The organism is Rhodococcus sp. 06-470-2 (assembly GCF_002258235.1).
Lineage (GTDB): Bacteria > Actinomycetota > Actinomycetes > Mycobacteriales > Mycobacteriaceae > Rhodococcoides.
The window spans coordinates 1-49,929 of the sequence record NZ_NOYB01000045.1 but is presented as its reverse complement, the minus strand read 5'-3'; the positions used below and the strand labels follow the sequence as shown (position 1 = coordinate 49,929).

The 49,929-nt window shown below is 65.8% G+C and carries 49 protein-coding genes; 27 read left to right on the top strand and 22 right to left on the bottom strand.

The genetic code is table 11. From position 1 onward, the window contains the following. From CH276_RS25790 to CH276_RS25780, 3 genes are all read left to right on the top strand, one after another. A partial coding sequence (locus tag CH276_RS25790; protein ID WP_141214784.1) for an acetyl-CoA carboxylase biotin carboxyl carrier protein subunit occupies window positions 1–168 on the top strand: 168 nt, incomplete at its 5' end. 66 nt (window positions 169–234) lie between these two features. Then, window positions 235–663, top strand: coding sequence for a DUF1707 SHOCT-like domain-containing protein (locus CH276_RS25785; protein ID WP_094628568.1), 429 nt, complete (start codon window positions 235–237; stop codon window positions 661–663). Next, complete coding sequence (locus CH276_RS25780) at window positions 660–1,346, top strand: haloacid dehalogenase type II (protein ID WP_094628566.1); 687 nt, start codon at window positions 660–662, stop codon at window positions 1,344–1,346. The genes CH276_RS25785 and CH276_RS25780 overlap by 4 nt, the downstream gene beginning before the upstream one ends. A gap of 13 nt (window positions 1,347–1,359) precedes the next feature. Here the strand turns inward: CH276_RS25780 and CH276_RS25775 are convergent, their stop codons facing one another. From CH276_RS25775 to CH276_RS25765, 3 genes are read right to left on the bottom strand one after another with little or no spacing between them, the layout of a single operon-like run. After that, window positions 1,360–1,920: an AAA family ATPase gene (locus CH276_RS25775; protein ID WP_094628580.1), complete on the bottom strand. Its 561-nt coding sequence runs from the start codon at window positions 1,918–1,920 to the stop codon at window positions 1,360–1,362. Then, window positions 1,920–2,543, bottom strand: coding sequence for a class I SAM-dependent DNA methyltransferase (locus CH276_RS25770; RefSeq protein ID WP_094628564.1), 624 nt, complete (start codon window positions 2,541–2,543; stop codon window positions 1,920–1,922). The genes CH276_RS25775 and CH276_RS25770 overlap by 1 nt, the downstream gene beginning before the upstream one ends. A gap of 29 nt (window positions 2,544–2,572) precedes the next feature. After that, window positions 2,573–2,974 (bottom strand): VOC family protein, encoded by a 402-nt coding sequence (locus tag CH276_RS25765; protein WP_094628578.1) that lies wholly within the window; start codon window positions 2,972–2,974, stop codon window positions 2,573–2,575. A 167-nt stretch (window positions 2,975–3,141) separates the two neighbouring features. On the opposite strand from CH276_RS25765, the gene CH276_RS25760 reads away from it, so the two are divergent. Beyond that, window positions 3,142–3,666: an alpha/beta fold hydrolase gene (locus CH276_RS25760; RefSeq protein WP_094628562.1), complete on the top strand. Its 525-nt coding sequence runs from the start codon at window positions 3,142–3,144 to the stop codon at window positions 3,664–3,666. Here the strand turns inward: CH276_RS25760 and CH276_RS25755 are convergent. Continuing rightward, on the bottom strand, window positions 3,657–4,193 hold the full coding sequence (locus CH276_RS25755) for a nucleotidyltransferase family protein (protein WP_094628576.1): 537 nt from the start codon (window positions 4,191–4,193) through the stop codon (window positions 3,657–3,659). The two genes, CH276_RS25760 and CH276_RS25755, sit on opposite strands and share 10 nt — an antisense overlap. Before the next feature lie 175 nt (window positions 4,194–4,368). Here CH276_RS25755 and uraD (CH276_RS25750) point away from each other — a divergent pair, with 175 nt between their 5' ends. The 4 genes from uraD (CH276_RS25750) to pucL are packed head-to-tail and all read left to right on the top strand — an operon-like array spanning window position 4,369 to window position 8,032. Further along, the gene (gene uraD / locus CH276_RS25750) at window positions 4,369–6,273 is read left to right on the top strand and encodes a 2-oxo-4-hydroxy-4-carboxy-5-ureidoimidazoline decarboxylase (RefSeq protein WP_094628560.1); all 1,905 of its coding nucleotides are present in this window, start codon (window positions 4,369–4,371) and stop codon (window positions 6,271–6,273) included. A 10-nt stretch (window positions 6,274–6,283) separates the two neighbouring features. After that, the gene (uraD, locus tag CH276_RS25745; RefSeq protein WP_032397426.1) at window positions 6,284–6,787 is read left to right on the top strand and encodes a 2-oxo-4-hydroxy-4-carboxy-5-ureidoimidazoline decarboxylase; all 504 of its coding nucleotides are present in this window, start codon (window positions 6,284–6,286) and stop codon (window positions 6,785–6,787) included. After that, window positions 6,784–7,110: a hydroxyisourate hydrolase gene (gene uraH, locus CH276_RS25740; RefSeq protein WP_032397427.1), complete on the top strand. Its 327-nt coding sequence runs from the start codon at window positions 6,784–6,786 to the stop codon at window positions 7,108–7,110. Before uraD (CH276_RS25745) ends, uraH begins: the two co-directional genes overlap by 4 nt. A 1-nt stretch (window position 7,111) precedes the next feature. Further along, window positions 7,112–8,032, top strand: a complete 921-nt coding sequence (pucL, locus tag CH276_RS25735; RefSeq protein WP_094628558.1) for a factor-independent urate hydroxylase — start codon at window positions 7,112–7,114, stop codon at window positions 8,030–8,032. A 10-nt stretch (window positions 8,033–8,042) separates the two neighbouring features. Here pucL and CH276_RS25730 read toward each other — a convergent pair whose 3' ends face one another. Beyond that, entirely contained in the window at window positions 8,043–8,675 is a 633-nt protein-coding gene (locus CH276_RS25730) for a DUF2461 domain-containing protein (RefSeq protein WP_045195795.1), read from the bottom strand. A 9-nt stretch (window positions 8,676–8,684) separates the two neighbouring features. After that, a complete protein-coding gene (locus CH276_RS25725) occupies window positions 8,685–10,253 on the bottom strand; it encodes a PucR family transcriptional regulator (RefSeq protein WP_094628556.1) in 1,569 nt (522 codons plus the stop codon). Window positions 10,254–10,469: 216 nt separating this feature from the next. Between CH276_RS25725 and CH276_RS25720 the strand changes: the two genes are divergently transcribed. Together CH276_RS25720 and CH276_RS25715 are read left to right on the top strand one after the other, a co-directional pair. Then, complete coding sequence (locus CH276_RS25720; protein WP_032397431.1) at window positions 10,470–11,282, top strand: FAD binding domain-containing protein; 813 nt, start codon at window positions 10,470–10,472, stop codon at window positions 11,280–11,282. Beyond that, entirely contained in the window at window positions 11,279–13,993 is a 2,715-nt protein-coding gene (locus CH276_RS25715; RefSeq protein WP_094628554.1) for a molybdopterin-dependent oxidoreductase, read from the top strand. Before CH276_RS25720 ends, CH276_RS25715 begins: the two co-directional genes overlap by 4 nt. Here CH276_RS25715 and CH276_RS25710 read toward each other — a convergent pair. The 3 genes from CH276_RS25710 to CH276_RS25700 form a co-directional block, all read right to left on the bottom strand. Beyond that, entirely contained in the window at window positions 13,965–14,402 is a 438-nt protein-coding gene (locus CH276_RS25710; RefSeq protein WP_032397433.1) for an Lrp/AsnC family transcriptional regulator, read from the bottom strand. The two genes, CH276_RS25715 and CH276_RS25710, sit on opposite strands and share 29 nt — an antisense overlap. Window positions 14,403–14,500: 98 nt before the next feature. Next, entirely contained in the window at window positions 14,501–15,211 is a 711-nt protein-coding gene (locus tag CH276_RS25705) for a CPBP family intramembrane glutamic endopeptidase (protein ID WP_032397434.1), read from the bottom strand. Next, window positions 15,211–16,395 carry an NAD(P)H-binding protein gene (locus tag CH276_RS25700; RefSeq protein WP_094628552.1) on the bottom strand — a complete coding sequence of 395 codons (1,185 nt, stop codon included), beginning with the start codon at window positions 16,393–16,395 and terminating at the stop codon, window positions 15,211–15,213. The genes CH276_RS25705 and CH276_RS25700 overlap by 1 nt, the downstream gene beginning before the upstream one ends. 54 nt (window positions 16,396–16,449) lie before the next feature. Between CH276_RS25700 and CH276_RS25695 the strand changes: the two genes are divergently transcribed. Next, window positions 16,450–17,052 (top strand): ribulose 1,5-bisphosphate carboxylase large subunit, encoded by a 603-nt coding sequence (locus CH276_RS25695; RefSeq protein WP_032397436.1) that lies wholly within the window; start codon window positions 16,450–16,452, stop codon window positions 17,050–17,052. A 3-nt stretch (window positions 17,053–17,055) separates the two neighbouring features. Here CH276_RS25695 and CH276_RS25690 read toward each other — a convergent pair whose 3' ends face one another. Beyond that, window positions 17,056–18,174, bottom strand: coding sequence for an acyl-CoA dehydrogenase family protein (locus tag CH276_RS25690; protein ID WP_032397437.1), 1,119 nt, complete (start codon window positions 18,172–18,174; stop codon window positions 17,056–17,058). A gap of 376 nt (window positions 18,175–18,550) precedes the next feature. Here CH276_RS25690 and CH276_RS25685 point away from each other — a divergent pair, with 376 nt between their 5' ends. Further along, on the top strand, window positions 18,551–19,780 hold the full coding sequence (locus CH276_RS25685; RefSeq protein ID WP_094628550.1) for an aminotransferase class I/II-fold pyridoxal phosphate-dependent enzyme: 1,230 nt from the start codon (window positions 18,551–18,553) through the stop codon (window positions 19,778–19,780). After that, entirely contained in the window at window positions 19,777–21,342 is a 1,566-nt protein-coding gene (locus CH276_RS25680; RefSeq protein ID WP_094628548.1) for an NAD-dependent epimerase/dehydratase family protein, read from the top strand. The genes CH276_RS25685 and CH276_RS25680 overlap by 4 nt, the downstream gene beginning before the upstream one ends. Here CH276_RS25680 and CH276_RS25675 read toward each other — a convergent pair. Beyond that, window positions 21,326–21,850 (bottom strand): J-domain-containing protein, encoded by a 525-nt coding sequence (locus tag CH276_RS25675; RefSeq protein ID WP_094628546.1) that lies wholly within the window; start codon window positions 21,848–21,850, stop codon window positions 21,326–21,328. The genes CH276_RS25680 and CH276_RS25675 overlap by 17 nt on opposite strands. Window positions 21,851–21,960: 110 nt before the next feature. Continuing rightward, complete coding sequence (locus CH276_RS25670; RefSeq protein WP_094628544.1) at window positions 21,961–22,212, bottom strand: modification methylase HgiDII; 252 nt, start codon at window positions 22,210–22,212, stop codon at window positions 21,961–21,963. Between the two features lie 96 nt (window positions 22,213–22,308). On the opposite strand from CH276_RS25670, the gene CH276_RS25665 reads away from it, so the two are divergent. The 4 genes from CH276_RS25665 to CH276_RS25650 all read left to right on the top strand — a co-directional run bounded on the left by CH276_RS25665 (window position 22,309) and on the right by CH276_RS25650 (window position 29,415). Further along, window positions 22,309–26,886: an ATP-dependent helicase gene (locus CH276_RS25665; protein ID WP_441344199.1), complete on the top strand. Its 4,578-nt coding sequence runs from the start codon at window positions 22,309–22,311 to the stop codon at window positions 26,884–26,886. Between the two features lie 43 nt (window positions 26,887–26,929). Beyond that, on the top strand, window positions 26,930–27,718 hold the full coding sequence (locus CH276_RS25660) for a DNA-formamidopyrimidine glycosylase family protein (RefSeq protein WP_032397442.1): 789 nt from the start codon (window positions 26,930–26,932) through the stop codon (window positions 27,716–27,718). 93 nt (window positions 27,719–27,811) lie between these two features. Continuing rightward, window positions 27,812–28,162 carry a YciI family protein gene (locus CH276_RS25655; RefSeq protein WP_032397443.1) on the top strand — a complete coding sequence of 117 codons (351 nt, stop codon included), beginning with the start codon at window positions 27,812–27,814 and terminating at the stop codon, window positions 28,160–28,162. After that, entirely contained in the window at window positions 28,159–29,415 is a 1,257-nt protein-coding gene (locus CH276_RS25650) for an RNA polymerase sigma factor (protein WP_094628542.1), read from the top strand. The genes CH276_RS25655 and CH276_RS25650 overlap by 4 nt, the downstream gene beginning before the upstream one ends. Window positions 29,416–29,563: 148 nt before the next feature. On the opposite strand, the gene glpD is transcribed toward CH276_RS25650, so the two are convergent. From glpD to CH276_RS25635, 3 genes are all read right to left on the bottom strand, one after another. Beyond that, on the bottom strand, window positions 29,564–31,294 hold the full coding sequence (glpD, locus tag CH276_RS25645; protein ID WP_032397444.1) for a glycerol-3-phosphate dehydrogenase: 1,731 nt from the start codon (window positions 31,292–31,294) through the stop codon (window positions 29,564–29,566). A gap of 66 nt (window positions 31,295–31,360) precedes the next feature. Beyond that, window positions 31,361–32,578, bottom strand: a complete 1,218-nt coding sequence (locus tag CH276_RS25640) for an aminotransferase-like domain-containing protein (protein ID WP_094628540.1) — start codon at window positions 32,576–32,578, stop codon at window positions 31,361–31,363. A 142-nt stretch (window positions 32,579–32,720) separates the two neighbouring features. Then, window positions 32,721–34,124 (bottom strand): NAD(P)H-quinone dehydrogenase, encoded by a 1,404-nt coding sequence (locus CH276_RS25635; RefSeq protein WP_045195809.1) that lies wholly within the window; start codon window positions 34,122–34,124, stop codon window positions 32,721–32,723. Window positions 34,125–34,305: 181 nt separating this feature from the next. On the opposite strand from CH276_RS25635, the gene CH276_RS25630 reads away from it, so the two are divergent. Continuing rightward, the gene (locus CH276_RS25630; protein WP_032397447.1) at window positions 34,306–34,770 is read left to right on the top strand and encodes a gamma-glutamylcyclotransferase; all 465 of its coding nucleotides are present in this window, start codon (window positions 34,306–34,308) and stop codon (window positions 34,768–34,770) included. Between the two features lie 13 nt (window positions 34,771–34,783). Here CH276_RS25630 and CH276_RS25625 read toward each other — a convergent pair whose 3' ends face one another. The 4 genes from CH276_RS25625 to CH276_RS25610 form a co-directional block, all read right to left on the bottom strand. Beyond that, window positions 34,784–35,245, bottom strand: a complete 462-nt coding sequence (locus CH276_RS25625; protein WP_217901347.1) for a TrmO family methyltransferase domain-containing protein — start codon at window positions 35,243–35,245, stop codon at window positions 34,784–34,786. 17 nt (window positions 35,246–35,262) lie between these two features. Then, entirely contained in the window at window positions 35,263–36,426 is a 1,164-nt protein-coding gene (locus tag CH276_RS25620; RefSeq protein WP_032397448.1) for a M20 family metallopeptidase, read from the bottom strand. Next, entirely contained in the window at window positions 36,423–37,586 is a 1,164-nt protein-coding gene (locus tag CH276_RS25615; RefSeq protein ID WP_045200012.1) for a M20 family metallopeptidase, read from the bottom strand. Before CH276_RS25615 ends, CH276_RS25620 begins: the two co-directional genes overlap by 4 nt. A 113-nt stretch (window positions 37,587–37,699) precedes the next feature. Beyond that, window positions 37,700–38,404, bottom strand: coding sequence for an enoyl-CoA hydratase/isomerase family protein (locus CH276_RS25610; protein ID WP_094628538.1), 705 nt, complete (start codon window positions 38,402–38,404; stop codon window positions 37,700–37,702). Here CH276_RS25610 and CH276_RS25605 point away from each other — a divergent pair. Beyond that, window positions 38,403–39,305, top strand: a complete 903-nt coding sequence (locus CH276_RS25605; protein ID WP_371828388.1) for a purine-nucleoside phosphorylase — start codon at window positions 38,403–38,405, stop codon at window positions 39,303–39,305. The genes CH276_RS25610 and CH276_RS25605 overlap by 2 nt on opposite strands. Continuing rightward, window positions 39,302–40,903 (top strand): phospho-sugar mutase, encoded by a 1,602-nt coding sequence (locus tag CH276_RS25600; RefSeq protein ID WP_094628536.1) that lies wholly within the window; start codon window positions 39,302–39,304, stop codon window positions 40,901–40,903. The genes CH276_RS25605 and CH276_RS25600 overlap by 4 nt, the downstream gene beginning before the upstream one ends. Before the next feature lie 14 nt (window positions 40,904–40,917). On the opposite strand, the gene CH276_RS25595 is transcribed toward CH276_RS25600, so the two are convergent. Then, window positions 40,918–41,772, bottom strand: coding sequence for a DUF2797 domain-containing protein (locus CH276_RS25595; RefSeq protein WP_254923837.1), 855 nt, complete (start codon window positions 41,770–41,772; stop codon window positions 40,918–40,920). A gap of 74 nt (window positions 41,773–41,846) precedes the next feature. Beyond that, entirely contained in the window at window positions 41,847–42,470 is a 624-nt protein-coding gene (gene upp / locus CH276_RS25590) for a uracil phosphoribosyltransferase (RefSeq protein WP_032398209.1), read from the bottom strand. A gap of 133 nt (window positions 42,471–42,603) precedes the next feature. Between upp and CH276_RS25585 the strand changes: the two genes are divergently transcribed. Genes CH276_RS25585 through CH276_RS25570 form a run of 5 tightly spaced genes read left to right on the top strand, consistent with a single transcriptional unit; the run spans window position 42,604 to window position 46,018 of the window. Beyond that, window positions 42,604–42,936 (top strand): type VII secretion target, encoded by a 333-nt coding sequence (locus tag CH276_RS25585; RefSeq protein WP_032397451.1) that lies wholly within the window; start codon window positions 42,604–42,606, stop codon window positions 42,934–42,936. A 6-nt stretch (window positions 42,937–42,942) separates the two neighbouring features. Next, window positions 42,943–44,067: a C40 family peptidase gene (locus tag CH276_RS25580; protein WP_094628534.1), complete on the top strand. Its 1,125-nt coding sequence runs from the start codon at window positions 42,943–42,945 to the stop codon at window positions 44,065–44,067. Next, a complete protein-coding gene (locus CH276_RS25575) occupies window positions 44,064–44,417 on the top strand; it encodes a hypothetical protein (RefSeq protein ID WP_094628532.1) in 354 nt (117 codons plus the stop codon). The genes CH276_RS25580 and CH276_RS25575 overlap by 4 nt, the downstream gene beginning before the upstream one ends. Beyond that, window positions 44,414–44,728 (top strand): YbaB/EbfC family nucleoid-associated protein, encoded by a 315-nt coding sequence (locus CH276_RS28645; RefSeq protein WP_045195821.1) that lies wholly within the window; start codon window positions 44,414–44,416, stop codon window positions 44,726–44,728. Before CH276_RS25575 ends, CH276_RS28645 begins: the two co-directional genes overlap by 4 nt. A 15-nt stretch (window positions 44,729–44,743) precedes the next feature. Beyond that, window positions 44,744–46,018: a primosomal protein gene (locus CH276_RS25570; RefSeq protein WP_176459444.1), complete on the top strand. Its 1,275-nt coding sequence runs from the start codon at window positions 44,744–44,746 to the stop codon at window positions 46,016–46,018. A 21-nt stretch (window positions 46,019–46,039) separates the two neighbouring features. Here the strand turns inward: CH276_RS25570 and CH276_RS25565 are convergent, their stop codons facing one another. Next, window positions 46,040–47,164 carry an adenosine deaminase gene (locus CH276_RS25565; RefSeq protein WP_045200020.1) on the bottom strand — a complete coding sequence of 375 codons (1,125 nt, stop codon included), beginning with the start codon at window positions 47,162–47,164 and terminating at the stop codon, window positions 46,040–46,042. Between the two features lie 247 nt (window positions 47,165–47,411). On the opposite strand from CH276_RS25565, the gene CH276_RS25560 reads away from it, so the two are divergent. Both CH276_RS25560 and CH276_RS25555 read left to right on the top strand, forming a co-directional pair. Further along, complete coding sequence (locus CH276_RS25560; RefSeq protein WP_094628530.1) at window positions 47,412–48,914, top strand: APC family permease; 1,503 nt, start codon at window positions 47,412–47,414, stop codon at window positions 48,912–48,914. A gap of 20 nt (window positions 48,915–48,934) precedes the next feature. Continuing rightward, a complete protein-coding gene (locus CH276_RS25555; RefSeq protein WP_094628528.1) occupies window positions 48,935–49,789 on the top strand; it encodes a universal stress protein in 855 nt (284 codons plus the stop codon). Window positions 49,790–49,929: the final 140 nt, after the last annotated feature.

Below are 49,929 nucleotides of genomic sequence, written 5' to 3'. Positions count from 1 at the left end.
GCTGTCGACGAAGGCCACACCGTCGAGGCCGGGGACCTCATCGCCGTCCTGGAAGCGATGAAAATGGAAAACCCCGTCAACGCCCACAAAGCAGGCACCATCACCGGCCTGACCGTCACCGCAGGCGACGCCATCACCCAAGGCACCGTCCTCGCAGAAATCAAATAACGACATATCGGTAGCGATGCGAATTTTGGCTCGAATCCGGGCCTTGGATAGCGTTACCCTGTAGCAGTGTCCGAGCTTCCGGAAATTCGTATCGGTACAGCTGATCGGGAAAAGGCGCTCGACGCGCTGAGCCTGCACTTCAGCGAGGGTCGCCTCACGGTTCCCGAGTTCGACGAGCGCAGTGCCACTATCGCTTCGGCCACGACGCGTGGGGAGCTCGACACAGTATTCGTCGATCTCCCCGCGACGCCGGGTACGGCCCAGGCACCTGCTCGGACCGGGGCGTCGCCCGTTCCGGCAACGGCCGGAACCGGTATCGACTGGCGTGCAGTGGTGATGCCGGTGGTGATATTCGGTTCCCTGGCATTGTTCTTCCTCACCGACTTCGATCAGAACTGGCTCTTCTTCCTTCTCATTCCGTTGGCGGGTGCGGTGCTGTCGGCAGGTGGCCATTCCAAGAACGAGAAAAAGAAGAAGAAGAAGAGGGATCGTTGAAGGCGCTTCTGTTCGATGTGTTCGGCACGGTGGTCGATTGGCGCACCAGTGTGGCCCGTGAGGTCGAATCTCTGTGTGGTTCCGACGTGGACAGTCATGCATTCGCCGACCGCTGGCGCAGCCTGTATCAACCGGCGATGGAACAGGTCAGGTCGGGTAGTCGACCGTTCACGCGGCTCGACGTACTTCATCTCGAGTCTCTTCGAGTCGTGCTGTCGGAGTTCGACGTTCAGCTCGACGACGCCGACGTCGCATCCTTGAACAACGTGTGGCACCGATTGGATCCGTGGCCGGACTCGGTGCCCGGTCTCACGAGACTGCGGACCGATTTCATCATCGCCCCGCTCTCCAACGGCAATATCTCGTTGCTTCTCGACATGGCCAAGAACGCTGGACTGCCGTGGGACGCGATCCTCGGTGCAGAACCGGTCCAGGCGTACAAGCCCATGCCCGACGCGTATCTCCGCACCGCGGAGATTCTGGGTCTGGAGCCGAGCGAATGCATGATGGTCGCTGCCCACAACAGTGATCTCGTGGCAGCAGCCGACTGCGGGTTCGCTACGGCCTTCGTCGCCCGTCCACTCGAACACGGGCCGAGCCAGACCGCCGACCTCGCCGCGGAGTCGGACTGGACCCACAGCGTCGACTCGATCGAGTCTCTGGCAACACAATTGGGCTGCTGACCGCACCTGCCGCTCAGTGACGCGCGAGAGGAATGAGTTGGCGCGCAATCCACGCGTCCACGTCCCGATGCGACCGGAAGCGGACAATCGTCAGCTCAGGGCGGCGCACACTCAGTTGCCGCACCCGCTCGGTGGTCGACCGATCGGTGTTCCACGCCCATCGAATGATGTGTTCACGGTCGAGGAAGATGCGGTGCAGTGGCGGCTCGATGTTCCCGTTCCACAGCTCACGCCTACCGAACCTGCGGCGTAGCGTCCGAATTGTCACCTGCCGCATAACTGTTCGACGGGGTAGGTCGAGCCACAGGAACAGCTCGGCTCGGTCGGCGAGACGGTCTCGGACATACTGCCATTCGGTGACCCACGAAGAACGTGCAACGAACTCGTCGACGTCGTGCTCGAAGGTCGGACGCGGTGTCCAGTTCGGTCCGTGGAACAGGCTGTCGATCTCGATGTGTTCGATGCCGAGCAGGCACCCGAGGCGCGCGGCCAGCGTGGTCTTGCCGGAACCGGATGTCCCCGCGACGACGATTCGCGCAGGGCGATGTGGCAGCGCAGCATCCGGTCCGAAAATCACGACCGCGTTGCTGGTGTGCGGGCCAACAGATACGCCTGAGGCGTGGGTTCGTGCCCCATCGGGGCTCGATGCACGCGCACGTCCACCTCGAAGTCCGCGTCGACGAGCATGCCCGCGACTGCGTCGGGGTCGAGTCGATAGGCGTCGTAGGAGACCGAGTGCCCGTAGACGTGTTCGAGCCGCACTCGCTGGTCGCCGGACTGAAATGCCAAGAGCAGTGAACCGTTGGGCATGAGCACTCGATGCAGTTCGGCGAACACGGCAGGCAGGTGCGCCGGAGGGGTGTGGATGATCGAGTACCAGGCAACGATCCCGGCGACGGAGCTGTCCCCCGCGTCCAACGCCTCCATGGATCCGACACCGAATCGCAGGTGCGGATGTTCGCGCCGAGCGACCTCGATCATGTTGGGCGACAGATCCATTCCCGCTACGTCGAGGCCGAGGCGGTGCAGCTCCGCGGTGACGCGGCCGGATCCGCAGCCCACCTCCAGAACGGACCCGCTCGGTACCCGGGCCGCGAATGTCGCCAACAATCCGTGCTCGAGATGTCGGCCGTCGAGCTCGTCGCGGACGAGGTCGGCGTAGCTTTCGGCGACGGTGTCGTAGGCAGATCTCGTCATTGAAACATGCTGGTGCTCGGCCACGGTGGCTACGGTACCGGCTCACCCGGCGTCGGCAGGTACGAGTGCGTCAGCATCTCGAAGAAGTGACCGGTCGGGTCGCGGAAGTACACTCCGCGGCCACCGTGCCCGGTGTTGACAGTGCCGGGTTCGGTCATCCGAGGATCGGCCCAGTGCTCGACGCCCTGGTCGACAAGCCTGGCGTAGGCCGCATCGAACAGATCGTCGCTGACTCGAAAGGCGTAGTGCTGGAACTGAATATCGTCGAAGGGAGGCTCGGCGAATTGAACGAGCGTGCCGTCGGTGAGTTGCACGTTGACGAACGGCCCCCACGACGGTGCCTCCGGCAGAGCGAACAGCGTGCGAAAGAACGCCGCAGAGTCGGAACTGTTCTTCGCCACGATGATGGTGTGATCGAACGAAATGGACATGCGCTGCTCCTGGGCAGTACGACGCCTCCATGCCTGACGCAGTCCGTCATCGACACGCGACGCTGCCGCCGATGCTCGCACGGACCCCGAATCCGAGTCAACCGGTGAATTCACGGCCGCAGTTCGGTCATCTCCGATGACGGCATTGCCGAGGAAAGGACCACAGCATGGTCGGCCGACTTCTGTTCGTTCACGGTGCCGGCGGATTCGTCGACGACGCACCGCTGGCCAACGGGCTTGCGCAGGCTCTGCGCCTCGACCCTCGGATGCCGGAGCTGCCCGACACCGCGATGGGTTTCGAGGACTGGGCCGAACCGGTTCGGCAGCACCTGGACCGGCTCGGACCCGACGATGCGGTGATTGCGCATTCTTTCGGCGCATCGATCCTCGTCAGGGTCTTGGCAGAACATCGCCGGGAGCGACCCCTGCGAGCCACTCTGTTGGCAATGCCGGACTGGACGCCGCGTGGGTGGGACGTCGCCGACTACGCGTTCACCACCCAGGAGCCCGAGACCGACCTGACGCTGCTTCACTGCGGGGACGACGACGTGGTTCCCATTTCTCACCTGGCGCTGAACTCGAAGGCTCTTCCGTCGGCGACGGTGGTCGAGTTCCCGACCGGTGGTCATCAGTTCGACGGCATGATCGACGCCGTTGCCGCTCGAATCCTCCGACCGGGCGCTCACCGATAGTCGTGATCGATTCCCGTTGCCCAGTGCGAACATTCGACGGCAACGACGTCGTCTCTTCCCCGCAGGAAGTCTCGGGCACCGGAGTCTCCCGATGCCGATGCCACGGCTGCGTCCACGTGTCGACGCGCCAGAACGACAGGATGGCCGGGACGGCCGTCGAACACGGCCCTGGCGAGACCGGTTTCCCGCGCGGCGGCGAGTACTGCCCGCACCACCTCGGGTCCGACGTCCGGGGTGTCGACCACGTGCACCACCGCGTATTCCGCGTCCGCCGTCGCCGCCAAACCGGCGGTGAAGGAGGCACTCATGCCCTGGTTCCAGTGGGGCGTGTGCACCGCGATCACGCCGTCGGGCATGGGCGCATCTGCTGCGCCGAGAACCACGACCACGCGATCACAGCCACCGTCGCGCAGCGCCTGCACCGCCGTCCGCAACCACAGCCCGTCGTGGGCGAGAACCTTGGGCGATCCGTATCGCGTTCCGGCACCGGCGGCCAGTAGCACTCCGACGGCCAGGTCCGACACGATCGCTCCCTTCTCCGTTGGGTGGAGTCTTGGATGTTCGCACAACGTCCACGTCGAGTACGCCCCGAAGTTTGTGCGCGCTCGACTAGCGAGGATAGGCGTGATGGCTGATTCTTAGTGCACTTCTCCTGCAGCGTCGCAGGAATCCTGCCCTGTTGCTTCCGCGAGGTGCCCACCCATGTCCGTCAAGCCCACCACACGCAAACGTGTCCATCCTGTCGACGAAGTGCTTCCCGTTCCGAAACTTGCCGCCTACGGGTTCCAACATGTCGTCGCGTTCTACGCAGGCGCTGTCCTGGTACCGATCATCATCGGCAGCGCGATCGGACTGACCAACGAACAGTTGATCCACCTGATCAATGCGGATCTGTTCACCTGCGGCATCGCATCGATCATTCAATCGGTCGGATTCTGGAAGGTCGGCGTTCGACTCCCGCTGCTGCAGGGTGTGACGTTCGCCGGTGTCTCTCCGGTGATCGCGATCGCGATGGCGAACGGCGGCGGCACCGAGGGGTTGCTGTACGTCTACGGCGCCGTCATCGTCGCCGGACTCGTCACCTTCTTCATGGCTCCGTACTTCAGCAAGCTGCTGCGGTTCTTCCCGCCGGTGGTGACCGGTACCGTCATCACGATCATCGGTGTCGCGCTGCTCCCGGTTGCCGTCAACGATGCGGTGACCAATCCCGCTACGCACGAGCAGGATCCGACGAACGGCCGGTGGATGGCGTACGCGATCGGCACGCTGCTGATCATCGTGCTGATCCAACGTTTCTTCAAGGGCTTCATGGCCACCATCGCCGTGCTGCTCGGCCTGGTGATCGGAAGCGCTGTGGCATTCGTGCTGGGAGACATGAACTTCGACGGCACCTCGGATGCATCGTGGGTCGGCTTCACCCAACCCTTCCTGTTCGGAGTACCCAAATTCAGTGTCATCGCGATCATTTCGATGATCGTCGTCATGCTCATCATCGCCGTCGAAACCACCGGCAGTGTGTATGCGACGGGTGAGATCGTCGGCAAGCGCATCAAGAAGGACGACATCGCAGCGACTCTGCGGGCGGACGGAGTGGCCACCGTCATCGGCGGTACGTTCAACTCGTTCCCGTACACGGCGTTCTCGGAGAATGTGGGTCTGGTGCGCCTGACCGGTGTGCGCAGTCGGTGGGTCGTCGCCGCGGCCGGCGGCATCATGATCCTGCTCGGCCTGCTGCCCAAGACCGCGGCGGTCGTCGCGTCCATCCCGCCACCGGTACTCGGTGGTGCCGCGCTGGCGCTGTTCGCGACCGTCGCCGTGGTCGGAATCCAGACGCTGTCGAAGGTGGACTTCACCGATCATCGCAACCTGATCATCGTGGCCACCAGTCTCGGACTGGCGATGCTGGTGACCATTCAACCGTCGGTCTCCGAGGGCGTGCCGGATTGGCTCGAGATGTTGTTCGGCAGCGGCATCGTTCTGGGCGCGGTGTCCGCGATCGTGCTCAACGTGTTGTTCTTCCACATCGGCAACCGCGGCCAGGCGGTTGCAGGCGGTCCGGGTAAAGGCATCACCCTCGACAGGGTCAACGAGATGTCCGCCGAGGACTTCGCCGCCACGTTCGGCGGCCTGGTGCAGGGCACTCCGTGGGTGGTCGAACGCGCCTACCAGCAGCGCCCTTTCGCCGATGCGCACGGTCTGCGCGAGGCCTTCCAGGAGGCACTGTTGGCCGGCACCACCGAGGAACAGATCGAGCTGATCAACAGCTACCCCGATCTCGGCAGCGAGGACGCCACCGGCACCCTCAACGCGGCCGATCACGTCGGCCTGTCCAACCTCGAGGAGGACGAACACAACAACATCGTCCAACTCGCCGCCGAGTACAGGGAACACTTCGGCTTCCCGCTGGTGATCTGCGCGCGGGAGACCGAACGCTACGATCGAGTCCTGGCCAACGGCTGGTCTCGCGTCGAGAACGCACCGTCGGCCGAGCGGTCGTTCGCGATGATCGAGATTGCCAAGATCGCCAACTACCGGTTCGACGATCTCGTGGCCGATGCCAACCCGATCGCGGCCGCGCGGTTCGGTCGCATCAACGATTTCAGATAGAGAGCGCGAGTTGCTACACGAATGGATAGGGCTCGACGGGTTCAATCGGCTCAGTGACAGGCAGGCGATGCATGCGCTCTACGAGTGCTGCGCGTCGTCGATCTGGGCCCGTCGAGTCGCCCACGGTCGCCCCTTCGACAGCCGAGACATGCTGTTGGACAGAGCAGATCGGGTGTTGGCCGAACTACCCGAGGCGGAGATCGACCATGCGCTCGACGGTCATCCTCGGATCGGAGGCAAGGCCGACAACCCGTCGTCGAAACGTGAGCAGGCCGCGGTGACGAGCGCGGGCACCGAGGTGCTCGACAAGCTGGCGGCGGGAAATCGTTCCTACGAGGAGAAGTTCGGTCACGTCTACCTGGTGTGCGCCACCGGCAGATCCGCGGAGGAACTGCTCGCTATCCTCGAGGAGAGGCTCGACAACGATGCCGAAACCGAAAGACGGGTGCTGCGCGTGGAACTGGCCAAGATCAATCGAATTCGCCTCGGCCGCATGCTGGGCCCCGAGCAGTGACGGGATTGTCGACGCACGTCCTCGACGCGACGTCGGGGACACCTGCGGTAGGGATGAGGGTGCGGTTGTTCCATCCCGAGGAAGGCGAGATCTCCACGGCCACCACCGATGGCGACGGCCGCATCGGCGAGGTCGTGCCCGGTCCGATCGATCCGGGCGTGTACCGCCTGTCGTTCGACACCGGCGACTACTTCGAGGCGACGAGAACACCGAGCTTCTATCCCGAGGTGTCCATCTCGTTCACCGTCACCGATCCCGACGCCCACTACCACGTCCCATTGCTGTTGTCCCCCTTCGCTTATTCGACCTATCGCGGGAGCTGACATGACCGACCTGACCGGCAAGATCGTCCTCGGATCCAATCAGTACGGCAAGGCCGAGAACCGCGTGGTGCGGATCTATCGGGACTCGCCTCGGCACGAGATCCACGACATCAACGTCTCGAGCGCTCTGCGTGGTGACTTCTCCCCAGCTCACCTGGTGGGCGATCAGTCCAATGTCCTTCCCACCGATACTCAGAAGCAGACCGCTTACGCGTACGCGAAGACCAAGGGATTGCTCCACCTGGAGAGTTACGGCCTCGATCTGGCCCGCCACTTCGTCGACGATGTGGAGCCGGTGGAGGGTGCGCGCATCGAACTCGAGGAGTACGCGTGGGCTCGCGCGGTGATCGACGGCGTCGAGCACGATCACACGTGGACCCGCAAGGGCGAGGAGATCCGTACGTCGGCGGTGACCGTCGAGGGCAAGGGTGACGCGCAGAAGACGTGGGTGATCAGCGGCTTCAAGGAGATGGTGATTCTCAAGTCGACAGGTTCGGAGTTCCACGGCTTCCTCGAGGACGACCTGACGATTCTCGAGCCCACGACCGACCGGGTGATGGCGACATCGCTGACAGCGCAGTGGCGATACACCACCACCGACGTCGAGTGGGACGGCGTCTACGCGGGCGTGAAGGCGGCGATGATCGAACGGTTCGCCAATCTACAGTCGCTGGCTCTCCAGCAGACTCTGTACGCCATGGGCGAGGCGGTGCTGGAGAAGTATCCGTTCATCGCCGAGATCACCATGTCCGCACCGAACAAGCATCACTTCGTCTACGACCTGGGCAAGTTCGGCATCGAGAACAATCTCGAGGTGTTCAACGCGGACGATCGGCCGTACGGTCTGATTCAGGCAACCGTCGAACGCGAGGATGCCCCGGACGCCGGAAGTGCCTGGCGGACATACTCTGTCGTCGGATAGGGTGCCGCGCTCATGTGTGCAGCGCCGCGGTCCACTCCACCAACGGTGCGAGAGCTCGCCAGGCATCGCGCACCTTCGTCGCGGCCTTGGGTGTCTCGAGCCACGCGGGTGAGCCGAAATGCTTGCCCGCGGTGAGTGACTTGTGGCGCAGGAGGTCGATGCGCGGGTGGTCGAGCTCGTATCCCCGCGGCTTGGTCTTGAGCTTGTCGCCGCCGATCTCGTAGCCGGCCTTGGTCAGCGTCGCCAGTATCCGCTCGAGTTCGGCTCCGCGGACGTCGTCGTCGACGGTGCGGCGGTAGCGGGCAACGCCCTCGGACGAGGAGTTGTAGAAGCCGCCTGCAACGAACAACCCGGCGGGATCTATCTGCACGTAGAAGCCGAGACTGTCACCGCGAGCGACGAAGCCGCCCTGGTGGGTCTTGTACGGGGTCTTGTCCTTGGAGAAGCGAACGTCGCGGTAGGGGCGGAAGACCTTTGCGGTACCGAACTCCGATTCGAGTGTCGCGAGCAACGCCGTCATCGGACCCTTGACCGCGTTGTCGTAGACATCCTTGTGCTCGTTCCACCAGAGCTTGCTGTTGTCGGCTTCGAGGTCCTCGTAGAAGTCCAGGGCCGCGAAGGGTATTCCGGTGAAGCCAGTCATCGTTCGATCCTATGCGGCCCCGGTAGCCGACGAACGAGGGATGGATTGAAGCGCGAGATAGACATCGAGCCGATCCGAGGTGGAACTCATATCGCGGCCCAGCAACTCCTCGACTCGCTTGATTCGGTACCGCACGGTGTTCAGGTGTACGTGCAACGATTCGGCCGTTCGGTTCCACGATCCGCCGGAGGCCAGGAACTCGCGGAGGGTATCGGTCAGACCGGCATCGGTTCGCCGGTCGTAGTCGAGCAGCGGCGCCAGAACGTGTTCGACGAACGACCGACGCACGTCGTCGGGCAGAGCCGAGAGCATCGTCACCGCCGATGTCGGCTGCGCACCCGCGGTGATGGTCACCGGGCTCGACCCTTGCCTGCTCATTTCCAGTGCGTGGCGGGCCGATCGCAGCGCGCCGTCGATGGTGATCCCGGTCGCTTCGGAACTGACGCCCACGAGCAGACGGCTGTGTCCGATGCCGGAGCCCAAGCGGCTCAATCGGGTTCGCAGTGTGTGCGTGAAGCTCGGATCGTCGGTGTTCACGACGGCGACGATGTCGCCGTGCGTGCTGCATCCGACGCACCCGCCGCCGAAGGAGGTCAGGGTGTCGCTGAGAACCGTGCGCAGCATCTCGCGCAGGTCGATCCGTCCGCTGTGGACGACCCTGACGACCACCAGCGAGCGGTCCGGGTCGACTCCTGCCTGGCGCAGCCGCGTCATGGCTTCGGGTCTGGTGCTGTCGGCCTCGATCAACGCCACTGCCTGGTCGGCGATTTCACGACGGACCAGCCGTCCCTCCTCGCGTCGAGCACGATCGAGCGCGGCGATCGCCGCGAGCTGACCGAACGCATCGGAGATGGCGGGTGGGAACGTCGCCATGTCTCCGGCCACTGCGAGGAACCATCGCGTGGTCCGCTGCACGAGCGACGGTCCGATGCCGAAGATGCTGTACACATCGCCGTCACCGAGAGTGGTTGTCGTGGGGAGCCTTTCGGAGGACAGCGCGGCGTGCGTCAGCGTGTCCACGTCGGCATCGGAGAACGCCGAGACCTCGGCGACCAGCCGACGTCCGGTCGCGGTGAAGATCAGACACGCCATCCCGGTCTCCCTGGAGGTGTGCAACGCCAACTCGTCGAGCGCTCTGCCGTCCGCGATCGCCGTGAGCAGCTGACGTTGCCGGACGAGCGAGGTGTTCAGCATGGCTATGCGGTCTCCGGTGACACGGCCGACGAGGAACTCGGTCACCTCCCCGAACGACACGGCCTCGGGTATTGCGAGCAGCGGTAGACCGTGCCGCTCGCAGGCGTCGATCAGATCGGGTGGGACGTGGCCGAGAAGCCCTTCACCGGCGGCCAGTGCCGACGCTCCCGATTCGGTGACGGCCCGGACGAACATCTCACTGTCCGCGGGCGTTCGATGCCATACGAGACCGGTGATGACCAGCTCGCCACCCGCGATGTAGCGCGACGGGTCGGGCAGATCCGTCGTGTACGTCCATCGCAACGTCCGACCCAGTGCGTCGGTATCGGAGGTGAGCAATCGAATGCCGAGCTGCGCGGCGTCCAGCAAGTCCTTGACCTGCACTGCGGTTCCTCCCCCGGCCCTCGCTGAGCGTGCCCGAAACAGCCGAGCGCGTAGGAAGAAACAGTATGTGTGGGTTGTTTCCACCGGGTTTCGGGCGTATCGCCGAACGACCGAAGATCGGTAACAGATACTCACTACAGTTCGAGAGAACACATCGGCTGGTGGATCTGCCGGCGTGGAGGATCCGCCGGCGAGGACGAGGGGTGAACGACGACCATGGATCTCGGTACTGTCGACGACATCGTGCTTCCCGGCTCCCGCGCGGACCTTCCGCCAGGACGTGTGGACACTGCGGTCCTCGCGGGAGGTACCTGGCTGTTCTCGGAGAAGCAGGACCATCTGGCCACCCTCGTCGACATCACCGCCTTGGGCTGGGAGCCGTTGACAGTCACCGAGACCGGGCTCTCGATCGCCGCGACGTGCACCATCGAGACGCTGGCACGCTACACCTCTCCGTGGCCGGCCACCGCGCTGTTTCCCCGCTGCGCAGCAGCATTGTTGGCCTCGTTCAAGATCTGGAAGACCGCCACCGTCGGCGGCAACATCGCGCTGGCTCTTCCTGCCGGAGCGATGATCTCGTTGACCGCAGCCCTCGACGGCGTCGGGCAGGTGTGGTCGGGCGATGGCCCCGATCACGACTATCGCATCGCGATCGCAGACCTGGTCACGGGCCCGCACGCCAATGCCCTCCGACCGGGAGACGTGCTGCGCAGTATCGATGTTCCACTGCACGCTCTCCAGTCGCGAACGGCGATGCGCAAGCTCGCGCTGTCACCGCTCGGCCGATCGGCGGCCGTGGTGATCGGGCGGGTCGACGAGGGCGGCGAGTTCGTTCTGACCGTCAGCGCGTCGACCGTCCGTCCGTTCGTTCTGCGCTTCCCGGCCCTGCCGACGGCGGGCGAGCTCGACGACGCGCTCGCCGCCACCATCGGTCCCCAGCACTGGTACGACGACCCCCACGGGGCTCCGGACTGGCGGCGTCACATCAGTTGCACTGCAGCGCAGCAGATCCGCGAGGAGTTGTCATGATCGTAGACATCAACGGTGTGCCGACCGATGTCACTCCACGGCCAGGTCAGTGTCTGCGCACCATGCTCCGTGAACACGACCACTTCGAGGTGAAGAAGGGGTGCGACGCGGGCGACTGCGGCGCATGTTCGGTTCTCGTCGACGGTGAACCGGTGCATTCGTGCATCTTCCCCGCGTTCCGTGCAGCGAACCGGTCCGTCACCACCGTTGCGGGGCTCGGTACACCGGACGATCTCCATCCGATGCAGAGCCGGTTCGTCGAAGCCGCCGGATTCCAGTGTGGGTTCTGCACTGCGGGAATGATCGTCACGGCCTCGACGCTGACCGAGGGCGATCTGGACGAGCTTCCCGAACGGCTGAAGGGAAACCTGTGTCGCTGCACCGGGTATCGCGCCGTGTCCGACGCGGTCTGCGGAGTGGTCAACACCGAGAAGTCCGTCGACGGTCCGGCGTGTGGACGGTCCCTCGCGGCACCGGCAAGTACCCGCATCGTCACCGGAACCGAGCCGTACACACTCGACCACACCCCTCCCGGATTGCTGCACGCCAGTGTTCTCGGAAGTCCACATGCACATGCCCGGATCGTGTCCATCGATACCAGCGCGGCCGAGCAGGTGCCGGGCGTCGAGTTGATCCTGACTGCGAAAGACAGTCCGAGAACCGCGTTCTCGACGGCCCGACACGACCGCCGCGTCGACGATCCGGACGACACCCACGTTCTCGATACCGTCGTGCGCTTCATCGGCCAGCGAGTGGCGATCGTGGTAGCAGAATCGGTCGCGGCAGCCGAGGAAGGGTGCCGCGCTCTCGTCGTCGAGTACGACGTGCTGCCCGCAGTGTTCGATCCGGAGTCCGCGCTCGCCCACGATGCGCCGAAGATCCACGGCGACAAGGACGCGACGGCTCGGATCGCGGATCCGTCGCGCAATCTGGTGGCCGAGCTGCACGGCAGTACCGGGGACGTCGACGCGGGCGTTCGCGACGCAGCTGCGGTGGTCACCGGCCGCTGGACCACTCAGCGGATTCAGCACGTGCACCTGGAAACCCACGGCACCATCGGCTGGTTGGACGAGACCGGAAAGCTGAATCTGCGCACCAGCACTCAGGTTCCGTTTCTGGTGCGAGACGAGATCTGCGAGATCTTCGGCTTGGCACGCGATCGCGTCCGCGTGTTCACCGCGCGCGTCGGCGGCGGATTCGGCGGCAAGCAGGAGTTGCTCACCGAGGACGTGGTGGCGCTGGCGGTACTGCGTACCGGTAGACCGGTGCAGTTCGAGTTCACGCGCACGGACGAGTTCACCGTGTCGCCGTGTCGTCACCCGTTCCGTGTCGACGTCACCGCCGCCGCGAGCGCCGACGGTATCCTGACGGCCCTGTCGATCGACGTCCTCACCGACGCCGGTGCCTACGGGAACCACAGTGCCGGTGTGATGTTCCACGGCTGCGGCGAGTCGGTGGCGATCTACCGGTGCGCCAACAAGCGCGTCGACGCGAAAACCGTGTACACCAACAACATTCCGTCCGGAGCCTTCCGCGGTTACGGATTGGGGCAGGTGATGTTCGCGATCGAATCGGCGATGGACGATCTCGCCCGAGAGATCGACATCGATCCGTTCGAGTTCCGCAGGCGCAACGTGATCGTCCCCGGCGACGACATCGTCGCCGCCCACCACGAGGCGGACGATCTGCAGTTCGGCAGCTACGGCCTCGACCAGTGCATCGATCTGGCCGAAGCCGCTCTGCGACGCGGCAACGGCGAGCACGCACCGGCGGGATGGAAGGTCGGCGAAGGGATGGCGGTGGCCATGATCGCGACCATTCCGCCGCGCGGTCACCGCGCCGAGACCTCGGTGGCATTGCTGCCCGAGGGTCGGTACGAGATACGGTTCGGGACTGCAGAATTCGGCAACGGCACCACCACCGTCCACACTCAGATCGCGGCGAGTGAGCTGGGCACGTCCGTCGACCGCATCGGAGTCGATCAATCCGACACCGACTCGGTCACGTACGACACGGGCGCATTCGGTTCGGCGGGCACCGTGGTGGCGGGCAAGGCCCTGTACGCGGCGGTTCGCGCGATGTCGACTCGGATCCTGGAGTTGGCCGCCGCCGCGACCGGACACCGGAATTCGGACTGCACACTCGGACCGGAGGGGGTGCGCTGCGGAGATCGCTTCGTCACCCTCGACGACGTTCTGACGATGGCAGGAGGCACCCTCGTGACCGCGGGCAACAGTGGTGGGCTGCCGCGTTCGCTCGCGTTCAACGTGCACGCGTTCCGGGTGGCGGTGCACGAGGACACCGGTACCGTGAAAATACTGCAGTCGGTGCAGAGCGCGGACGCAGGAACCGTGATGAACCCGCAGCAGTGCCGTGGTCAGGTCGAGGGTGGCGTCGCCCAGGCGATCGGGAGCGCACTGTACGAGGAGATTCGTACCGACGGTGCCGGTCTGGTCACCACCGATTCGATTCGCAGCTATCACGTTCCGCAGTTCGCGGACATTCCCCGCACCGAGGTTCTGTTCGCCGACACCTACGACCGTCTGGGTCCGTTCGGTGCCAAGTCGATGAGCGAGTCGCCGTACAACCCCGTGGCACCGGCTCTGGCCAACGCGATCCGTGACGCCGTCGGTGCCCGACTGTACGACCTGCCCATGTCGTCGGACCGGGTGTGGCGTGCGGTCAGCGGTCGTAGAAGGTCTGCAGAATGATCGTGCTGCGTGTCCGTACGTTGGCGGTTGCTCGGATCTCCTGCAGCAGACGCTCGAGCGCCCTCGGCGACTCGACGCGTACCAGCAGGACGTAGCTTTCCTCACCGGCAACCGAGTGGCACGACTCGATGGCCGACAGATGCTTCAACCTGGCGGGGGCATCGTCCGGTTGCGCGGGATCGATCGGAGTGATGGCCACGAACGCCGACAGCGGCCGGCCGAGGGCCTCCGGGTCGACCTGCGCCGTGTACCCACGGATCACGCGTCGGGACTCCAGCCGCCTGACTCTGGATTGAACGGCCGAGACGGACAGCGAAGCCTTCTCCGCCAACGTCGCCAGAGTGGCGCGTCCGTCGGAGACAAGCTCGTCGATGATCAAACGATCGACGCGATCGAGATTTTCACTCACCTGCGCAATGTAGCCCAGATCCCGAACGAATCAGCGGCCAGATCCGTTATCGCTGGTCGAATCGGTGCTTGTGCCTCTTTTCGATCGTCCGGCAGAGGTCACACGAAGAGCGGCGGTAGGGCGAGAACCATGACCGCCGACCAACTGACGTGCGTCAGGATCGGCGCCAGAATTCCGCCGGACGCACGCCGCTGCAGTCCCATCACGTACCCCAGAAGTACCGCGGCGAAGCCGAGCATCGGGTTGCCCGAGGCGAGGGTGGCGATCGCGTAGACGACCGTCGAGATGATGACCGGATGCCTGACGCCGATGGCCGCGTACAACGCTCCTCGGAAGAAGATCTCCTCGGCGACGCCGTTGAGCAGCGCGATGAACACGATGAGCACCAGCGAACCCACCCGAGCGTGCGCCAGTACGTTCTCGGTGAAGTCGGCGAGCGGCGGTATCTGCCGAACGACGAGTCCGCCGAGCATGAACACCCCACCGACGGCGAGGCCGATCAGGATGGGTGTGACGATCGGTCGCCTGATCGATCCCCCGACCTGAATGCGTCCGAGATGCAATGGGCCCGAGAGGAATCCACCTATCGTCCACACCGCCGCCAACACCAGGGTCAGTGCGTAGAACGCCGGATCGCCCGGCTCGACCTTGAGCGAGAAATAGAGCACCGTCGCACCGATCACCAGTGTGATCAGCACGATGATTCGCCGCTTGCGGAACGCTGCGTCGGACTCCTTGTGATCGCGCTCGACCGGGTCGACCAGAGCGGACTTCATCACGTTGAGCGCGGTCGTGGACCACGTTCCCATCACGCCTCCTCGGTATCGGTCAGTCGGCGCACGACCGACCTCGCGCGTCGATTCACGTCGGCCATCACGTCGAGATTGGTTCGCACCGCCGCCGCAACGGGCTTCGAGTACAGCAGTCGACGCCCACCGAGGGCTTCGATCAACCCCCACGTGCGGTCCGACGACGCCGCGACACCGCGACGCCTGATCCCCAGGGCGTCACCGCCGCTCCACGCCGCGTCGGTGTTCGCCAGCCGAAGCGGATCCTTCAGGGCGCACACACCGGGAGGGTCACCCACCATTCCCCGCACACTACGGGCCATGGCGTCGGCAATCGTGGTGAGACCTCGGGGAGGGTCGGGAACGAGCTCGCGAATCCGACTTTCGGACGTCGTCATCGTGTTGTGCAGTGATCCGACGAGATCCTCGGCGAGTCCGGCGGGAACCGGAATGATCTTTCCGATCACCTTTCCTGCGAGCGAGGTCGGCACCAGCGGCACCGGAACGCCGATGCGCTGGAGACCGGCAGCCTCGACGTACGCGAACACCAGATCTCGATACGGCACCACATCCGGCCCACCGATGTCGTAGGAGCCCGCCGGGACCGTCTCGGCGGCGGCGGACGCCACCAGGTAGTGCAGCACGTCGTCGACGGCGATGGGCTGCACGGGCTCGGCCAGCCAACTCGGCAGCGGCAGCACCGGCAAGCGGTCCGCGAGGTAACGCAACATCTCGTACGACGTCGAGCCGGCACCGAGGACGATGGCCGCTCTGAGCCAGACCAGCTCGACGCCGTCCACCGTCAGTGCCTCGCCGACGTCCGCCCGGCTCGCGAGGTGCTCCGACAGATGGTCGTCGTCGGGTACGAAACCGCCGAGGTAGACGATTCGGCCCACTCCCGCACGGGCGGCCGCGGCTGCGAACTGCTCGGCGGATCGTCGGTCCTGCGCGCGGTAATCCGACTCGCCGATGGCGTGAACGAGGTAGTAGGCGACATCGATGTCACCGGATTCCGCGAACGCGGCCGCGCAGGACCGTTCGTCGGTGACGTCGAGCGAGACTGCGGTGACGGAGTCGAAGAAGTCGAAGGTCCGCAGGTTGTCCGGCGTTCGGGAGCCGACGACGACGTCGGCATCGTCGGCCAGCAGCGCTGCCACCAACCGCGACCCGATGTATCCGCTGGCACCGGTGACGAGAGCTCTCATGCGTCGAGGCTAACGGCACTCGGGGCGTGGTGTCGGTGTGGCATTGTCGCTCCTATGGCTCTGGTCTTGGCAGGTGTGGTTCTCCCCGATCCCCTCGGTACCGAAACGGTGCTCCGGCGCGGAGTCGCGGTAGCGCGGGCCGGAGCGGGCTGGATGCTCACCACGACCGCTTTCGCGCTTACCCTCCCCGGCCGAATCGAAGCACTGCTGACGCGTATTGAGATGTTGATGACACGCATCGATCACGTGATCGACTCCGCCGACGCCGTGGTCGCCAGCGTGCAGCGGACAACCGGTGCCGCGGACGACGTGGTCGCCTCGGCATCGGTCGCCTCGCACACCGCGCTCGAACTGATCGAGTTGTTCGATCCCATCGCCAAGAAATCCGAACCCATGGCCCGCAAGTTCGTCGACAACCTCTCGGAGGAGGAAGTCGACGCAGCGATCGCCATGGTCGATCAGCTGCCTGGACTCCTCGCTCACATGGAAGCGCTGCTTCCCATCCTCGCCACCCTCGACACGGTGTCCCCCGAGATTCACGAGCTGCTCGGAGTCACCAAGGACGTCCGGCGCGCGGTCATCGGAATCCCCGGATTCAAGTTCTTCCGAAACCGCGGCGAGGACAAGCTGGCCGACGAAGAGCGATTCGAGGACTGACCCCTACTTGACGAAGGCGAACTCTTCGCCTGCGTGGAACCGGGCGAGGGTCTCCGAGATCGATCGCCGTGACGGCGGATGAAAAGCAAAGGCGTGCAATGCCGCTGCGACATAAGCGATTTCGGGTGACTTGATGAAGCCGATCCCGCCCAACGATTCGACCGCAGCGGAACTGCCCCGCACCAGAGCGTCGCGAACGGCGATGCGGTTGAACAACAACCTCACCGAGATGTCCTGCCCGCGTTCACCTTCGTCGAAGGCGCGGGCCACGTTCTCGATCGCCGCCATCGACGTCTCCAGTTCGGCCGCCGCGCGAGCGTATCCCTCGTAGTCGCCTTTGTCCTGCTCGATCATGCGCTCGAGCAGAGACGTCGCTGCACCGATGTAGTTGGCCGAGATCAGCATGCCGAACCAGAGGTATCCGGTCATCTCGTGCACACCGTCGGGGTCGTCGTCCTTGTTCGGCAGAACCAGACTGGCAGGCACTTCGACGTCCTCGAGCAGGACCTCTTCGCTCTGCGCGCCGGCCAGGATGTCGGTGGTCCAGAACGGCTTCACGCTCATTCCCGGGAGACTTGCCGGGATCAGGGCGACGGCACGGTCGCCGGAGTCGATCTCCACGCTGCAGGTCAGCAGATCCATCGATCGTGCCAGGCTGCACGGCTTCTTGCTGCCGTTGACGATGTAGTTCTCGCCCTTCTTCACCGCGGTCATCGTCGGGATGAACACACTCCCGCCGGTCACGCCCTCCGAGAATCCGGAGGCGACGATCGCCTTCTGTTCGACCAGTCCCTTGATCAAGGCACGGTCGTCCTCGGTGGCACCGCGAGCGAATTCCGTCAGCGAGGCGACCGAGAGATGGTGCATCGTGGTTCCCGCACCCAGAGAGGGCGACCGCGACCCGATGGCCCGCTGCGCCCGGACCGCGTCGATGGCCGGAGCACCGAGACCCCCGAGTTCGGTCGGAACCACCAAACCGGTGCCACCGAATTCTCGAAACTTGTCGATCGCGTCCGACTCACGCGACTCGAGTCGATCCAGCGGGGTTGTGTCCAGATAGTGCATCAAACCCGGCATGTACTTCTCGAGGGTTTCCCTTTCGCGCACCATTAATCCAGTCACAGTTCTTCTCCTTGTGTCACTAATCGATTGTGTGCCACTGATTGATTGCATCTACGCCATTTTGTGCCATCACTTGATCGCGACAAATCGGTTGTAATCCATAATCACAGCGGTGGAGCAGGTGAATTCGCGCTGACCATCGACGATACCCTGTGACCTGCACAGATAAACTAAAGATATCGTAAAATCTTGGCGATCAAAAAATACCGAGATCATTTTTTCGGGCCGTTTTACCGACTGATTTCCGTTGCGAAAGCGTCTATCGAAACATCGAATATTCTTTCGTCGAATACCGATCGATGTCGCCGCCGGCTCCGAATCAACTCATGAATTCGCGACGAACCACAATCGACTCTGTGAGGAGTTCTGGTACACGATGGTTGTCAACAGATTGATGAAACGACTCGGCGGCGACGAACGCGTGGATTTGCTGCGGGCCGTCCGAGAAGCCGATGTGGTCCCCTACTTCCGCAAGATGGAATCGGCTGTCGCTCCCGTCGTTCGCGTCGAGGGTGAAGACAAGATCATGCTCGGTTCCAACAACTACCTCGGCATCGCCGACCACCCGAAGGTGGTCGAGGGTGCTCAGCACGCGCTCGACACGTTCGGCAGTGCCGTCACCGGAAGTCGCCTGCTCAACGGCACCCTGGACCTCCACCTCGAACTCGAACACGAGATCGCCCAGTGGCACGGAACCGACGACGCACTCGTCTTCACCACCGGCTACCAGACGAATCTCGGAACGATCAGCGCGATCGTCGGCCCCGGTGACACGGTGATCGTCGATTCTGCAGCCCACGCCTCGATCCGCGACGGCAGCGCGCTCTCCGGAGCGTCGGTGGTCAAGTTCAAGCACAACGACATGGCCGATCTCGAGGCCCGACTCCAGCAGCCCGTCGTCGACGACGGGGCCGTGCTGGTCATCGTCGACGGCCTCTACTCCATGGAGGGCGACCTCGCACCGCTCGATGCCGTCTCCGAGCTGTGTATCCGTTATCACGCGGCACTGATGGTCGACGAAGCCCACAGCCTCGGCATCTACGGGCCCCAACTCACCGGAGCCGCCGAGCTTTTCGGCATCACCAAGGACGTCGACGTCACGATGGCGTCACTGTCGAAGAGCCCCAGCTCCACCGGCGGGTTCGTCACCGGATCGAGTGATCTGATCGACACCCTGCGAGTCAAGGCCCGCGCCTTCCTGTTCACGACTTCCGGCGTGCCTGCTGCGGTGGGAGCCGCGCTGGCTTCGGTCAAGCTGATCCGCAGCGACGAGGGCAAGGATCGGGCTCGGCGCGTCCTCGACAACGCCGAGATGCTGCGCGGCGGATTGCAGTCGGCCGGGCTGGACGTAGCCGGTAGATCAGCGACCCCGCACGGAGACACGGCCTCACCGATCGTCTCACTCCACGTCGGCGACGATCTGGTGGCCATGAGTCTGTGGAAGAACCTCTACGACCGCGGCATCTTCACCAGCGCCGCCTTGCACCCCGCGGTGCCGAAATCCGGTGCGATACTGCGCCTGTGTGTGATGGCAACACACACCGAACAACAGCTGTCGACCGCAACGGACCACATCGTCGAGGCCGTGGCCGGACTACCCGGATGAGTGAGCACACCCGCGGTCTCCGTATTGCGGTCACCGGTGCCACCAGCGATTTCGCAGCCGCGATCCTGCCCAGATTGTTCGACGACCCCGAGGTGGACACGGTCGTCGGCATCGCCCGTCGGCCTGCGCGAATACAACACCCCAAGTTCACCTCCGTCCGATCGGACATCCGGTCGCCGGATCTCGAGACGCTGTTCGACGGCTGCGATGCCGTCCTGCATCTGGCGTTCGTCGTCGAGGAGCTCAGGGACAAGACCGAAACTCACGACATCAACCTGCGCGGCTCACGCAACGTGATCGACTCGGCGTACCGAGCGGGCGTCGCGCGGGTGGTGATCGCGTCGAGCATCAACGCGTACGGTGCCGACATCGCACCGGAACCGCTCACCGAGAACACCTATCCCACAGGTGACCCCGGCCGCTACTACTTCTACGACAAGGCCGAGGTGGAGCACTACGCGGAGTGGTGGCTACGCAGACACCCCGAGGAGATGGCCATCTCCATGCTGCGGTGCACCTACATCGTCGGACCCGACTTCTCCAACGACGGAATCGATCAGTTCACCGGCCCGGTGGGAGCCTTTCCCGACGCGGATCGCGCGTCGTATCAATTCCTGTATCAGGACGACATGGCCGACGCGTTCCACCGAGCCGCGAAGACCGACCTCGTCGGCCCGTACAACCTCGGTCCGGTGGACTGGGTCGGTGTACGCGAACTCGCCGCGATGCAGGGGCAGGTGATGTTCGACGTTCCCCAGAAGGCCGCGACCCACGTCGCGAACGTGGCGTTCCGGCTGGGCCTGACGCCCTTCTCCGGGCAGTGGGTGACGCCGGGCGAACCGATCGTCGACTCCTCTGCCCTCGGCCGCGCCACCGGCTGGGCTCCGACCCTCACGGCACACGAGAGCGCGGCGGTGATGATTCTGTTGCAAGGCAAGCCGCTGCTTCGGCGCGGTGACGCCCTCGCGCGCGGCATCGCCTGCGAAGCCGCCCTACGCCCGGCCTCCGAGGCGGTGGAGCTGAGCCGCGCGGACGTCGCGGCCCTGCAGATCGACCATCGACAGCTCGATACCGGTCACGGAAGCGTGCACGTCGAGATCCATCGGTCGTCCGCGGGATCCGATCGTTCCGTCGTACTTCTCGCGGACACCGGTACGCACGGGCGGTATCTGACGACGTTGGCGTCGGACATCGCGGCCGGAGGGGTCGATGCCGTCGTGCTCGATCTCCCCGGGCACGGCTTGAGTACGGGTCGGCGCGGTCGATCGTCGGCGGCGCAGACCACCGCCGCCGTGGATGCGGCGTCACGGTTCGCTCGGGTGGAACTCGACACCGCGCCGATCACGGTGCGCAGCGGTGTTCGCCACGCAGCGGACACGCTGATCGGCGGTATCGTCCGGCGGGCGACCGGCTGGACGACGATGGACGAGCCCAGCCGATCCGACGGCCTGCTGCCGGACCGGACTCGCGTCGACGGGACCTCGAGCATTCCGTTCGTGTCGACCGCCGCCGATGCACTGGCCCTGTGCGCGACGACACCGGGCCTCAGCGCCGCCGGATGAACCTGCTGCCGATACGTGTCCACCACGACGGTCGGCCGACGCCCGTCGTCGTGGCACCGGACGTCCGGGCCGCCTGAGCGGCGTGCTCGCGCGCGAGTCGGTCGACCTCGGCGCGGTTGATCCGCCAACTCTGCATCCAGGTCTCGACGTCCACCGGGCCGAGCGGCACGACCGGCGGCGTCGGGAACCGAATCCAGTCGACGATGCGAGCATTCAACTCGTCCAGCACATCTCGCGCCGAGTCCTCGCGCCGGATGGCGATGAGCGTCGACGGCAGCCGCTCGATCTCCTTGCGGAGCTGCAATGCGGTCGGCAGCAGTGCGTCGGCGGGCAGGTTCTCCCTCTTGAGAAAGCCTCGCACCCACCACAACTCGTCACCGGGATCCCCCATCGGGATCGGCTTGCCGGTCCCTTCCAGATTCTCGAACGCGCCGTTTTCCTGCGCCTGACGTATCTGTTTGTCCACCCAGGACTCGAACGTGACTCCTGGTTCCTTGCGCTCGGTCACCCCACCGACTGTAGATCCGTGGCTGCGCTGTTCGCCAGATCGGAACACGAGGAAGCCCCGGACCGGTGTGCGGGCCGGGGCCGGGGCCGGGGTCGCGGCGGTGTCGGGGGTCAGCCGTACTCGGCGACCAATCGATCGAATTCGTCACGGTCGATGACCTGTGGCTCGTTGATCGCGAGCGCCTGCGCGTACTTGCTCGCCAGGTGGTAGTCACGACCGAGCGGCCCCTGCTCGGCATCGTCATCGTCGGATTGGATGCTTGCGCCCGGAGGCACCTCGTTCTGCAGTCCGTTGGTCTTGCTGCCGAGCAGAGCGTCGAGTTTCGCGGAAATCTTCTGCATGATCTCTTGGTCGTCGGTCATGGGAGGGGTGTACCCGAATCGCTCGAATCGACACCGCTGCGCGATCGGGGAACCGCGTGAGGATTATCTGTCGGTGCCCGGGGGCATGATGATGGGATGGCCAGGCACAGTACGGGCACCGACGTAGCGGGCGAGCTCTCGGTGATGGAGAAGTTGTCGCGGCCGACCCGGGAGTGGTTCTCCGGCGCTTTTCCTGCTCCCACGTCCGCGCAGTTGGGCGCGTGGTCGTCGATCTCGAGTGGTTCGCACACTCTCGTGGTGGCGCCGACGGGTTCGGGCAAGACGCTCTCGGCCTTCCTGTGGGCCTTGGACGAGCTGGCGCAACTGGGTGCGGACAGCACTCGCAAGACCAAGGTTCTCTACATCTCGCCACTCAAGGCCCTTGCCGTCGACGTCGAACGCAACCTGCGTGCGCCGCTGGTCGGCATCACCCAGACCGCCAAGCGGCTCGGCCTGAACCCACCCGAGATCTCGGTCGGCGTGCGGTCCGGCGACACCAGCGCCGCCGACCGCAGAAACATGATCAAGACTCCGCCGGACATTCTGATCACCACCCCGGAATCGCTGTTCCTCATGCTCACCTCGGCCGCCCGCGACATCCTCGCCGAGGTCGACACCGTGATCGTCGACGAGGTTCACGCCGTGGCAGGCACCAAACGCGGCGCGCATCTGGCGGTGTCCCTGGAACGGCTCGACGCGATGCTGGACAAGCCCGCCCAGCGCATCGGCCTGTCCGCGACGGTGCGACCGCACGAGGAGGTGGGCCGTTTCCTGGCCGGTGCGGCCCCCATCGAGATCGTCGCACCACCCGCTCCGAAAACCTTCGATCTGACGGTCCAGGTGCCGGTGGAGGACATGACCGAACTGGGCGTCACCGATCCGAACGCCGACACCTCCGCCGCTCCCCCGGCGCAGGGCTCGATCTGGCCGCACGTCGAGGAGAAGATGGTCGATCTCATCCTCGAGCACAAATCGTGCATCGTCTTCGCCAATTCCCGTCGCCTCGCCGAACGGCTCACCGCGCGGCTCAACGAGGTGTACGCCGAACGGATCGGCGACGGCGTGGAGACACAACACAAGCCGCCCTCGCAGGTCGGCACTCCGAACGACGTGAACCACGGTGCCGATCCGTTGCTGGCCCGGGCCCACCACGGCAGCGTCAGCAAGGACCAACGCGCACTGATCGAGGACGACCTCAAGACCGGCAGGCTGCGCTGCGTCGTGGCCACCAGCAGCCTCGAGCTCGGAATCGACATGGGCGCAGTCGATCTGGTCGTTCAGGTCGAAGCACCGCCATCGGTGGCCAGCGGTCTGCAGCGCGTCGGACGCGCAGGCCACCAGGTCGGCGAGATCTCCAAGGGCGTGTTGTTCCCCAAGCATCGAACCGACCTGATCCACTGCGCGGTCACGGTCGAACGCATGACGTCGGGCAAGATCGAGGCGTTGTTCGTTCCCGCCAACCCTCTCGACGTCCTGGCGCAGCAGACCGTGGCAGCCTGCGCTCTCGAACCGATCGACGCGGAGGACTGGTTCGATTCGGTCCGTCGCACAGGCAGTTTCGCCACCCTGCCCCGATCTGCCTACGAGTCGACTCTCGACCTGCTCTCGGGCCGCTACCCCTCCGACGAGTTCGCAGAACTGCGGCCGCGGTTGGTGTGGGACCGCGACGCCAACACTCTCACCGGCCGTCCCGGGTCGCAGCGACTGGCCGTCACCTCCGGTGGCACCATCCCGGACCGCGGACTCTTCACCGTCTACATGGTGGGTGAAAAGCAGTCCAGGGTAGGTGAACTCGACGAGGAGATGGTCTACGAATCGCGAGTGGGTGATGTGTTCGCACTCGGTGCCACCAGCTGGCGCATCGAGGAGATCACCCACGATCGGGTGCTCGTGAGCCCGGCGTACGGCCAACCCGGCCGGCTCCCCTTCTGGCACGGCGACGGTCTCGGTCGACCGGCCGAACTGGGCCAGGCGCTGGGCGAATTCCTGCGAAGCACCACCGATCGCAGCAACCTCGCCGAGCGACTGAGCTCCGACGGTCTCGACGCCAACGCCGTCAACAACCTCATCGCCTTGCTCGACGAGCAACTCGAGGCCACCGGTCAGCTCCCCACCGACAAGACGATGATCGTCGAGCGGTTCCGCGACGAACTGGGCGACTGGCGGCTGGTGCTGCATTCCACCTACGGCCAGCAGGTACACGCGCCGTGGGCCCTCGCAGTCGGCGCGAGGCTCATCGAGCGCTACGGCATCGACGCCGCCCCCACCGCATCCGACGACGGCATCATCGTCCGGCTCCCCGACACCGACGACCAGCCGCCGGGCGCAGAACTGTTCGTGTTCGAGCGCGACGAGATCGCCGACATCGTCACAGAGCAGGTCGGCGGGTCGGCGTTGTTCGCATCGAGATTTCGCGAATGTGCCGCGCGCGCACTGCTTCTCCCCCGCCGAAACCCGGGCAAACGCGCGCCGTTGTGGCAGCAGCGCCAGCGTTCGGCTCAGCTGCTCGACGTGGCACGCAAGTACCCGACGTTCCCGATCCTGCTCGAAACCGTCCGCGAGTGCCTGCAGGACGTCTACGACCTTCCTGCCCTCGAGGACATCCTGGCCCGCATCGGCCGACGACAGATCAGAATCGTCGATGTCGAAACGCCGTCACCGTCACCGTTCGCCAATTCGCTGTTGTTCAACTACGTCGGCGCATTCATGTACGAGGGCGACAGCCCGTTGGCCGAACGCCGGGCCGCCGCACTGTCACTCGACTCGGCGCTCCTCGCCGAACTGCTCGGACGCGTCGAGCTGCGAGAGCTGCTCGACGACAGCGTCATCACCACCACGGAACTCGAACTGCAGCGTCTTCCCGAGGACCGTCACGCCAAGGACATCGAAGGCGTGGCCGACCTGCTACGCCTGCTCGGACCGTTGACCGTGGACGAAGTCGGCCTACGCACCGACGGCGACGAATATCCGCAGTGGCTCGCCGAACTCGTCGACGCCAAACGGGCAATGGAGGTCTCGTTCGCCGGCCGGAACTGGTGGACGGCCATCGAGGACGCCGCTCGATTGCGCGATGCGTTGGGCGTCCCGCTTCCCATCGGTACTCCGGCCGCCTTCATCGAACCCGTCGACGATCCGCTGGTGGACCTGATCAGCCGGTATGCCCGAACCCACGGACCGTTCACCCTCGACGACGCAGCGGCGCGCTTCGGGGTCGGCACCGCCGTGGTACGCGACGTCCTACGCAGACTCGCCGTCGACAAGCGCGTCGTCGAGGGCGAATTCCGGCCCGGTGCCACGGGTAGCGAATGGTGCGACGCCGAGGTACTTCGGCGACTGCGGCGGCGGTCGCTGGCTGCGGCCCGGCAGGAGGTCGAACCCGTCTCCACCGCCACCCTGGGCCGCTTCCTGCCCGCGTGGCAGCACGTGGACAGCCGACGCCTGAGCGGGATCGACGGCGTCGCGACCGTCATCGAACAGCTTGCGGGCGTTCCTGTTCCGGCATCGGCGTGGGAATCTCTCGTGCTCTCGTCGCGGGTGACCGACTACAGTCCGGCGATGCTCGACGAGCTCACCTCGACCGGCGAGGTGCTGTGGTCCGGACACGGCGCGATCTCGTCGAAGGACGGCTGGGTGAGCCTGCACATGGCCGACACCGCACCACTGACCCTGGTGCCTGCAGCCGAGTCCGATCTGTCGGAACTGCAGATTCGCATTCAGGACGCCGTCGCGGGGGGCGGTGCGTACTTCTTCCGGCAGCTGTCCGACACCGTCGGCAGTACCGACGACACCGCACTGCAGGCTGCACTGTGGGAGCTGGTGTGGGCTGGTCGTCTGAGCAACGACACATTCGCTCCGCTTCGGGCGCTGCTGAACTCCACGACCACCCGCTCGGCCCCGAGTCATCGTGCACCTCGCCGTACACCGCGGTTGCGCTCGTACCGACAATTCGAACGTCCCTCGCTCCCGACCCGAACCGGACCGCCGACGGCGGGTGGGCGATGGTCACGATTGCCCGAGCTCGAACCCGACCTCACCGTCCGTGCGCACGCGACCGCCGACGTCCTGCTCGAACGCTACGGCGTGGTGACCCGCGGTTCGGTGATGAACGAAGGTGTGCCCGGCGGCTTCGCCACGATGTACAAGGTGCTCACCGGATTCGAGGATTCCGGTCGATGCCGTCGGGGCTACTTCGTCGACTCACTCGGCGGTGCGCAGTTCTCCACCTCCGACGTGGTCGACCGATTACGCAGCTACGACGAACCGAAGAAGAACGCCAGCGCTGTCGTACTCGCGTCGTGCGATCCGGCCAATCCCTACGGCGGAGCACTGCCCTGGCCGAAAGCCGGCAGCGGCGAGGCCGGTGTCGGAGATACGCCGGACGAGACGACGAAGCATCGGCCGGGCCGAAAGGCCGGTGCACTGGTCGTCCTCGTTCGGGGCGAGTTGACGATGTTCGTCGAACGCGGCGGGAAGTCGGTGCTCACGTTCGGTGAGAACGCCGACGACATCGGCGCTGCAGCAACCGCATTGGCGGCCACCGTTCGCCGCGGCGGAGTCGACAAGCTACTCGTCGAGCGGATCAACGGTCACGACATCCACGGCACCGACTTCGCCAAGACCTTGACCGAAGCAGGTTTCTCGGCGACCCCACGCGGACTTCGCCTGCGTCGCTGATTGCCCACTGCCTGCGAGACCACCGGAGAGGACACGAACACCGATGCCCGAGGGCGATACCGTCTGGCGCGCCGCCAACACCCTGCGCGCCGCACTCGAGGGCCGGCAGCTCACCACCTGCGACATTCGCGTACCGCGCTACGCCACAGTCGACTTCACCGGCGAGACCGTCGATTCCGTCGCCTCACGCGGTAAGCATCTGCTGATTCGAGTCGGCGGATACTCCATTCATTCGCATCTGAAGATGGAGGGCACCTGGCACGTCTACGCGCCCGGTGCTCGCTGGCGCCGCCCTGCGTTCCAGGCGCGGATCATCTTGAACACCGCCGACGCGCAGGCCATCGGTTTCGAGCTCGGAGTGCTCGAGATCCTCGAGGACGAGGACGATGCCGTCGGATATCTCGGACCGGATCTGCTCGGTCCCGACTGGGATCCCGACGTGGCGCTGTCCAGGCTCGCAGCGGATCCGGCCCGGCCGATCGGGCTCGCGCTTCTCGATCAGCGCAACATTGCCGGCCTGGGCAACGTCTACCGCAACGAGATCTGCTTTCTCCGGGGCGTCGACCCGCGCACCCCGGTCGGCGAAGCCGGTGACCTGAGCAAGACGATCGACCTGTCCTACCGATTGATCATGGCCAACAAGGATCGCAACCAACGCGTCACCACCGGAGATCGACGTCCGGGCCGACACTTCTGGGTGTACGGGCGCGAGAACAAGCCGTGCAGACGCTGCGGAACCACCATCGAATTCGGTCTGATCGGAGACAATCCTCTGGAGGAACGCCAGATCTACCACTGCCCACACTGCCAGAAACGAGGTGTGGCGAGATAGTTCGGTCCGTGGTGTCCTTTTCGACGAACCCCGTTCGTCCTTCGTGTGTAGGTCGGCAAACGGTGCCGATCGCGACGAACCCGAGGAGTCTTCATGACCACGTACGCAGCCATCGTCTACACCCATGATGCCGACTGGACCTCGCCCGAGGTCGCCGACGAGATGGCCGAATACGGTGCATTCAGTGCCGCGGCCGGATCCGCGATCACCGGCGGAGCGGTCCTGCATCCCACGTCGACCGCCACCACGGTGCGTGTGTCGGGAGGGAAGGGCGGCGACGTCCTGACAACGGACGGTCCGTTCGCCGAAGCGAAAGAGGTGCTCGCCGGGTTCTTCCTCCTCGAGGCACAGGACCTCGATGCCGCGATCGCACTGGCCGCCCAGATCCCAGCGGCATGGAACGGAGCAATCGAAGTCCGGCCGGTCATTCCGATGACTCGATGAGTACACCGGCCCAGCACCTCTCGGCCGTGGTCCGTGACGAGGGTCGCCGGGTCCTGGCGACCCTCGTGCGCACCACCGGCAGTTTCGCCGTCGCCGAGGACGCGGTCTCCGAGGCGGTGGTGACCGCACTCGCTCACTGGCCCGGATCGGGTGTCCCCGACAATCCGCGTGCCTGGCTCACGACCGTGGCCCGCAACAAGGCGCTCGACATCCTCCGGCGCGAGGCCGGGCGCACCGCGAAGGAACGAGAGGCGGCGGATCTCGCCGTGTCGAACCAGAACTGGAGCGAGAGCGACGAGTCCGAGATCGACGACGATCTTCTGCGGTTGGTCTTCACCTGCTGTCATCCGACGCTCTCCGTCGAGGCGCAGGTGACACTGAGCCTGCGCACTCTCTGTGGGCTCGCCACTGCCGACGTCGCCCGACTGATGCTCGTGCCCGAGGCCACCATGTCCAAACGGCTCACGCGTGCGAAGAAGAAGATCGCAGCTGCCAACATTCCGTATCGAGTACCGGATTCGGCGGAGTTGCCGCAACGACTCGACGCGGTGGCCACCACGGTGTATTTGATGTTCACGGCCGGCCATCTCGGCGGCGAGACGCTGGTGCGGCCTCGACTGTGCGACGAGGCACTCAGGTTGGCCCGCGTGCTGATCGACCTGATGCCCGACGAGCCGTCACTTCGGGGGCTACTGGCCCTCATGCTGTTCACGGATTCGCGCCGGGCGACCAGGACCGATGAATCGGGCGGCCTCGTCAGGCTCGAGGATCAGAACAGATCTCGATGGAATCGAGAGGCGATCGAGGAGGGCGTCCGGTTGATGGACGGTGCTCTGCGGCGCAACGACTCTCGGCCCAGTCGCTACACCGTCCAGGCAGCCATCGCCGCGTGTCACTCCACAGCAGCGACCTACGCCGACACCGACTGGTCTCGGATCGTCGCGCTGTACGACGCGTTGGCGGTTGTGGAGAACACACCGATCGTGGCACTCAACCGCGGCGTGGCCATTGGAGAGAGCCAGGGGCCTGCCGCCGGGCTCGACGCACTCGACGCCATCGATTCTCTGGGCGGCCACTACCTGTGGCATGCCTGTCGAGCTGTGATGCTCGATCGCCTGGACCGCGCGGAGGAGGCCAGGAACGCACGAACGACCGCGCTAGCTCTCGGCCCGTCGCCTGCCGAGAGGGCGTATCTCGAGGCGCAGCTCGCGCCGCCCTCCCACCCTGTCGAGCGACGACGGGAAGAAACCTGAAAGCTCCCTGTCAGGTGCGACCAAGCCCCTTCACAGCTTCGCCGACCACCATGGATCGCATGCTGACACTTGCGATACTCACCCTGCTCGTCATGGCTGTCTCCGGCGCGACGGCCGCTCGCGCGCCCCGGACGCTGGTTCGACTGCGCTAGATCGTGCGAACGGGTTCGAGGATTTCCTGGCGGGCCTCGGGCGCGACGACGCGCAGCGCGTCTGCCGACTCGTCGTCGGGCTGACGCTGCGACTCGATCTCGGCCTCCACTCGGGCTCGGTAGGTCTCGACCTCACGATCGACCGTGGCCTCGTCCCAGCCCAGAACCGGTGCGATCAATGCAGCGACCTGACCCGCGCAGTTCATCCCACGATGCGAGTACTCGATCGAGATTCGGGTCCGACGCGAGAGCACGTCCTCGAGATGCAGTGCGCCCTCCGCTGCCGCGGCGTACACCACCTCCACCTGGAGGTATGCCGGCGCATCGGTGAGTGGTTGCAGCAGTTCGGGTTTGCCGTCGGCCATGGCCAACACTTCGTCGATCAACGAACCGTATCGGTCGAGCAGATGCGTCACCCGATGCGGATGCAGCTTGTGCATCTCGCCCAGGTGCGGTGCTTGATTGACCAGCGCGAAGTAGCCGTCGGCACCGACGAGGGGCACCTTCTCGGTGATCGAGGACGCCACCCGCACCGGGATGTCCTCGGCGGCCAGATCGACTGCGTCCTCGGCCATCACGCGGTAGGTCGTGTACTTGCCGCCCGCGATGGCAACGAGTCCGGGTGCAACCCGAGCGACCGCGTGTTCCCGGGACAGCTTGGAGGTTTCGTCGCTCTCGCCGGCAAGCAGTGGCCGCAAGCCCGCGTAGACCCCGTCGATGTCCTCGTGGGTGAGCGGCGTGACGAGCACCGAGTTGACCTCGCCCAGGATGTAGTCGATGTCGGCCTTGGTGGCGGCCGGGTGTGCGAGATCGAGGTTCCAGTCGGTGTCGGTGGTACCGATGATCCAGTGCGCGCCCCACGGAATGATGAACAGCACCGACTTCTCGGTGCGCAGAATGATCGCGGCCTCGCTGACGATCCGATCGCGCGGCACCACGATGTGCACGCCCTTCGAGGCGCGTACCCGGAACCGTCCGCGCATGTTTGACAGCGACTGGATCTCGTCGGTCCACACGCCGGTGGCATTGATCACCACGTGTGCACGGACCTCGGTGGTGGCACCGGTCTCCGAATCACGCACGCGGACACCGGAAACTCGGTCGGCCTCACGCAGGAATCCGACCACCTGGGTCGATGTGCGCACCACTGCGCCGTAGTGGGCGGCCGTTCTGGCGACCATCATGGTGTGCCGGGCGTCGTCGACGACGGTGTCGTAGTACCGAATCCCGCCGATCAGCGACTTGCGTTTGATCCCGGGCGACATACGCAGTGCACCGGATCGAGTCAGGTGCTTCTGCTGCGGCACCGATTTGGCCCCACCCATGCGGTCGTAGAGGAAGATGCCCGCGGCGATGTAGGGCCGCTCCCACAACCGATGCGTGAGCGGGAAGAGAAATTTCAGCGGCTTGACCAGGTGCGGTGCGAGCGTGGACAAAGAGAGTTCGCGTTCGTGCAGGGCCTCGCGCACGAGCCCGAACTCGAGCTGCTCGAGGTATCGAAGCCCGCCGTGGAACATCTTGGACGAGCGAGAGGACGTTCCCGACGCGTAATCACGCGCCTCGACCAGGGCGACCTTCAGTCCGCGCGTCGCCGCGTCGAGGGCCGCTCCTGAGCCGACGACGCCACCGCCGACGACCACTACGTCGAACTGCTCGGTTCCGAGCTGGTCCCACGCCTCCACCCGCTGGTCGGGTCCGAGGAACTTCGTATTCGATCGGTTGCTCATCTCGAACGCTCCCTCTCCTTCGAAAATCCCCGCATTGCTTGCACGTCAGGCTACCGCCCCTGGTCGTCAGGCCGCAGAACCTGCCGAGTGCGCGGCGGCCAATCGTTGCACTGCGTCTGCCAGCACGGGCGGGGTGGATCCGGCGTAGCTCAACCGGAGCGAGTGACGGTACTGCGCACCCGACGCGAACGCCGTTCCCGGCACGAAGGCAACTCCGTGCTCGAGTGCCGCATCGAGCAACTGGCCGGTGTCGGTTCCGTCCAGGAAGGTGGCCCAGGCGAACATCCCTCCCGCGGGGCGTGAGACGACCAGCCGATCACCGAACTGTGCGGCGAGAGCGGCGATCAATGCCGTTGCACGGCAGGCATACTCGCGCCGCAGAACAGTCAGGTGTGCGTCCAGCCACGCGGAGTCGGCGAGCATCTCCGCCGTCATCGACTGCGTCAGCGAGGATCCGCACAGATCCGCGCCCTGCTTGAGCAGTTCCACCGCCGCACAGACGCTGGGTGGGGCGACGAACCAGCCGACTCGGAGCGTCGGAGCCAGGATCTTCGACGCACTCGACAGTCGGATGACGCGATCGCTGTGACGCGCGATCGGTGCCGGCGGGGCGTCGACGCCGGATTCCGTTGTTCCGAACCAGATCTCACCGTACGGGTCGTCCTCGATCACCCAGAATCCGTAGTGATCCGCCAGCGCCGCGAGGTGACGACGTCGCTGCTCGCTCATCGTGACTCCACGCGGATTGTGGAAGTTGGCGACGGTGTGGACCACAGCGGGCCGCAGTCCCGCTGTCAGTCGAAGTTCGAGTTCGTCGGTGTCCATTCCGGTAAAGGTCAGGGGAATGGACTCGATGCTCGCTTCGGCGATAGAGAAGACCTGCAGCGCACCGGTGTACGCGGGTTCGTCGACCACGACGACAGCGCCCGGGTCGATCAGGGCCTGCGCGAGCAACGTCAGGGCCTGTTGCGAACCGTGCGTGACGATGACGGACTCGACCGGAACGGGCACTCCCCCGCGCACGGCCGATTCCCTGGCCGCAATGACGCTGCGCAGAGTGCGGTGACCGGATGTCTCGCAGTACTGCACCGCGTCGGGGCGGCGAAGCGCAGCCTCTGCGGCTGCGGCGATGCGGTCGACCGGTATCAGATCGGTGGCCGGTAGACCTCCGGCCAGGCTGATCACGTCGTCACGTGCGGTGAGGGACAGGAGGTCGCGGATGGCCGAGCTTGTGAGCGAGTCGGTGCGCCTGGCCAGGCCGGCGGGAAGGTACGTAGAGGACATGAGAGAGACTCCGGGGCAGCAGGAATGGGGGAAGAACGGCCCGCGGATCCGCTGAGTCGAAGAAGGAGCGGACGGGTGTGTCCGCTCCTTCGACTGTCTCACGTGCTACCGAAATATGAAACGCGATTCTCACATCGTGAGATCAGTCCAAATCGTCGTGCGCCATCAGCTGGCGCGCGGCCTCGATGACCGAACCGGACAGCGACGGGTACACCGAGAACGTGTTGGCCAGGTCGTTGACCGACAGATTGTTCTGCACCGCCATCGCGATGGGCAGAATCAGCTCCGACGCACTCGGGGCGACCACGACACCGCCGATGACGACGCCGGTGGCCGGACGGCAGAAGATCTTCACGAAACCACGCTTGAGGCCGCTCATCTTCGCTCGCGGATTGGTGGTGAGCGGCAGCATCACCACGCGCGCGGGCACGTCGCCTGCGTCGATCGTGGACTGCGCGACGCCGACCGACGCGATCTCGGGCCGAGTGAACACCGCCGAGGCCACGGTCTTGAGCTTGATCGGGCTGACCGCCTGCCCCAGTGCGTGGTACATCGCGATGCGTCCCTGCATCGCCGCGACCGAGGCCAGCGGCAGCAGACCGGTGCAGTCGCCGGCTGCGTAGATGCCCGCGACCGCGGTACGCGAGACGCGATCCACGCGCAGATATCCGCCCTTGTCGAGTTCGATGCCGACCCTCTCGAGACCGAGACCGGAGGTGTTGGGCACCGATCCGACGGTCATCAGCGCATGGCTGCCCTCGACGGTGCGACCGTCCGAGAGCGTGACGCGGACACCGTCGTCGGTGCGGACCACCGAATCGGCGCGGGCATGCTTGACGAGGGTGACACCGCGCTCGTTGAACGCGTCCTCGAGCACCAGCGCGGCGTCCTCGTCCTCGTGCGGGAGGACGCGGTCACGGCTCGAGACCGCGGTGACCTTGACGCCCATCTCGGTGTAGGCCGAGACGAACTCGGCACCGGTCACACCGGATCCGACGACCACCAGGTGTTCGGGGAGAGCCTCGAGGTCGTAGAGCTGACGCCAGTTGAGGATGCGTTCGCCGTCGGGCTCGGCTCCCTTGACCACGCGGGGGCGGGCTCCGGTCGCGATGAGCACGACATCGGCGTCGAGGATGCGTTCTTCGCCGTCGGCGAGGACGGCCTTGATCTGGTGCGAGGCCATCCCGACATGGGAGTCGATCATCTCGGCGCGTCCGGCCAGCAGTTGCACCCCGACGGAGGTGACGCGGTGGGCGATGTCGGACGACTGCGCCTGCGCGAGGCTCTTCACGCGGTCGTGAATCTTCGGCAATGCGACGGCGGCCTGCGACGGATCGAGGGAGATGCCGAGGTCGCTGGCTCGACGCATCTCGGTGCGAATGCCGGTCGACGCGATGAACGTCTTCGACGGCACGCAGTCCCAGAGGACGCAGGCACCGCCGATACCGTCGGAATCGACGAGCGTCACCTCTCCGCCGTGCTGTGCGGCAACCAATGCTGCTTCGTACCCTGCCGGACCACCACCGATGATCACAATCCGGGTCATTGATCCTCTTCTCGCGTGCTCGAAATCTCTCGTTGTCTCGCGTCAACGGTATTCGAGAGGCTGTCCTCGCGCGTCGGTAGGGCTGGCTTCGTCGGCCCGATGGGAGGCCGGACCTGGGGCGACGCACCGAAACACGACCACGGGGCGTCAGTGTGCACCGATACGGTTTAGGCTGGCCGACGTGCCAATTTATGCCGCCTACGGATCGAACATGCATCCGGAGCAGATGTTGCAGCGATGCCCTCACTCGCCCCTGTCGGGAACCGGATGGCTGCACGGATGGCGGTTGACCTTCGGCGGTGGCGACATCGGCTGGGAAGGCGCGCTGGCGACGGTCGTCGAGGATCCCGACTCGCAGGTCTTCGTGGTGCTCTACGACGTGTCCGAGGAGGACGAGGAGAGCCTGGATCGCTGGGAGGGCTCCGAACTCGGCATTCATCGGAAGATCCGGCTGCGCATCGAGACCGGCCGGGAGCCGGTGCTCGCGTGGATGTACGTACTCGACGCCTACGAGGGCGGTCTGCCGTCGGCACGCTACCTCGGCGTGATGGCGGAGGCAGCCGAAATCGCCGGTGCCCCAGCCGAATACGTGCGAGACCTACGCACCCGCAACAGCCGCAACGTCGGCCCGGGTACCACCTCGTAGCGAAAGATCCAGCTCAGAAGTAGTTCTTCATGACCGACGCCACCCACGCCGGTTCCCTCACGTCTTCACGCTTCGGAACCATGGACTGCAGGAACGGCTTGACATCGAACACCGGTGAGCCGTCGATCGCATCGAGACCTCGGACTCGGATGCGCAGTCCGTCCACGTCGACGAGCTCGCACCGCGACACCCCGAGATGGTTGGGTCGGTCCTTGACTCGTTGAGCGAGGACACCCACCCGAGGAAGCGTCGTATCACCGCGGGGGTGCCGTGAGCCGGTGGTCGTCGCGGCGGGATCGCACAGGTGGAAGCCGTAGACCACCTCGAGGTGGGAGAACTCGGCGAGACCGAGGGTCGCGTCGGCGTCGAGGACACTCTCGTGCAGGTCGATCACGGACTCGAGCGACCCCCAGTTGTCGTCCACCACTTCGGCGCGATCGGATCCGACGATCCCGATCGGCGACACGTCGAACACCGTCTCGTCCCCCACCTCTAGTTCGGATCCAGCGCGATTGCGGTCATCACCTTCACGCCGACGGCCAGTGCTCGTTCGTCGAGATCGAAGGTGGGTTGGTGGATGTCGAGTTGTGGTCCGGTACCCGGCCACACACCGAGTCGAGCCATGGCGCCCGGCACGCGTTCGAGGTACCACGAGAAATCCTCACCGCCACCGGATTGCGCGGTATCGGCCAGCGCGTCGGGTCCGACCCGGCCGATGGCCTTCTCGAACGTGTGCGTCGACTCCGGATCGTTGACCACGGGAGGCACGCCGCGACGGTAGTGCAGCTCGAATCGGACCCCGGTCGGTGCGAGCAATCCGGTGACGATCTCGCGGACCAACGGTTCGAGCAATGCCCAGGTCTCGTGGTCACCGGTGCGGACGGTGCCGGTCAGCATGCCGGTCTGCGGTATGGCGTTGGGAGCCTGGCCGGCGACCACCGCTCCCCAGACCATGACCGTGCTGGTCCGCGGGTCGATTCGCCTGCTCAACATTCCGGGCAGGCCGGTGATGACGGTGCCGAGCGCGTACACGAGATCGGTGGTCAGATGTGGCCGCGAGGTGTGCCCGCCGGGCGAATCCAGCCGCAGCTCGACGGTATCCGCCGCCGAGGTGATCGCACCGAGACGTAGGCCGACCTGCCCCACTTCGAGCCGCGGATCACAGTGCAGCGCAAAGATCTTGGTGACGCCGTCGAGCGCTCCCGCGGCCACCGCGTCGAGCGCACCGCCCGGCATGACCTCCTCGGCGGGCTGGAAGATCAGACGCACCCCGTACTGCAGGTCCGGCAGCGACGCCAGCGCCAGCCCCGTTGCGAGCAACACGGTGGTGTGTGCGTCGTGCCCACAGGCGTGGGACACCCCAGGCACGGTCGACGAGTACACCGCGCCGGTGTTCTCCTGCAGCGGCAGGGCGTCCATGTCCGCCCGCAACGCCACCCGGGGACCGTCGGGACCGATGTCGCAGATCAACCCTGTTCCGCCGGGGAGCGGCTTGGGTGACAGGCCCGCTGCTTCGAGATGCTCCATCACGAATGCGGTGGTGCCGAATTCGCGTCGAGCCAGTTCCGGATTGGCGTGAATGTGCCGACGCCACAGAGACAGGTCGGCCGTGTGCGCGTGAATCCACCGATCGATCGCGTCTTCTCGGGTGCTCACGACTGCGCCGCCGAGCGGGCGATCACGCCGTCGAGCAGACGAGCACGGGTACCGGGATCGGCGGCGGCACGCGCAGCGGTCCTGGCGAGACCGAGGGCTCCGTCGAACAATGCCCGATCGGCCGACTCCGTGATGCACGCGGCGGCGAACTCCGGCTGATGCGTCACCGCCCCTCCTGCATCGAGTCCGACGACGGGATGGATACCGGGTAGAACATTCGTCACGTTTCCCATGTCTGTGCTGCCCAACGGGCGAAATCCTTCCAAATCCGGAGCGAGGGGCGATCGGCCCAGCGCTTCGATCTCCTGCCGAAATGCCGCGACCAGCCACGAATCCGGCGTCAACGCCGCGTAGGTCGGCGACACCGTACGGATCTCGTGAGTGCACCCGGTGGCGATCGCTCCTGCCTCGAAACACGCGTACGTCTTCGCGGTCAGAGCGTGCAGCGATTCGGTGGTGTTCGCGCGCAGGTAGTACAGCAACTCCGCGTGGCCGGGCACGATGTTCGGGGCCGCACCCCCGTCACTGACGATGCCGTGCAGCTGCTGACCCGGCGCGAGGTGCTGCCGCAGTAGCCCGAGTGCCACCTGACTGATGGTCACCGCATCGCCTGCGTTGATCCCCCACTCGGGAGCGGCGGACGCGTGGGCGGCCCGGCCGGTGAACTCGACGGCGATGTCCGCCAGCGCCAGCGACGTCGCACCGACGATGTCGAAGGGACCGGGATGGACCATCAACGCCGCGCCGACGCCGTCGAACACTCCTCTCTCGAGCATCAACACCTTGCCGCCGCCGGTCTCCTCGGCCGGGGTACCGAGCACTCGCACGGTGATGCCGAGAGCGTCGGCGACCGGAGCGAGCGCAAGCGCAGCACCCACAGCCGAGGCCGCGATGATGTTGTGCCCGCACGCATGACCGATCTCGGGCAAAGCGTCGTATTCGGCACAGATACCGATCACCAGATCGCCGCTGCCGAACGACGCGGTGAAGGCGGTGTCCATGTCCGCAACGGCCGTCTCGACCTCGAAATCGTGCGCCCGGAGGGTATCGAGGATCTTGGCGACGCTGCGATGTTCGGCGAACGCCAGCTCCGGTTCCGCGTGGATCGAGTGCGAGAGCGCGACCACTTCGTCGGTGGCGTCGGCCAGGGCGCGGTCCATCGCCTCGCCCACGGCAGCACTGTTCGATTCGTCGATCACGAGAGACAGTGTGTCACTAGCGCGACCGAGTGTCGGAACAGAGCTGTGCCGAGTCGCGGGTGACGACGGTCCTGCTACTTCCCGAAGCTGAAGTTGCTGTCGTCTGTCGTGGTGTTCAGCGCGGCGAGCAGATCCACGTGCATACGACTCTTGATCCCGGCAAGGTTCGCACCCCGGGTGCTCGTCAGCGCCGCCGCCTTCGCGACCGCGTCGGACAGCAGCGTCTCCTCCGATGCCGTCGCCTCGACGATTCCGGCGACCACTGCGTCGGCACCGCCGTAGCGGCGACCGGTCGTCATGGCTTCGACGGCGGTCTGCTTGGGCAGCCGGGAGTTGATCAGAGCAGACATTCCCACGGTGAACGGCATGTTCAGGTTCACCTCGGGCAGGCAGTAGAAGCCTCGGTCGGCGCGCTGGACACGGAAGTCGTGCGAGGTGGCGAACATCGCGCCCGCGCCGAATGCATGCCCCTGCACAGCAGCGACGGTGGCCATCGGGAAAGCGAGCAACCGGGTGTAGAGGGTGTGGACGCGGTCGAGATACCAGGTGATCTTGTCCAGGTTGGCGAAGAGCCAATCGGTGTCGAGACCGTTGCTGTAGAACTTGCCCGCCGACGTGGTGACCAGTGCCGCCGGACCGGTCGACGCCTCGACCTCGTCGAGCAACGCGTGGGTGGCGTCGATCCAGTCCGGGTGGAACCGATTCTCTGGATTGTCCGCTCCGTCCTGGGCACCGAGGAACAGGATGTGGACGTCGCCGTCGCGTTCGAGATAAGGCATGCAGCGGATACTACCCAACGGTAACTTCCGCCGGTCGCACATCCGTGTCGTCGATCTCCTACTGTTGTTCATCGTGGCAACCACCGACGCACATACGACCGACCCCGTGACCGATCCCGACGGTGCCGCGCGCACCGCCGCCGACGCACTCGCCGCAGCAACCGGGGTCGATACCCACACCGTGGCCATCGTTCTCGGTTCCGGATGGCAGGCGGCAGCCGACGTCTTCGGCTCCCCCACCGCGACCGTGCGCATGGCCGACCTGCCCGGTTTCGCGCCGCCGTCGGCGTCGGGACATTCCGGCACCATCACCTCGGTGGACGTCGGCGGTACCCACACACTGCTGCTCCAGGGACGCACTCATGCCTACGAGGGCCACGATCTACGACGCGTCGTGCATCCCGTGCGGACCGCGATCGCCGCCGGTGCCACGACCGTCGTGCTGACCAACGCTGCAGGCGGTATCAGGGACGGTATGAGCGTCGGGCAGCCCGTGCTGATCTCCGACCACCTCAATCTCACGGCTCGCTCGCCCCTCGTCGGTGCCGAATTCGTCGATCTGGTCGACGCGTACTCGCCCGAACTTCGCGCGCTCGCGGCACGGATCGACCCGTCGCTCGAGGACGGCGTCTACGCCGGACTGCCCGGCCCCCACTACGAGACGCCCGCCGAGATCAAGATGCTGCGCACGCTCGGTGCCGACCTCGTGGGGATGTCTACGGTGCACGAGACGATCGCCGCCCGCGCGAAGGGTGCACGCGTCCTCGGCATCTCTCTGGTGACGAACCTCGCCGCCGGAATGACCGGCGAACACCTCGATCACACCGAAGTGCTCGCTGCCGGAAAGGATTCCGCCGCTCGCATGGGAGCGCTGTTGCACGAGTTGGTTTCACGCCTGTGACCGAGGAGCTCACCGAGCGGGTGCAACGATGGATCGCAGGCGATCCCGACCCCGTCACCCGCGAGGAACTCGACGGCCTGTCCGACGCCGAACTCGCCGACAGGTTCAGCGGTCCCCTGACGTTCGGCACCGCGGGGCTCCGTGGCCCGGTGCGCGCGGGACCGAACGGGATGAACGTGGCGGTGGTGACGAAAACCTCGGCCGGCATCGCGGCGTGGTTGATCGAGAACGGTCTCGGCGGGTCAACCGTTGTGGTCGGTCGCGACGCCAGAAACGGATCCGAACAGTTCGCCTTCGCGGCCGCCGAAACCTTCTCCGCCCAGGGCTTTTCGGTGGTGATGCTGCCTCGGCCACTGCCGACCCCCGTCGTCGCCTTCGCTGTGCGGGCACTCGACGCCGAACTCGGCGTACAGATCACGGCGTCGCACAACCCTGCGGCCGACAACGGGTACAAGGTGTACCTACGCGGCGGCTCGCAATTGATCCCGCCGAGTGACGCCCAGATCGAAGCGCTGATCGCCGCCACGGCCGACGCGGTCGAGATCCCGCGCGCGATCGTGCAGCCCGGCGGCTCCGACATCGCAGCGCGATACCTCGACTCCGTTGTCGCACTGCCACGTTCGACGCGTCGAGACATCCGCATCGCGTTGACTCCCCTGCACGGTGTCGGTGGCGAGCTCGCGACGGCCGCACTGCGTGGTGCGGGGTTCCGTGACATCCGGGTGGTCGAGGACCAATTCGAACCGGACCCCGCGTTCCCGACCGTGACGTTCCCCAACCCCGAGGAACCGGGCGCGGCCGACGCGGTGCTCGCACTGGCGGCCGACATCGACGCCGATATCGCGATCGCACTCGACCCCGATGCCGACCGCTGTGCGGTCGGAGTTCCCGGGCCCGACGGCTGGCGCATGCTGACCGGCGACGAGACCGGTGCCCTCCTCGCGAATCACCTGCTGAGCCAGTGCCCCGCAGACCCGTTGGTGGCCAACACGATCGTGTCGTCACAACTGCTCTCGGCGCTCGCCCCGGCGCGCGGCGCTCGCTATGCCCGCACCCTGACGGGCTTCAAGTGGCTCGTCCGTGCGGGTGAGGGCCTCGTGTACGCCTACGAGGAGGCCATCGGACACTGTGTCGATCCGACGGTGGTGCGGGACAAGGACGGCATCTCGGCCGCCGTGGTACTCGCCGACCTGGCCGCCGGCCTGAAGCAGGAGCGCCGCACCCTGCTCGATGTGCTCGACGACCTCGCGGTCGAGTTCGGCGTACACCTGGGTGCACAGGTCTCGCGGAGGGTGCAGGACCTCGCCGAGATCGGGAACATGATGGACCGGCTCCGCATCGAACCGCCGACCGAATTGACCGGTCGGGCCGTCACCGTTGTGGACTACGCCCAGCGCGACGACGAATTACGCACCGACGCAGTCGACATCAGCGGATCGGGGCTGCGGGTGATCGTGCGACCGTCCGGTACCGAACCGAAGCTCAAGGCCTACCTCGAAGTGATCGAGCAGGTCGACGGCCGAGAGGACCTGCCGAGAGCGCGGGCGGCAGCAGCCGAGATCCTGGCCGAACTGACCGACTACGCCCAACACCTCTAGGCGTCGAGGAACCCTCAGAACAGCGCCGACTGCACCGCAGGCAGATCGGACGTGAAGGCCCCCAGTTCGATTCGCCGACCCTTCAGCGCCGCCAGATCCACGACGTAGGTCTCGTCGTCGACGGTCGCGATCACCGCCTGCCCGACGCAGGTCCTGATCTCGAGACCGTGGGATCCGGTTGCGATGTCGGCGGGGTAGGCGACGCGACTGACGTTCTCGCTCAACGCTTCCCGGCCTGCGGGCGGGGCCCACCGTTCGTCGACCGGGGTGCATCCGGCGATGCCTGCCTCGGTCAGCATCTCGCGGACCTGCTCGGCCCTGGCAGCGGCGGCAGCGTCGAGCCTGTCGACGTCGATCGGCAGACACAGCGAGGCGGCCTTTGCGGCCGACCGCACCGCCTGCCGTAGTCCCATCGATTCGGTCACGAGATCCTCGGCCACTCGGACGACCTTTCCGTCGTCCGCGTGAGCGACGTACCGAGCGCAGATGGCACCTTGCTCGGCCAATCGGCCCCATTTACGGGTGTCCGCTGCCGTCCCGATCTTGAAGGTGCCGTTGGCGAACGCTGCCAGATACAACCAATGCGGTTGCATGACATGCTTTTCCAGATCCCGCGAGACGAACCCGCTGCGATGTACGGTGTGCACGAATCGGAAGCTGTCCTTGTCCGCGCACGACGCGCACTGTCCCGACGCGACGGCCCGCTCCCGGCCGGGGCACGGCACGTAGCGCGGCGGGCCGTCGGCCCGAAATGCCATGCGCCCGGTGCAGTACCGATCGGTCGACGCACCCGGCGCACGGAATCCGAGCGTGCGACCGACCAGTTCGCGGAACTCGATCTGCTCGGTGGCGACGTCGAGCAGCCGCAAGCCGGGCTGCGGTGCAGGTGACGCCGCCGACGGCCACGAGACGCCGAGGACCAGACTCGGCGCGGCAGCGTTCGTCAGCGCGGGCCGAACTGACGATCGCCCGCGTCGCCGAGGCCGGGAACGATGAAGGCGTTGTCGTTGAGGCCGTCGTCGATGCTCGCGGCCACCAGTCGTACCGGCAGACCCGAGGCTTCGAGGGCGGCAACCCCTTCGGGAGCAGCAACGACGCAGATGGCGGTCACGTCGGCTGCGCCGCGGCCGACGAGCAGTTCGATCGTGTGAACCATGGATCCGCCGGTGGCGAGCATCGGGTCCAAGACGTAGACGGGCGTCCTCGACAGATCGTCGGGCAGCGACTCCATGTACGGCACGGGCTGGTGCGTTTCCTCGTCTCGGGCCATCCCGACGAAACCGACGCCGGACTGCGGGATGAGGCTGCTGGCCTTCTCGACCATGCCGAGGCCCGCACGCAGAACCGGAACCAGCAACGGCGGTCGAGCCAGCCTGGTTCCCTCGGTGACCGCGACGGGTGTCCGAACCTCGAAGGTGTCGATCGCGGCATCGCGGGTGGCCTCGTAGACCAGCATGTGGGTGAGCTGGCGCAGAGCCGACCGGAACGTGGCGTTGTCGCTGCGCTCGTCCCGCATCGTGGTGAGCAGGGCTGCGGCCAGTGGGTGATCGACCACGTGTGTTTCCATGCCGACCAGAATAGGACCTGCGCGGCGGGGCGCGAACGGCAACTCGGGGGAACCGAATGGCACGTACCCGCGTCGAACCAGTTGGGCGTCGCACTCGGCGACCGTGAATCGATTGCATTCTCAGGGGGCAGTGATGGCCGAGCTCGTCGTCGAAACCGAGGGGGTCCTCGCATACGGTGCGGTGGCGTCGACCATGGCCGAGCAGATCGCGGCGGCAGGTGCTGCCGCCGCCGCGTGCGGCCCCGCTGTGCTGGCTCCGGTCTTCGGCCTGATCGGACAGGAATTTCTCGGCGCCGTCACCGGCACCCATCTGGCGCACACCGATGCCGTGGTGCGCCTGGCCGGCGCGGTGGCGAGCATCGGCTCCGCGGCCACTGCATCCGCGGTCTCGTACGCCCTCACCGATGCCGGCACCGGCGCAACCGTTGCGGCCTCGGCCGCCGGTGTCGCGACGGACGCGCGGTAAGCGCCGATGATCGATCTGCTGGCCCGTCCCATCGTCGATCTGCTCGGGGCCTTCGGCAACGGGGCGCTCCCCACCGGGGGGCCGGCCGACGTGCTGCGGGTGTCCTCGGCAGCGATCGAGGCGGCTCGGGGAATCGGCAGGGTCGCGGTCACCGAGCTCGCTGCGAATTGGAACGGTGAGGCCGCCGATGCGGCAGTTCGCTACGCCGAGAACGCCCATACGAGCGCCGTCGCTCTCGCCGACCACGCCGACGACATCGCTGCCGTCGTCGATCAGGCCTGTCGCGACACCAACCAAGGCTTCCGCGAGCTGCAGGCGATCGTGCAGTCCTTCGTGGGGATCGCACTGTCGGCCGGGCCGATCATCGCCACCCCGCCGGGGCAGACCATGCTGATCACGGCGGCCATCGAGCACCTCGAGCGAGCTCTCGTGGTGGTGTCCAGGGTTCGCGGCGAATTGGCCGTCCACACCGCGAAAGTCGGTGAACTGGCCGTTCCGCCCACGGTTCCCGCCCCCGTGGGCGGCGAACCGACACCGGCCTCCGGCGCACCCTCGAATCTCATGACCTCGCCCGCGACATCACAGGTGATCGAGGCAGGCGAGAAGCTGGCGAAGACGTTCGCCCAGTCCGTCTCGTCCCCCGCCGCGGGGACCGAGTCGCTCGGCAGCGGTGGTGCCCACAACTACCTGGGCAATCCGGGCACCGATCCCTCCCGATCCCCCGAGCACATCGGCCGGGGAGTCGAGATACGCCTACCCGACGGCAGTACCGTCACCGCACCCAACGCCGAAGCCGCAGGTGCCGTCCGCAGTGCACTGACCCAACAGGGTGTGCCCTACGCGTGGGGAGGTACCACGCCGGGCCGCGGGCTCGACTGCAGCGGATTGACCCAGTGGGCGTACGCGCAGCAGGGCATCGAGATCCCGCGTCTGGCACAGGAACAGGACATCGGATCCGCCGTGGCACCCGGTGAGGTGATGCCCGGCGACCTCGCAGTCTGGGACGGGCACGTGGCCATGGTCATCGGAAACGGTCAGCTCGTCGAGGCCGGCGACCCCGTGCAGGTGGGACCGATCAGAACGACCAACAGCGGTATGGGCTTCAAGGGCTTCTACCGTCCGACCGAATGAGGGGTCAGACGATGACGGACTCGGACACCACCGTCGTCAGCGCGGTGTCGGGTACTCGATCGGGATCGGTGACGGTGCGTGCCACCGAACACGGACTGCCGATCGGAATCGTCATCGACGAGCGCGAACTGCGCTACGGCGGAGGCGCATTGGCGTCGACGATTCTCCAGCACTGCGAACGGGCCAGCGCGGCTGCCCGCGCTCGGCGCCGCACGCTTCTCGCCGAGGACGGCGTTCCCACCGAGGTTCTCGATCGCCTCGGTCTGCCCACCCTGGCCCGAGTCGCTGCCGAGGCGAACGAGAATCTCGCAGAGGACTCCGCACCCACGAGTTGGTTGAAGCAGGTATGACCCACGCCCGCACCACCGACCTCGACACTCTGGTCGGCAGCGCCCAGGACCGGCTCGATGCGCTCCGCGAAACGCACGAGCGCCTGGACCGCATCAGGATTCGACTCACCTCGCCGGACAACCTGGTCACTGTCGTCGCCGACGGATCCGGAGCCCTGGTCGAGCTCGAGCTCGCCGAGAACCTCGGATCGGTTGCCGCCCACGCACTCGCGTCGACGATCACCGCAGCGGCCGCAGAGGCCGCCGCTGCGGCGCTCGAGCAGCGCGAGACGATCCTGCAAAGTCTGCGGGGTTCGTTCACAGACTCCTGAGATAGGCTTCGCGCCATGGCTGGAGACATCATCCCGATCGAACTCGGTCTCACCGCAGGTGACTTCTCGACGCTGTGGGCACCGGAGTGGCGAGAAGGCGACGACGAGTGGGAGGCATTTCTCGGACACGAGGAAGACCTGTACGGCTTCTCGAGCGTCGCAGAGCTCGCGGCATTCGTCAGATCCGACGACGACAACGATCTGGTCGACCATCCGTCGTGGAAGGTGGTCTCCGCACTCGCCGCACACGAACTCGAGCCCGACGATCTGCACCGCTTCGATCTGGTGGCGGTACCGGAGCTGGTGGCCTCCGACCCCGAGGCCGACGTTCTCGCCGAACTGCAGGCCACCTTCGACATTGTCTCCTCCATCGGCGATGTCTGCGAATTGCGCCCCGTCACAAGCTTTTTCGGCTCCAACCCGTTCGTCGGGGCCGTCGGCGGAGGCGTCGAGAACTTCCTCGGTCGCGAGGGCGGAGAACTCTGGGACCGCATCGGAGCGACTGTCGCCAAGCACTGGGACGACGTGCTCGACGCCGTCGACTCCATCGTCACCTCCCCCGCTGTCGACTCCGCTGCTGTTGCCGTAGCGGAAGCCGAGATCACCGCCGCGGCGGAGAACGCCGTCGACGCCGACGACGTCACGGACGACATCGACTCCGATTCGGACGACGACGACGACGACGACGAAGACGACTCTGCCGAGGTGGACCGTGATCCGATCGCCGCGGCGGCCGCCGAGGAGACCTTCTGGACCACCGTGGGCATCGACCCGATTCGCATCATCACCTCGGACGACACCCTGTACACCCTGCGGTGCTACCTCGGTGACAAGCCGGTGTTCCTCGGTCGCGGCGGAGCCATCAGCGTCTTCGGTTCCGAGCGGTCGCTGGCCCGGTATCTCGCCGACGACCACGATCACGACCTGGCGCAGGTCAGTACCTACTCCGACGTTCAGACCGCGGCCATCGACGGATCCCTCGACATCACCGTCACCGACGACAACGTGTACGTGCTGCCAGGTCTGGCCGACGACCTCGCCGAAGGCCCCACTGCAGTCGACGTCGACCAACTCGACCTCGCTGTCGAGTTGTTCACCGACGCAGCCGATTTCGCCGGCGACGACTCCGTGGACGAGGCTCTCGCCACGTCCACGCCGCTGGGCTGGTACGTCTCGTACACCCTCGAACCCAGCCCCGATCGGCTCGCCCCGAGCGCACCGTTCGACGTCGAGGCCGAGGCGTGGCGCGTACTCGAGCGTGAGTTCGAGAGCCGGCTGCGCAAGAAGTAGCAGCCGGCTCGGTCCGCGGCATCAGCCGATGAGCACTGCGTAACCGGGCTTGATGACGTCGTCGATGAGGGCCAGCCGCTCGTCGAACGGCAGGAACGCCGACTTCATCGCGTTGATGGTGAATCTCTCGAGATCGCTCCAGCCGTAGCCGAAGGTCTCGACCAGCTTGGCCATCTCGCGACTCATCGAGGTATCGCTCATCAACCGGTTGTCGGTGTTGACGGTGACCCGGAATCGCGCTCGGGCCAGCAGATCGAACGGGTGCGTCGCCAACGATTCGACGGCACCGGTCTGGACGTTGGAGCTGGGGCACAGCTCCAGGGGCATCCTGGTGTCGCGGACGTAGGCGGCCAGCAGACCGAGTTGTGGTGTGCCGTCGTCACCGGTGGTGATGTCGTCGGTGATTCGTACTCCGTGACCGAGCCTGTCGGTGCCGCAGAACGCCACTGCTTCCTGGATCGACGGCAGACCGAACGCCTCCCCCGCGTGAATGGTGAAGTGCGCGTTGCTCGCTCGCATGTACTCGAAGGCGTCGAGGTGGCGGCTGGGAGGAAAGCCCGCTTCGGCACCGGCGATGTCGAAGCCGACGACGCCGCGGTCGCGGAAGCGAACCGTCAGTTCGGCGATCTCCCGCGAACGCGCCGCATGCCGCATGGCAGTGAGCAAGGTGCCGATCGTGATGTTCTTGCCGCGCACCTTGGCGGCGGAAATACCCGCCTCGAAACCGGCGAGAGTGTGGGTGACGACCTCGTCGAGAGTCAGGCCACGCTCGAGGTGCTGTTCCGGAGCGAAGCGCACCTCGGCGTACACGACCCCGTCGTCGGCAAGATCCTCGGCACATTCGCGCGCCACTCGGAACAGCCCTTCGGGGGTCTGCATCACGGCGACGGTGTGCGCGAACGTCTCGAGATACCGCACGAGGGAGCCGCTGTCCGCGGCGTCGCGGAACCACTCGCCCAATGCTGCACCGTCGGTGGCGGGAAGATCGTCGTAACCACATTCCTCGGCCAGCTCCAACACGGTCTGCGGGCGGAGTCCGCCGTCGAGGTGATCGTGCAGCAACGCCTTGGGAGCGGTCCTGATCGACGCGAGATCGAGTGGCGCACTGCCACCGATCGAGGACTGAGTGTTCTCCGCGGTGCTCATGTGACGACGGTAGCGTGCGGCCCTCGCGCACGCGCGTCCGCCGAAGCCCATCGGCGAGTCCACGGATTTCGGCGAACCTCGCCGCTTGCGCGACCCATTCCGTTGCATTGTTACTCCGATGAAAACAATTCCGTCGATACACAGCGAATCGGCGACGGAAATCGTAGTGTTCATCCCACACACGCGGCCGATTCTGTCGGGTCCCCCCCTCCGACGTGCTCGGTCGACTCGAACTTCGGAGAGACCTATGTCCACTGTGGAACCGCCGAACACCCTTCCGGGTAAAGGACTCAACACCGGCGCTCTCGGGTTGGTCGGCAACATCGTCATCGGGCTGTCGGCGGTGGCTCCGGCATACAGTCTGGCCGCCACCCTCGGCTACGTCGTTCTGGCCGTCGGCGACAAAGCGCCGTCCATGTTCCTCATCGCATTCGTCCCGATGTTGCTCACGGCCTTCGCCTACCGAGAGCTCGGACGCGACACCCCGGACTGCGGAACGTCGTTCACCTGGGGTACCAAGGCGTTCGGCCCGTGGGTGGGCTGGATGGCGGGATGGGGGCTGGCGGTCTCGGCGATCATCGTGCTCGCCAACGTTGCCGAGATCGCCGCCATCTACCTGTTCGAGTTCCTCGGCCTGTCGGACCTGGCGGAGTCGACCGCGGCCAAGGTCGCCCTCGGTTCGTTCTTCATCGTCTCGATGACCTACGTCAGTTTTCGCGGCATCCTCATCAGCGAACGGATGCAGAACGTGCTGCTCGTCGTGCAGTTCGGTGTGCTCATCGGAGTGTCGGTGACGGCATTGGTCAAGGTGGGCACGGGCACCGCGGGACCACAGGCCATCACCCCTGAGTGGAGTTGGTTGGTCCCCACCGGGGTGACGATGTCCGACGCGGCCCAGGCCATCATTCTGTGCATCTTCATCTACTGGGGATGGGATGCGTGCCTGGCCGTCGGCGAGGAAACCAAGGATTCGGAGAAGACCCCGGGCCGGGCCGCAGTGATCACCACACTGATTCTCGTCGCGACGTACGTGCTGGTCGGATACGCCGTGCAGTCGTTCGCCGGGTTCGGCGACACCGGAATCGGCCTGAACAATCCGGACAACGTCGACGATGTGCTCACCATTCTCGGCGATCCGGTCGCCGGCTCGATCGTGGCGTCGCTGCTGCTGTTGACGGTCTCCATCTCGGCACTGTCCTCGACGCAGACGACCATCCTGCCCACGGCCCGCGGAACACTGTCGATGGCCGTGTACGAGGCGATTCCCAAGCGGTTCGCCAGCGTGCACCCCAAGTACATGACGCCCGGCTTCGGCACGCTCGTGATGGGGGCCGCGGCCCTGATGTTCTACCTGGTGCTGACCTTCGTCAGCGCCAACGCGCTGCAGGATTCGGTGGCTTCGCTGGGACTGGCCGTCGCGTTCTACTACGGCATCACCGCGTACGCGTGCACCTGGTATTTCCGTCGGACCCTGTTCTCGTCCGTCCGAAACCTGTTCATGCGCGGCATCTTTCCACTTCTCGGCGGATTGTCGATGACATGGGCGTTCGTCCAGAGCGCGGTCGACATGATCAAGCCCGACTACGGTTACACCGTCTACGGTCCGATCGGCGGAGTGTTCGTTCTCGGCGTCGGCATGCTGGTACTCGGAATTCCGCTCATGCTCTTGTGCTTCGTGGGCAACAGGGACTTCTTCCAGGGCAAGACACTCACCGCGTCCACCGAAGTCAAGGTTCCGGACACTTACTAGCAGAGAAGGACACCGAGCTCATGAAGATCACCGTCGGCTACCTCGCCACCCCCAGCGGAGACGACGGCGTAGCCCTGGCCACCGCCCTCGCCCGTGCCCTCGATGCCTCCATCGACATCGTGCTGGTCATGGCCGTGGACGAACCCGTCATGGAGGGCAGCGGACCGTACCGAAAGGTTCTCGAGGCCAAGGCGCGAGGCTGGGTGGACGACGCGGCCGCCCAGGTGCCGTCGGGCATCGAGGTGACCACGCACGTGCTCACCCACGAGTCGTTCGCCCGTGCCCTGATCGACTTCGCGGTGAACACCGATGCCGACATGATCGTCGTCGGCGGTGCCGGTGACGGTCTGTTGAACCGGCACTCGATCGGGTCGGTCGCCAGTCAACTGCTGCATGCGTCGGAGGTACCGCTGGCCCTTGCCCCTCGGGGTTACCGGCTCTCCAGCGCTCCGATCACCGACCTGACCGTCGCCGTCCCCACTCGGGCCTCTGCCCCGAATCCGCTGCCCTTCGCCATCACCCTTGCCAGCGCGGCGCACGTGCCGGTGCGCTTGGTGTCGCTGGTCTCGCTCGAACCGACCGGGGCTCCGAGCGACGAGACGTCACTGGACACCCGACGACGACAGGTTGCCGCCGCGCAGGACAATCTCGATCGGGCGGTTCGCGCCCTCCCCGATATCGACGGCCTGCAGTCCGTCGTCGCCGACGGGTCGACGCTGGACGAGGCGATGGGCAACCTCGACTGGAAGCCGGGCGATGTGCTGTTCCTCGGCTCGAGTCGACTGGCGACTCCCAAGCGGGTGTTCCTCGGTTCGAGCGCAGCGAAGATTCTGCGGGCCGCCCCGGTGCCGGTGGTCGTCGTCCCGCACGAGTAGAGCGGCTGCGCCGCATGTGAGCGGAAATTCGTAGCAGAGGTCGTGTGCTGTCTTGATACATGTGGGACACGGGTGTCTCGATACATGTGAGACACGATTCTAAGCGGCGGGGCGGGGGAGTTGTCCTTGGTAGAGCTTGT

Excerpts from the sequence above, each read along its gene's own strand:
- CH276_RS25770 (WP_094628564.1), bottom strand. The coding sequence starts at position 2,543 with ATGACGAGATCTGCCTACGACACCGTCGCCGAAAGCTACGCCGACCTC.
- CH276_RS25765 (WP_094628578.1), bottom strand. The coding sequence starts at position 2,974 with ATGTCCATTTCGTTCGATCACACCATCATCGTGGCGAAGAACAGTTCC.
- CH276_RS25760 (WP_094628562.1), top strand. The coding sequence starts at position 3,142 with ATGGTCGGCCGACTTCTGTTCGTTCACGGTGCCGGCGGATTCGTCGAC.
- uraD (WP_094628560.1), top strand. The coding sequence starts at position 4,369 with ATGTCCGTCAAGCCCACCACACGCAAACGTGTCCATCCTGTCGACGAA.
- pucL (WP_094628558.1), top strand. The coding sequence starts at position 7,112 with ATGACCGACCTGACCGGCAAGATCGTCCTCGGATCCAATCAGTACGGC.
- CH276_RS25730 (WP_045195795.1), bottom strand. The coding sequence starts at position 8,675 with ATGACTGGCTTCACCGGAATACCCTTCGCGGCCCTGGACTTCTACGAG.
- CH276_RS25720 (WP_032397431.1), top strand. The coding sequence starts at position 10,470 with ATGGATCTCGGTACTGTCGACGACATCGTGCTTCCCGGCTCCCGCGCG.
- CH276_RS25715 (WP_094628554.1), top strand. The coding sequence starts at position 11,279 with ATGATCGTAGACATCAACGGTGTGCCGACCGATGTCACTCCACGGCCA.
- CH276_RS25705 (WP_032397434.1), bottom strand. The coding sequence starts at position 15,211 with ATGGGAACGTGGTCCACGACCGCGCTCAACGTGATGAAGTCCGCTCTG.
- CH276_RS25700 (WP_094628552.1), bottom strand. The coding sequence starts at position 16,395 with ATGAGAGCTCTCGTCACCGGTGCCAGCGGATACATCGGGTCGCGGTTG.
- CH276_RS25695 (WP_032397436.1), top strand. The coding sequence starts at position 16,450 with ATGGCTCTGGTCTTGGCAGGTGTGGTTCTCCCCGATCCCCTCGGTACC.
- CH276_RS25685 (WP_094628550.1), top strand. The coding sequence starts at position 18,551 with ATGGTTGTCAACAGATTGATGAAACGACTCGGCGGCGACGAACGCGTG.
- CH276_RS25680 (WP_094628548.1), top strand. The coding sequence starts at position 19,777 with ATGAGTGAGCACACCCGCGGTCTCCGTATTGCGGTCACCGGTGCCACC.
- CH276_RS25670 (WP_094628544.1), bottom strand. The coding sequence starts at position 22,212 with ATGACCGACGACCAAGAGATCATGCAGAAGATTTCCGCGAAACTCGAC.
- CH276_RS25665 (WP_441344199.1), top strand. The coding sequence starts at position 22,309 with ATGGCCAGGCACAGTACGGGCACCGACGTAGCGGGCGAGCTCTCGGTG.
- CH276_RS25660 (WP_032397442.1), top strand. The coding sequence starts at position 26,930 with ATGCCCGAGGGCGATACCGTCTGGCGCGCCGCCAACACCCTGCGCGCC.
- CH276_RS25655 (WP_032397443.1), top strand. The coding sequence starts at position 27,812 with ATGACCACGTACGCAGCCATCGTCTACACCCATGATGCCGACTGGACC.
- CH276_RS25650 (WP_094628542.1), top strand. The coding sequence starts at position 28,159 with ATGAGTACACCGGCCCAGCACCTCTCGGCCGTGGTCCGTGACGAGGGT.
- glpD (WP_032397444.1), bottom strand. The coding sequence starts at position 31,294 with ATGAGCAACCGATCGAATACGAAGTTCCTCGGACCCGACCAGCGGGTG.
- CH276_RS25640 (WP_094628540.1), bottom strand. The coding sequence starts at position 32,578 with ATGTCCTCTACGTACCTTCCCGCCGGCCTGGCCAGGCGCACCGACTCG.
- CH276_RS25635 (WP_045195809.1), bottom strand. The coding sequence starts at position 34,124 with ATGACCCGGATTGTGATCATCGGTGGTGGTCCGGCAGGGTACGAAGCA.
- CH276_RS25615 (WP_045200012.1), bottom strand. The coding sequence starts at position 37,586 with ATGGACCGCGCCCTGGCCGACGCCACCGACGAAGTGGTCGCGCTCTCG.
- CH276_RS25605 (WP_371828388.1), top strand. The coding sequence starts at position 38,403 with ATGCAGCGGATACTACCCAACGGTAACTTCCGCCGGTCGCACATCCGT.
- CH276_RS25610 (WP_094628538.1), bottom strand. The coding sequence starts at position 38,404 with ATGCCTTATCTCGAACGCGACGGCGACGTCCACATCCTGTTCCTCGGT.
- upp (WP_032398209.1), bottom strand. The coding sequence starts at position 42,470 with ATGGAAACACACGTGGTCGATCACCCACTGGCCGCAGCCCTGCTCACC.
- CH276_RS25585 (WP_032397451.1), top strand. The coding sequence starts at position 42,604 with ATGGCCGAGCTCGTCGTCGAAACCGAGGGGGTCCTCGCATACGGTGCG.
- CH276_RS25580 (WP_094628534.1), top strand. The coding sequence starts at position 42,943 with ATGATCGATCTGCTGGCCCGTCCCATCGTCGATCTGCTCGGGGCCTTC.
- CH276_RS25575 (WP_094628532.1), top strand. The coding sequence starts at position 44,064 with ATGAGGGGTCAGACGATGACGGACTCGGACACCACCGTCGTCAGCGCG.
- CH276_RS28645 (WP_045195821.1), top strand. The coding sequence starts at position 44,414 with ATGACCCACGCCCGCACCACCGACCTCGACACTCTGGTCGGCAGCGCC.
- CH276_RS25570 (WP_176459444.1), top strand. The coding sequence starts at position 44,744 with ATGGCTGGAGACATCATCCCGATCGAACTCGGTCTCACCGCAGGTGAC.
- CH276_RS25565 (WP_045200020.1), bottom strand. The coding sequence starts at position 47,164 with ATGAGCACCGCGGAGAACACTCAGTCCTCGATCGGTGGCAGTGCGCCA.
- CH276_RS25560 (WP_094628530.1), top strand. The coding sequence starts at position 47,412 with ATGTCCACTGTGGAACCGCCGAACACCCTTCCGGGTAAAGGACTCAAC.
- CH276_RS25555 (WP_094628528.1), top strand. The coding sequence starts at position 48,935 with ATGAAGATCACCGTCGGCTACCTCGCCACCCCCAGCGGAGACGACGGC.